46 protein-coding genes and 2 riboswitches (1 of these 48 cut by a window edge) are annotated in these 57,671 nt (G+C 38.3%); of the genes, 18 read left to right on the top strand and 28 right to left on the bottom strand.

Annotated features, from left to right (window positions below):
- Window positions 1-1,297: the 3' portion of an ABC transporter substrate-binding protein gene (locus tag QE450_RS07490; protein ID WP_307298182.1), read on the top strand. It extends 482 nt beyond the left edge of the window; only the last 1,297 of its 1,779 coding nucleotides appear in the window; its start codon lies beyond the left edge, outside the window; it ends in the stop codon at window positions 1,295-1,297.
- 76 nt (window positions 1,298-1,373) lie between these two features.
- Here QE450_RS07490 and QE450_RS07485 read toward each other — a convergent pair whose 3' ends face one another.
- From QE450_RS07485 to QE450_RS07470, 4 genes are all read right to left on the bottom strand, one after another.
- On the bottom strand, window positions 1,374-1,991 hold the full coding sequence (locus QE450_RS07485) for a flavin reductase family protein (protein WP_273616065.1): 618 nt from the start codon (window positions 1,989-1,991) through the stop codon (window positions 1,374-1,376).
- A gap of 150 nt (window positions 1,992-2,141) precedes the next feature.
- Window positions 2,142-3,593, bottom strand: a complete 1,452-nt coding sequence (locus QE450_RS07480) for a DHA2 family efflux MFS transporter permease subunit (protein WP_273616294.1) — start codon at window positions 3,591-3,593, stop codon at window positions 2,142-2,144.
- 47 nt (window positions 3,594-3,640) lie between these two features.
- Window positions 3,641-4,228, bottom strand: coding sequence for a TetR/AcrR family transcriptional regulator (locus tag QE450_RS07475; RefSeq protein ID WP_273616064.1), 588 nt, complete (start codon window positions 4,226-4,228; stop codon window positions 3,641-3,643).
- 120 nt (window positions 4,229-4,348) lie between these two features.
- Window positions 4,349-4,849 (bottom strand): mismatch-specific DNA-glycosylase, encoded by a 501-nt coding sequence (locus QE450_RS07470; RefSeq protein ID WP_301263458.1) that lies wholly within the window; start codon window positions 4,847-4,849, stop codon window positions 4,349-4,351.
- Between the two features lie 186 nt (window positions 4,850-5,035).
- Between QE450_RS07470 and QE450_RS07465 the strand changes: the two genes are divergently transcribed.
- Complete coding sequence (locus QE450_RS07465) at window positions 5,036-5,497, top strand: hypothetical protein (protein WP_273616062.1); 462 nt, start codon at window positions 5,036-5,038, stop codon at window positions 5,495-5,497.
- A 132-nt stretch (window positions 5,498-5,629) separates the two neighbouring features.
- Window positions 5,630-6,055 (top strand): DUF4190 domain-containing protein, encoded by a 426-nt coding sequence (locus QE450_RS07460; protein ID WP_307298174.1) that lies wholly within the window; start codon window positions 5,630-5,632, stop codon window positions 6,053-6,055.
- 106 nt (window positions 6,056-6,161) lie between these two features.
- Here the strand turns inward: QE450_RS07460 and QE450_RS07455 are convergent, their stop codons facing one another.
- Both QE450_RS07455 and QE450_RS07450 read right to left on the bottom strand, forming a co-directional pair.
- Window positions 6,162-7,028 (bottom strand): VOC family protein, encoded by an 867-nt coding sequence (locus tag QE450_RS07455; protein WP_273616060.1) that lies wholly within the window; start codon window positions 7,026-7,028, stop codon window positions 6,162-6,164.
- Between the two features lie 225 nt (window positions 7,029-7,253).
- Window positions 7,254-8,171, bottom strand: a complete 918-nt coding sequence (locus QE450_RS07450; protein WP_307298171.1) for a cellulose binding domain-containing protein — start codon at window positions 8,169-8,171, stop codon at window positions 7,254-7,256.
- Between the two features lie 386 nt (window positions 8,172-8,557).
- On the opposite strand from QE450_RS07450, the gene QE450_RS07445 reads away from it, so the two are divergent.
- Both QE450_RS07445 and mprF read left to right on the top strand, forming a co-directional pair.
- Window positions 8,558-10,204: a multicopper oxidase family protein gene (locus QE450_RS07445; protein WP_307298169.1), complete on the top strand. Its 1,647-nt coding sequence runs from the start codon at window positions 8,558-8,560 to the stop codon at window positions 10,202-10,204.
- A 362-nt stretch (window positions 10,205-10,566) separates the two neighbouring features.
- Window positions 10,567-13,212 (top strand): bifunctional lysylphosphatidylglycerol flippase/synthetase MprF, encoded by a 2,646-nt coding sequence (mprF, locus tag QE450_RS07440; protein WP_307298167.1) that lies wholly within the window; start codon window positions 10,567-10,569, stop codon window positions 13,210-13,212.
- An 83-nt stretch (window positions 13,213-13,295) separates the two neighbouring features.
- Here the strand turns inward: mprF and QE450_RS07435 are convergent, their stop codons facing one another.
- A complete protein-coding gene (locus QE450_RS07435) occupies window positions 13,296-13,847 on the bottom strand; it encodes a hypothetical protein (protein WP_301263453.1) in 552 nt (183 codons plus the stop codon).
- 255 nt (window positions 13,848-14,102) lie between these two features.
- Window positions 14,103-14,681: a hypothetical protein gene (locus tag QE450_RS07430; protein ID WP_307298165.1), complete on the bottom strand. Its 579-nt coding sequence runs from the start codon at window positions 14,679-14,681 to the stop codon at window positions 14,103-14,105.
- A 376-nt stretch (window positions 14,682-15,057) separates the two neighbouring features.
- Between QE450_RS07430 and QE450_RS07425 the strand changes: the two genes are divergently transcribed.
- Window positions 15,058-15,402: a DUF3243 domain-containing protein gene (locus QE450_RS07425; RefSeq protein WP_204824274.1), complete on the top strand. Its 345-nt coding sequence runs from the start codon at window positions 15,058-15,060 to the stop codon at window positions 15,400-15,402.
- A 147-nt stretch (window positions 15,403-15,549) separates the two neighbouring features.
- Here QE450_RS07425 and QE450_RS07420 read toward each other — a convergent pair whose 3' ends face one another.
- From QE450_RS07420 to QE450_RS07395, 6 genes are all read right to left on the bottom strand, one after another.
- Window positions 15,550-16,158, bottom strand: a complete 609-nt coding sequence (locus QE450_RS07420) for an undecaprenyl-diphosphatase (RefSeq protein WP_307298163.1) — start codon at window positions 16,156-16,158, stop codon at window positions 15,550-15,552.
- 145 nt (window positions 16,159-16,303) lie between these two features.
- Entirely contained in the window at window positions 16,304-17,629 is a 1,326-nt protein-coding gene (locus tag QE450_RS07415; RefSeq protein ID WP_307298161.1) for an amidohydrolase, read from the bottom strand.
- A 218-nt stretch (window positions 17,630-17,847) separates the two neighbouring features.
- A complete protein-coding gene (locus QE450_RS07410) occupies window positions 17,848-18,486 on the bottom strand; it encodes a DUF1906 domain-containing protein (RefSeq protein ID WP_273616052.1) in 639 nt (212 codons plus the stop codon).
- Window positions 18,487-18,699: 213 nt separating this feature from the next.
- On the bottom strand, window positions 18,700-19,908 hold the full coding sequence (locus QE450_RS07405) for a threonine synthase (protein ID WP_307302619.1): 1,209 nt from the start codon (window positions 19,906-19,908) through the stop codon (window positions 18,700-18,702).
- Between the two features lie 159 nt (window positions 19,909-20,067).
- A complete protein-coding gene (locus tag QE450_RS07400; protein ID WP_307298158.1) occupies window positions 20,068-21,408 on the bottom strand; it encodes a response regulator transcription factor in 1,341 nt (446 codons plus the stop codon).
- Window positions 21,409-21,622: 214 nt separating this feature from the next.
- The gene (locus QE450_RS07395; protein ID WP_273616050.1) at window positions 21,623-22,678 is read right to left on the bottom strand and encodes an NAD(P)/FAD-dependent oxidoreductase; all 1,056 of its coding nucleotides are present in this window, start codon (window positions 22,676-22,678) and stop codon (window positions 21,623-21,625) included.
- Window positions 22,679-22,983: 305 nt separating this feature from the next.
- On the opposite strand from QE450_RS07395, the gene QE450_RS07390 reads away from it, so the two are divergent.
- The 3 genes from QE450_RS07390 (at window position 22,984) to QE450_RS07380 (ending at window position 27,785) form a co-directional block, all read left to right on the top strand.
- Window positions 22,984-24,333 (top strand): MFS transporter, encoded by a 1,350-nt coding sequence (locus QE450_RS07390; RefSeq protein ID WP_307298156.1) that lies wholly within the window; start codon window positions 22,984-22,986, stop codon window positions 24,331-24,333.
- A 154-nt stretch (window positions 24,334-24,487) separates the two neighbouring features.
- Window positions 24,488-25,936, top strand: coding sequence for a cardiolipin synthase (gene cls, locus QE450_RS07385; RefSeq protein WP_273616048.1), 1,449 nt, complete (start codon window positions 24,488-24,490; stop codon window positions 25,934-25,936).
- Window positions 25,937-26,390: 454 nt separating this feature from the next.
- A complete protein-coding gene (locus QE450_RS07380; RefSeq protein ID WP_307298154.1) occupies window positions 26,391-27,785 on the top strand; it encodes a hypothetical protein in 1,395 nt (464 codons plus the stop codon).
- 525 nt (window positions 27,786-28,310) lie between these two features.
- On the opposite strand, the gene QE450_RS07375 is transcribed toward QE450_RS07380, so the two are convergent.
- Window positions 28,311-29,285 (bottom strand): D-2-hydroxyacid dehydrogenase family protein, encoded by a 975-nt coding sequence (locus QE450_RS07375; protein ID WP_307298152.1) that lies wholly within the window; start codon window positions 29,283-29,285, stop codon window positions 28,311-28,313.
- A 629-nt stretch (window positions 29,286-29,914) separates the two neighbouring features.
- Here QE450_RS07375 and thrS point away from each other — a divergent pair.
- Window positions 29,915-31,831, top strand: a complete 1,917-nt coding sequence (gene thrS, locus QE450_RS07370) for a threonine--tRNA ligase (RefSeq protein WP_307298150.1) — start codon at window positions 29,915-29,917, stop codon at window positions 31,829-31,831.
- A gap of 214 nt (window positions 31,832-32,045) precedes the next feature.
- On the opposite strand, the gene QE450_RS07365 is transcribed toward thrS, so the two are convergent.
- Entirely contained in the window at window positions 32,046-36,665 is a 4,620-nt protein-coding gene (locus tag QE450_RS07365) for a cadherin-like beta sandwich domain-containing protein (RefSeq protein ID WP_307298148.1), read from the bottom strand.
- 252 nt (window positions 36,666-36,917) lie between these two features.
- Here QE450_RS07365 and QE450_RS07360 point away from each other — a divergent pair, with 252 nt between their 5' ends.
- The 7 genes from QE450_RS07360 to QE450_RS07330 all read left to right on the top strand — a co-directional run bounded on the left by QE450_RS07360 (window position 36,918) and on the right by QE450_RS07330 (window position 42,310).
- Window positions 36,918-37,403 carry a GNAT family N-acetyltransferase gene (locus QE450_RS07360; protein WP_307298146.1) on the top strand — a complete coding sequence of 162 codons (486 nt, stop codon included), beginning with the start codon at window positions 36,918-36,920 and terminating at the stop codon, window positions 37,401-37,403.
- 23 nt (window positions 37,404-37,426) lie between these two features.
- Complete coding sequence (locus QE450_RS07355; protein WP_307298144.1) at window positions 37,427-37,945, top strand: phage tail protein; 519 nt, start codon at window positions 37,427-37,429, stop codon at window positions 37,943-37,945.
- A gap of 25 nt (window positions 37,946-37,970) precedes the next feature.
- Complete coding sequence (locus QE450_RS07350; protein WP_307298142.1) at window positions 37,971-38,489, top strand: phage tail protein; 519 nt, start codon at window positions 37,971-37,973, stop codon at window positions 38,487-38,489.
- 71 nt (window positions 38,490-38,560) lie between these two features.
- Entirely contained in the window at window positions 38,561-39,109 is a 549-nt protein-coding gene (locus QE450_RS07345; RefSeq protein WP_307298140.1) for a phage tail protein, read from the top strand.
- A gap of 31 nt (window positions 39,110-39,140) precedes the next feature.
- On the top strand, window positions 39,141-39,464 hold the full coding sequence (locus tag QE450_RS07340) for a DUF3219 family protein (RefSeq protein ID WP_273616039.1): 324 nt from the start codon (window positions 39,141-39,143) through the stop codon (window positions 39,462-39,464).
- A gap of 595 nt (window positions 39,465-40,059) precedes the next feature.
- Window positions 40,060-41,136, top strand: a complete 1,077-nt coding sequence (locus QE450_RS07335; protein ID WP_307298137.1) for a family 10 glycosylhydrolase — start codon at window positions 40,060-40,062, stop codon at window positions 41,134-41,136.
- Window positions 41,137-41,395: 259 nt separating this feature from the next.
- The gene (locus tag QE450_RS07330; protein ID WP_307298135.1) at window positions 41,396-42,310 is read left to right on the top strand and encodes a DUF4097 family beta strand repeat-containing protein; all 915 of its coding nucleotides are present in this window, start codon (window positions 41,396-41,398) and stop codon (window positions 42,308-42,310) included.
- A 65-nt stretch (window positions 42,311-42,375) separates the two neighbouring features.
- On the opposite strand, the gene QE450_RS07325 is transcribed toward QE450_RS07330, so the two are convergent.
- The 8 genes from QE450_RS07325 to QE450_RS07295 form a co-directional block, all read right to left on the bottom strand.
- Window positions 42,376-44,718, bottom strand: coding sequence for a histidine kinase (locus QE450_RS07325; RefSeq protein ID WP_307298134.1), 2,343 nt, complete (start codon window positions 44,716-44,718; stop codon window positions 42,376-42,378).
- The gene (gene kdpC / locus QE450_RS07320) at window positions 44,715-45,290 is read right to left on the bottom strand and encodes a potassium-transporting ATPase subunit KdpC (protein ID WP_307298133.1); all 576 of its coding nucleotides are present in this window, start codon (window positions 45,288-45,290) and stop codon (window positions 44,715-44,717) included. The genes QE450_RS07325 and kdpC overlap by 4 nt, the downstream gene beginning before the upstream one ends.
- A gap of 80 nt (window positions 45,291-45,370) precedes the next feature.
- Window positions 45,371-47,398, bottom strand: a complete 2,028-nt coding sequence (gene kdpB / locus QE450_RS07315) for a potassium-transporting ATPase subunit KdpB (RefSeq protein ID WP_273616034.1) — start codon at window positions 47,396-47,398, stop codon at window positions 45,371-45,373.
- Window positions 47,399-47,525: 127 nt separating this feature from the next.
- A complete protein-coding gene (kdpA, locus tag QE450_RS07310) occupies window positions 47,526-49,196 on the bottom strand; it encodes a potassium-transporting ATPase subunit KdpA (RefSeq protein WP_273616033.1) in 1,671 nt (556 codons plus the stop codon).
- A gap of 19 nt (window positions 49,197-49,215) precedes the next feature.
- Window positions 49,216-49,296 (bottom strand): K(+)-transporting ATPase subunit F, encoded by an 81-nt coding sequence (gene kdpF / locus QE450_RS23560; RefSeq protein ID WP_083243537.1) that lies wholly within the window; start codon window positions 49,294-49,296, stop codon window positions 49,216-49,218.
- Window positions 49,297-49,544: 248 nt separating this feature from the next.
- Window positions 49,545-49,726, bottom strand: a riboswitch (cyclic di-AMP (ydaO/yuaA leader).
- Between the two features lie 62 nt (window positions 49,727-49,788).
- A riboswitch (cyclic di-AMP (ydaO/yuaA leader) is annotated at window positions 49,789-49,993 on the bottom strand.
- A gap of 303 nt (window positions 49,994-50,296) precedes the next feature.
- Window positions 50,297-51,658, bottom strand: coding sequence for a carboxypeptidase regulatory-like domain-containing protein (locus QE450_RS07305; protein ID WP_307298132.1), 1,362 nt, complete (start codon window positions 51,656-51,658; stop codon window positions 50,297-50,299).
- A gap of 181 nt (window positions 51,659-51,839) precedes the next feature.
- A complete protein-coding gene (locus QE450_RS07300; RefSeq protein WP_307298130.1) occupies window positions 51,840-53,390 on the bottom strand; it encodes an SMI1/KNR4 family protein in 1,551 nt (516 codons plus the stop codon).
- Between the two features lie 208 nt (window positions 53,391-53,598).
- Complete coding sequence (locus tag QE450_RS07295) at window positions 53,599-53,802, bottom strand: DUF4177 domain-containing protein (RefSeq protein WP_273616030.1); 204 nt, start codon at window positions 53,800-53,802, stop codon at window positions 53,599-53,601.
- Window positions 53,803-54,034: 232 nt separating this feature from the next.
- Here QE450_RS07295 and QE450_RS07290 point away from each other — a divergent pair, with 232 nt between their 5' ends.
- Window positions 54,035-54,631, top strand: a complete 597-nt coding sequence (locus QE450_RS07290; RefSeq protein WP_273616029.1) for a histidine phosphatase family protein — start codon at window positions 54,035-54,037, stop codon at window positions 54,629-54,631.
- 180 nt (window positions 54,632-54,811) lie between these two features.
- Here QE450_RS07290 and QE450_RS07285 read toward each other — a convergent pair whose 3' ends face one another.
- From QE450_RS07285 to QE450_RS07270, 4 genes are all read right to left on the bottom strand, one after another.
- Complete coding sequence (locus tag QE450_RS07285) at window positions 54,812-55,723, bottom strand: YwqG family protein (protein ID WP_307298127.1); 912 nt, start codon at window positions 55,721-55,723, stop codon at window positions 54,812-54,814.
- 38 nt (window positions 55,724-55,761) lie between these two features.
- Window positions 55,762-56,019, bottom strand: a complete 258-nt coding sequence (locus QE450_RS07280) for a hypothetical protein (protein WP_307298126.1) — start codon at window positions 56,017-56,019, stop codon at window positions 55,762-55,764.
- A gap of 71 nt (window positions 56,020-56,090) precedes the next feature.
- Window positions 56,091-56,354, bottom strand: a complete 264-nt coding sequence (locus QE450_RS07275; protein WP_307298124.1) for a hypothetical protein — start codon at window positions 56,352-56,354, stop codon at window positions 56,091-56,093.
- Window positions 56,355-56,446: 92 nt separating this feature from the next.
- Window positions 56,447-57,307, bottom strand: coding sequence for a helix-turn-helix transcriptional regulator (locus QE450_RS07270; protein ID WP_273616025.1), 861 nt, complete (start codon window positions 57,305-57,307; stop codon window positions 56,447-56,449).
- Window positions 57,308-57,671 lie beyond the last annotated feature (364 nt).

Raw genomic sequence — 57,671 nt, 5'->3', positions numbered from 1 at the left:
AATGTGTAACTTATTAATAGCATATCAAGAAGAATCGCAGACGTTCGTACCTCAATTGGCTCATTATTGGGAAAGCGACGATACCGATCAATGTTGGACATTTTATTTACGTAAAGGTGTTCGATTTCATCATGGTCGAACTTTAACGGCGCAGGATGTGAAATATACATGGGAGCGTCTACGCGATCTCGATTCACCGGCTTTTTGGCAATTTACACATGTTGAATCTGTAGTCATTCATAACGATTATACGATCAGCTTTGTTCTACAACGATCTGATCCCTTTTTCTTGAACTATATTAGTTCATTGTGTATGTCGATTCTTCCGCATGATCATGATATGGCTGATAAAGGTCGACAATTGGTTGGAACAGGAGCTTTTCGCTTAACGACTGCTAGTGAAGATCATATTATATTAGATGCTTTTGATGGTTATTTTGAAGGAAGATCGTTGTTGGATCGGGTTGATATTTATTTTGTGACAGCTGATTATCAAGCAGACCGACGTTATCAGCTATTTCGTCAGAATAAAGCTACCGATTATACCGATCCAGCTCAAGTGAATTACAAAGTGATTGGATGTAACTTTATTATGTTCAATTTTTGCAAAGAAGGGATTCAGCACGATTTCACTTTTAGGCAAGTGATTCATATGTTGTTGGATCGTCCGCTATTGACAGAGCAATGTTCTGATTATTGGCTCAAGCCTGCTTACAGCTTATTTCCGTGGAAAAGTAAACAAACACATGCTCCTACATATTCATTAGAGCAAGCACGTGAATATCTGCAACAAACAGACTATCAAGGGCAACCTTTGAACCTGAATTATCTGAATCGAGCAGAAAACCATGCAGTCTGTCTATGGCTACAAGATCGTGCGCGTTCGATAGGTCTGATCATCAATCTATGCCCACGCGATTCATTTGCTTCTCAAGCAGTGATGCAAGAAGCTGATTTATTTATGGGGCAAGAAATGTTAGAAGAAAATATCGTCTGGGGATTGCTTAACTTTTTTAGTAACCGCTCGACTTATGTACGTCAATTATTAAATCCTGCTCAGTTAAAAGAGTTAGATCAATTACTGGTTCCTTTTGTAGCGGCACCGTTGCCTGATTATAGTAAGCATGTTGAAAAGATTGAGCAGTTTTTACACACTTCGTTTTTATTTATACCTGTCTATCATTCCAATCAAAAGTTATTATTTGATCCTTCTTTTCAAGGGTTATATCCTGATGCATTTGGTTGGATCGATCTGTCCAAATTATGGATCAAGCCTACACTATCGCAAAAAGACTGAACCTTATTATCAAGGCTCAGTCTTTTTGGTTTAACTATTCTATTTATATTCTATTCAATAGCACTTTATTATGGATTTAACTCGGGCGTTCTATCGTAAATTGTTGTGCAAGTCCTGCGTAATTATTGCCTGCAAGACGAGCGACAGGTTTCAATACATCTGCCCAGATATAGAAGTGCTCTGCATCAACTACTTTTTCATCAAAATGGTAACAAATAATACGTACAAGCAGTAAATCTTGTACAACTTCACCGCTATCATTACTAATCGGTACATGTTGTTCTAACACACATTCAAAACGAATCAACGCTTCTTCAAGACCAGGAACTTTTATTTTGTCACTAGGAATTGTATGAAGCGTTGTTAATTCAAGTTCGCTTTGATCGCCTGGTAGTGAAGCGGCTGTATGGTTCATCTGCTCGGTTAAGTCTTCATGCACAATATGAACCACTAACTCTTTATTTTCGATGACATTACGTGCAGTATCTTTCATTTCTCCATTTTTGCGTGCAACCGAAATAGAAAGCATCGGTGGATCAGAAGCCACGATATTAAAATAACTAAATGGAGCTAGATTAAGCACCCCTGTATTGGATTGACTGGTAACAAAAGCAATCGGTCTGGGAATTACAGAACCGGTGATTAATTTATAATTATCTATATTAGTAATAGATGTGGGATCGATCGTAATCATAATCATTCTCCTTTTTTTCTTCTATAGAATACGTATCCTTTTATACTTTAAACTAAATTACGATTTTCTTACCAAATCGAATGGAATAAGGATAGCAAAAAGCCAACCTAACTCCTCAAAATAGGAATTAAGTTGGCTTACTCCAATTAATTACATACCGTGTTTAACATTCACACGTTTGATAAACAACGCACATACCAGACCGATCGCTGCAATCACCACAGCAAAGATAAAGGCATGTTGCACCCCTACTGTAAATGCTGCTAATACATTCGACGGATCTTTCGGATTAGCGACACCACTCAAGAAGTTAGCACGACCAGCACTCAGAATACTTACAGCGAGCGCTGTACCGATAGCTCCAGCAACTTGTTGTAGTGTATTCATAATCGCTGTACCATCTGGATAGTATTCACGTGGCAACTGATTCAGACCATTGGTCTGTGCTGGCATCATAATCATTGATATACCCACCATTAATGAAGCGTGTAACCCAATAATCAGACCCACCGGAGTTGTAGAATGAATTCTAGTGAATAAGAATAATACAATCGTAGCGATAGATAAACCAATAATCACTAACCATTTCGGACCGAATTTATCAAATAAACGACCCATGACTGGTGACAAGAAACCATTCAATAGACTACCTGGCAACAATACAAGACCTGCACCCAATGCAGTCAACGCCATACCTTGTTGCAAGTACAATGGCAAGATCAACATAGACGATAAGATCATCATCATACAAATAAATACAAGAATCAGACCGATTGTAAACATCGGGAATTTGAATGCTCGCAAGTTGATCATCGGTTGCTTCATTTTCATCTGGCGGAAGCCAAATAATAATAGAGATACTGCACCCAACAACAAAGTTCCGATTACAACAGGGCTTCCCCAACCACCAGAACCTTCACCTGCACTACTGAATCCGAATACGATACCACCGAATCCAAGTGTAGATAATACAATCGAGAGAATATCGATTTTGGGCTTGGTGATCGTCGATACATTTTCTAAGAACATCACTCCAAAGATCAAAGCGATCACAAGAAACGGCAACGAAATCCAGAAAATCCAGTGCCATGTTAGATTAGCTAAAATCAGACCTGAAATTGCAGGACCAATCGCTGGTGCAAACATAATAACAAGACCGATCAAGCCCATCGCTGCTCCACGCTTCTCAATTGGGAAAATAATAAGAATCGTATTAAATAGCAATGGTAATAACAATCCAGTACCTACAGCTTGCAATACACGAGCAATTAACAAGATTTCAAAGTTAGGCGACAATGCAGCTACAATCGTACCAACAATCGAAAATGTTAAAGAAGTAATAAATAATTGTCTTGTACTGAACCATTGTAGTAATAATCCAGATACAGGAACCAGAATACCTAACACCAATAAATATCCTGTTGTTAACCATTGAATTGTTGCTTCATCTACACTAAGTAATCCCATCAAAGAACTGATCGCTACATTCAATGCAGTTTCACTGAATAAGCCGATAAATCCACTTAATAGCAATGAAATCATAATCGGTAATACTTTGTACTGTCTTCCTTCTGGCTGACCTTTGATAGCATCTGCGTTCATACTTACGTCCACGTTCCCATCCTCCTAAAACTGTCTCTATCTATTGTTTATTTTGTTAATACAGCTGTCTTCATGATAGCCGATAAGTAATCGGCGGCGATCAACATCGGTTGTTTACTTTGATTGGTTAGGGAAATAATCAAAGCACCTTCCATCATTGATATCATGAGCAATGCAGCTTCTTTGGCACGAACTTCTAAAGCACCTTCTTGTTGCAAACGTTCTGCAATCACTTCTTGCCAATCGATAAAAACATCCTGACAAGCGGATCGTAGTTTGTTACTTATACATGACGTTTCTACTGCTGCCCAGAAACTAAAAGGCAGAAAGCCAGTAAACCCGGATTTTTCAGTATCATCTGCCATATCGCGAATAAAAGCTTGAATTGCATCGCCTGTTGTTTGATGTTGTTCAAAAACAGATTTGAACTTTTCCAATACATGATGATTGGTTTTCTCAATACATACATAGGCTAATTCTTCTTTGCCATTCGGAAAATAATGATACAAAGAACCTTTAGGCGTATCACTTTCTTTGATAATCTGACTTAATCCTGTAGCATGATACCCTTGTGAAAAGAAAAGTCTCGCAGCTGTCTCTACAATCAGATCGCGTGAGTTAGACTTTTCAGCCATATGTTCACATCCTTCAAATTCATTATAACGATCGGTCTACATAATTAAAACGGTTTTCGGCAATATTGTCAAACTTTTATTTTATTCGTTTATTTGATGACGCTTTCCTTCGATTTTCCCTTATTGTTCTATAGAAAGATGTCGATAAATATCAATAATATCGTCTACAGGCATTCGCACAAGACTGCTAGAAGACGGAGCTACAAATTCTCGTATTCCTTCTATAATGGGCTCTTTTTGAAATCCCCATGATGCTTTAGCTTTTTGACTGTATTGAAGATACACTCCTTTACCGACAAAACAAGCGATTTGGGGTTGATAGGTTTTTAGCTTTTCTCGTAATTGTTGACGACCTGTTGCATATTCTTCAGGCAAAATATCTTCTGCTCCACGGGTAGGACGGGAAACGATATTTGTAAATCCATAACCTATTTCTAATAAATCATGATCTTCGTCCGGTCTATACAATCGATCCGTAAGACCAGATTCGTAAAGAATTTTCCAAAACCGGTTACGTGGATTGGCATAATGGTGCCCTACTTCTCCTGAACGTAGACTTGGATTAAAGCCGATAAATAAGATCGATAAGCCTTTTTTCAAATGATCTTGAACTTCTGACATATATAGTCCTCATTTCCTATAACATTTTTTCCTTTTTTTCGACAAAATATATACAAAATATGAGTCTATTGACCGATATATATTTTAACAGCTTCATAATTACTCATTTATCACCTTAAAAGTTGACCTGACCCTTACAATTCAAACGGTTTTCTAAAAATATATAAAAGCAAAGGAATGATTAGCATGATTAAATTAAACGAACAAGAAATTTATGCTGTCCTTCATAAACAATTAAGCAAAAATTTCCCTATACAAACATTTGACCTTCGTTACCATATTGAAGCAGACCAACGCTTAATTGATGAAAAAGGATCCGTTCACCTGACCAACAAACATTACTGGGTTAAAGTAATGGAGTGCACATACCCTACGCACTCTCGTCCTATTCTAATGAGCGAAATTATTTACTTTTTGAGACAAGAATATATGGACAGTACCATTCGTGTATATTTGCAACAAGATTCTCTTGGTATTGTCACTGCTTCAGCAGAGATTTCTTTTCAAGATGCAGTTACATTAGAGCCTGAACAATTGAAAAGCTTGATCGATATCGCTTTGATTAGCAAAGACAAAACATGGTTTGACGAATTGACAGCAATGTACTTGAACTTAACGCGTCCATTGCCAAGTCACACTTCGATCTAACAATCAAATAAGTAGTCTACCCCACAGGAGCCTTTTCCCGCCAGAAAAGACTCCTGTTTTTTATATCCAGATTAAATGGTATGATAAGAATTAAAAACGGGTAAATGATACATATCTAAAGGAGGTACATTTATGGACCCAAATCAGCCTTACCATCCGCCCGGCAATCAGAATCCTCCCCCATTTGCTCCTTACCCACCACAATATCCGATGACTAATAACGGAAAAGCAATTGCAGCACTTGTTTTAGGTATTTCTTCTTTAGCTGCTTTGTTGATGTTACCTGGTATCGGAATTGTTATTGGTATATTAGGAATTATTTTCGGGATTCTTGCACTTAAAGAATTAAAAACACGTAGACAAGCAGGTCAAGGAATGGCAATAGCCGGATTAATCTGCGGTGCTTTAGGCACACTCATTCATTTGATTATGATCGCTTTTATCGTATTTGCTTTTATTGCGGCATTTGCGTATGGAACAACTGAAGGATCGTATAGTGAAGATTCATATTATGAAGATGGTGTGGAAACAGATATCAACACCGATTCTTTTTACTAATATGTAACATGAAGCCAAAAGCATGAAAAAACCGGTGCAGATACGCATCGGTTTTTTTGTTGATCTATTCGTTCTTTTGATCGTAGCGTTACATATAAGACAATATTTAAGAAGCATCACTATAAAATCGGACTTGAATATTTGAAGGATCTGTCAACCATAATTGCCCTTCTGTTTCTTCTACAGGGATACCGGCTGCTCTAGCACGATCTGCAACTTCTTGAATAGAAGCCTGATCTGGCATTTTCAATGTGTAATAACTGATACCGGCGGCATTTGACGGAGCGATAGGAGCGCCAACACCTGCCCATACATTGAGTCCTAAATGATGATGATAACCACCCGCAGAGATAAACAACACACTGCGATCGTCAGTAAGCATAATTTCAAATCCTAATATATCCACATAAAATTGACGAGCCGCTGCTAAAGTAGGCACATGGAAATGAACATGTCCGATTATTGTACCTGCGGGTAACCCTGTCCATTCTTTGCCTTCAGCCAGTGCTAATAACCCATCTACATCAACAGGATCGGTTCCCATAATATATTGCCCGCGTTCGTCTTTTTGCCATGTTGAACGAGGACGATCTGCATAGATTTCAATACCGTTATTATCAGGATCATTCAAATACAATGCTTCACTAACAAGATGATCACCTTGCCCGATTTGTTGGTTACGCATCGCTAAATTACGAAGCACCAATCCTAAGCTAGTCCGATCAGGTACAAGAATAGCAAAATGATATAAGCCAGCCGCAGATTGGCGTGGTAAAATCTGAGCATTTTCGATTTCTTCTAATTGAAGTAAAACAGTATGTCCATCCGCAGTTAAGTCTGCTGTAGTATCGTCTTGACGTAATATTTTAAGTCCAATAACCTCGGTGTAATAAGTTAATGAACGTTCTAATTGGCTAATACGAAGTTTGACCAGCCCGATTTGAAGTGCTGGATTAATGATAGGAGTATTCATAGGAAAGTCCCTTTCTTTTCATTAGTTATTTTATATAAGTATATTACCATTTAGAAAGTAACTATGCAAGTATAAGTTAATATAAACAGCGTATATGTAAGTGTTAATTGTAGATCGTTAATTGGGAGTGATAATAAAAAAAGTGATCTTCGAAAAGATCACTTTGGGTCGTACTTATATCCTTACATACTGATTATTTATTAACTGCACATTATTGTCTAACGATTAGTTATTCAAATCAGGTTCTGTTCCCCATACAAGATCACCTTGATAGTAAACAGCTACTTTATTCCACTCTGTTAATTCAGAAGTATCTTTGTAGGAATAATCATTTGCTTGAGAAGATCCGCTTTGATTTTTCTGGATTGTAAATGTCATTGGACCTGTTTCTCCACCTGCTCTAATGATTCCTGCTTCTGCATTAAATAGCAATTCGATATAGCTATCTGCTTGTGCATATGTTTTTTCCAGGCTAACAAAGTTAGGCTCGATATTTCGAGAACCGAAGCTTACGTTACTCGCAGAGAAATTTTTGGCAGTCAAATCTTTACCACCATTGAAATAGTAACGTACACGAATATCACTCAAGTTCACAGGTGTACCGCTAGTGTTCATAATATTAAATGTAGGTTGGATGCTGTTGCTACCTGCTGCTGTACCTGATTTGTATTGCAATACGATCGAATCTTTTACATTGCCAGACATTGGTGTAGCTATAACAGGCATCGACAATTGACTCATTTGTCCATCACCGTACACTGCATTAACAACGTAACCATAGATTTGACCATTTGTTACAGAAGTATCTGTATAGACTGCATCGGTTACACCTGTTGTCAAAACAGTCGTTTCGTTGGCTTTAAAACTGTCATACGTATTGTTTACTACATTATAACGTCTTACGTTGTAACTTTTAGCATTATCAACAGGAGCCCAAGTTAAAACGACTTGTTCAGAACCTGCACGAGCATTCACTTGAGAAGGTGCGGCTGGAGCAGAAGGAGTATCCCAGTTAATATCGTTTTTCACTACATTGCTTTCGATTGCAGCATTAACGCTAGGCGCCACAAGAAAACTTCCCGCCGTTGTTCCCAGAATAGTAGCAGCAAGTATAAGTGAAGCTTTTTTAGATTTGTTTCCCATGAATCGTATACCTCCGTATTGTTGTTTTTAGATATAATTGCTTAGTAAATTGTTTTGCGTCTCATCATGCTGTTAAGTATTCGGCTCTATTCTTCTATGTTGATATTGTAATGATTTTCTGTGCTCCTTTCTTCTTTATCATTCTGTACATTGTTAGAATATAGCGGTTACACAACCTCTAACAACAGAGCCTCGTGAATGATTATTAAACAGTAAGTATTGCGTTTAAACACATGATTCAACAAAAAGTAACATTTTTGTCATTGTACATAATTAGCGTTATCATTTCAATCGTCAAGAAAATGACAATTCCTATTGAGACTAGAGAAGTTAAAAAAAGGCATAATAGAGTAGAACAATCTTACATCGGTAGAGGAGAATATACAGTGAAATCGTTATTAACATCTCTATTTATACTCAATATACGCACTTCTATTAGCTTCACTTCCTTGCTGATTGGCTTAGCGATAATAACCGGCTGTAGCGCATCACCATCAACAACAACTTCCCCTTCATCAGATTCACCAAGTACATCTGTACATACCGAACATTCTATGTCGATGGATCATATAGGCACAACAGCTACTGCGCCAGAAGGTAGTGTCACGAAGCGCCCTGCTCAGATAACAACGCCACCGCAGACGATCACAAGCAAAATGATCAATTTAACTGCCCAAACGTCTTATTTAGAAATTGAAAAAGGTAAATATTTGCCTGTATGGACATTCAATCATTCTGTACCCGGCCCACAGATCGAAGTGACGGAAGGCGATATAGTGACGATCCGTTTAAAAAATAAACTTAATGTACCTCTTTCGCTACATGTTCATGGTGTCGTCTTACCAAATGATATGGACGGCGTGCCCGGAATGACTCAAGATGCAATTCAACCGGGAGAAAGCTTCACTTATACGTTCAAAGCGAATCATGCAGGTACGTACTGGTATCATTCTCATCAAGATAGCTTAAATCAGATTGGTAAAGGGTTATACGGCTCTTTTATTGTGAAGAAAAAGCAGGATTCTGTCTCTGCTGATCATACACTGGTACTGGACGAATGGTCAGATCCCAATACAACTGCTCCTGAAAGTGAAAGTAATACACTAGCTATCAATAGTAATCTAGGTGCTTACAATATCTATACAGTTAATGGACGAAGCAGAAAATCTATTGAACCGATTGTAGTTCATCAAGGGGATCATGTACGTTTGCGATTGATTCATGCAGGTAATATGACTCAGACATTATATATTCATTCCCCTGCTTATCGTGTCACAGCAACTGATGGACAAGATATCAATCAACCGCAGGTATTGAAAAATGGATTACTAGTTATCGCTCCTGGCGAACGGTATGATATCGAATTTACAGCAGATCAGGTGGGTCTATCGTGGATAGGTATGGTCGGAGAGTCTACATTTGCACAATCTGTTCGTATTCCTATTCTAATCGAGAAGGATAATAGTCAACCTACTGCAACTGAAATAGAGCAACAGATTACAGCACAGCAAGCACAGATGGCATCTATTCCAGATGGTAACCAAGTGGCGCTTGATCTTACAACCTATGGTCAACCAACCACAAGTGAGTTTACATTATCTTCTGCATTTGATCGTGAATATACGTTAGATTTGGATATGGGTGTAATTGATGGTAAAATGTCATATACGATTAATAAAGAAGCCTATCCTCAAGTTAGCCAGCTCAAAGTCAAAACAGGGGAAGCTGTCAAAATAACGTTGATTAATGAATCTAAAAATGAAGATCACCCTATGCATCTTCATGGTCATTCATTTGAAGTATTATCCAAAAATGGTCAAGCATTAACAGGCTCACCGATCTGGAAAGATACTATCAATGTTCGCCCCGGTGACACTTATGTCATTGCTTTTCACGCAAATAACCCGGGGATGTGGATGGTGCATTGCCATGAACTTCATCACGCATCTATGGGCATGATGACTGATGTCATCTATGAAGATTACAAAGCGCAATATCAACCTGATCCAGAAGCAGGCAATATTTCAGAGTAAGAAGTTTTTGCTATTTTTGATATTCGTTACATTAGTGTAAATAAAACCATAAGATAATTGTTTATTATAGTTATATTCTCCCCTTGTAGTAGATAGTGAGAAAATGTTCATTCCTAAATGAACCCTACACTTCAACTAGAAGGGATTTTTTATTACGCTTCAAATACAATATACAGGCAATGTATAGAATCCTATCAAATTGTGTTTTACACATACCGATGTAGTATGATAGATAAGAATGTTACACCATCCAGATATACATCCATTTACCAAGAATATCATATGTGCAAATTAGGATAAGCTAATATGCTGTACTTACAAATCATAAGTTTAATCTGTCTAAAGGTGGAGTCGACGACACAATGAGAGAATCGCTTCGAAAGCTTAAAATCTTACAATTATTCACAGCTTTATATCGCGCTAAAATTATAAGGATACTGATTCCTGTAGCTATTCTAGCCATTATTTTTGTATATGGAAGACATGAGATTCAGAATATCAATTTAGCTAAAATTATTCATGAGTTACGTATGATGCCTGTTCATATCGTTATTCAACTAATCATTGCTTCTTTTATCGCTGTATCAGCAATGAGTACTTACGATTATTTAATACGAAAGCAGTTCAAGCTTGATGTGAATTGGAAAACAACTTATCGGTATGCTTGGATCGCAAATACATTCAACAATATGATTGGATTTGCTGGTCTTACCGGTGTAGGCTTACGTACATTGCTGTATAAGAAAAGCGGCGTACCTATGAAAACGATGGGTGCTGCGGTACTTTTCTTATCTCCTATTGTATTAGTAGGATTGTCTTTGCTCGGCTGTTTGACATTAATCGGTGTGTTTCCAGTTGAACCTATTTTTCAGGAGCATCCATGGCTTCGATTAGGAGTATGGGGAGTCTCATTATATCTACCGTTCTTTTTATTAATGCAACGTTCTTCATTATTTGCGAAATGGTTCCATAAAGGAGATGGCAAGTTACCCTGGAAAGTCATTGCCGCTTCGATTGGCTCTTCTTTACTTGAATGGGCTTGTGCTGGTACATTGTTCTGGCTATTCGCTTTTTATGATCTGAATCATTTACCGTTTGCTCCGGTATTCGGTGTGTACGTTGTAGCTGCGATTGCAGGGATTATTAGTATGGCTCCTGGTGGTATCGGAGCATTTGATCTGATTGCTTTGCTTGGATTACACACATTAGGTGTTGATCCATCGCGCGCGCTAACGATTTTGTTATTATTCCGTATTTTCTATTTTGTTGTTCCGTGGTTGATCGGTTTGGTATTGGCTGCTTTTGAAATGAGTCCAAGCACTAAGCAAATGCGTGACATGCTATCGAACAGTCTGGATGCTTCGCGTAACACATGGGTTAAATTTTGGGGATGGCCTTCTCAATTTGGCTTATTAAGTGATCTAGGTGCATGGGCACTCGGCAAATTGGTTTTTGCCAGCGGCGTTATTTTGCTGTTATCTGCGGCAACTCCCGGCTTGATCGATCGTTTACGTTTTATGGAACATCTATTGTCTTTACCGATTATGCGCTTCTCTGAACAATTGTCTGTTATTATCGGGATTATGCTAATTATTGTATCGCGAGGTATTTCGCTTCGTATTCGGCGTGCATACTTGCTGACAGGCGCTTTGCTGTTAACAGGGGCTATTTTCACCTTTGCCAAAGGGTTCGATTACGAAGAAGCGATTATTCTGCTGATCGTAGCATTGGTACTATGGGTATCACGTGCTCGCTTTAATCGTGAAAGTACTAGCATTTCTATACGTAGTATCTGGATCTGGGCGTTACTTGCTTTTATTTCAGCATTATCGTATTACTTGATTGGTACACATATTCATCCTGCTATTTTGCGACATTTGCCATTACGTGCACAGCACTGGTTTTTAGACCCGCACGAATATGCAGTTACAGCGGTGATTGGATTTATCGGGGCTTTGATTTTGATAGCTTCTATCTTCACTCTTCGTCCGCATCGTTATACAGGTGTTCGTCCAGATGAAGCACAGATCGAAAAGTTCACAGATTTTATTGGTAAAGAAGACGGTAATCTGCTGACTCACCTTCTGTATCTAGGTGATAAAAACTTTTACTGGGCGCAAAATGATCAAATCTTAATTCCTTATTCTCGTGTACGTGATAAATTAATTGTACTCGGTGATCCAATTGGAAATAAAAATTTGGTCGGGGCGGCTATTCAAGAGTTCCAAAGTTATGCTGACCATTATGCTTTGACTGTAGTCTTTTATCAGGCAGCACCTGAATATCTATCCATCTATCATGAAAATGGTTATAACTTCTTTAAGCTTGGTGAAGAAGCACTTGTACCATTAGATACCTTTACACTAAGTGGTAAAAGTAACCAAAACTTGCGAACAGCTAAAAATAAATCTGATCGAGAAGGACAGACGTTCGAAGTACTGTCTCCGCCTTATCAAGCGGATCTATTAGCAGAGCTACGTCAGATTTCCAATGAGTGGTTAGGCGATCGTAAAGAAAAAGCTTATTCGTTAGGTTGGTTCAATGAAACGTATATCCAGCGTTCTCCACTGGCTCTACTTCGTAATGCAGAAGGTCAGATTTTAGCGTTTGCAACACTGGCTCCGGCTTATGACCAGAATCAAGTGATTTCCATCGATCTCATGCGTCACTTAAATGACACGCCAAATGGTACGATGGATGTATTGTTTGTGCGCTTGATCGAATGGGCAAAAGAACAAGGATATTCTTATTTCAATCTAGGCATGTCTCCACTGTCCAGTGTAGGGGAAAATCAAAATGCACATCGTGAAGAAAAATTAGCACGTCTGGTGTTCCAATATGGAGGGCACTGGTATGGATTTGAAGGATTACGCCGATACAAAGAAAAGTTCTCTCCTGAATGGCAAGCTAGATATCTAGCATATCCCGCAGGGATGGCACTTCCTATTCTTACCCTTGATCTGGTACGTTTGGTCTCACGTCGTCCTGAACAAGCAGAATCAGTATGATACATGTAGAGACACAAAAAGCTCCGAACTCACTTTACAGTGGATTCGGAGCTTTTTTATACAATCTTATAAATAACGATTAATTATTTTACAGCTTCTAATTTGGTGATAGTCATTGATTTGATTTTATCATCACCAGGGATCGCTTTTTCAGTATACTGGAAGCTTACTTTTGATTCTTCTTTCAAGTTTCCTGCTACTGTTTGAGCTGCATCACTTAATTGGAATACCATTGGTTGACCATCTACCATGATTTCAGCAGAATGTTCGTCTGCTAATCCTGTAAATGTACCTGTTGCACTTTTCGTTTCAGCGGCAGAAGAATCTGTTGTCGTGTCAGTAGCTTCGTTGTTATCGTCTGCTTCTACACTTTCTTCTGTTGTTCCCGCTGTATTATCATCTGTAGATTGGTTGTCCTCTACACTTTCAGATGAAGAATCATCTGTCGTTCCTGTAGCAGGTGGTGTCACCTCTGTAGTTGTGTTGGTTTCTGTAGTACCGGTGCTACCATTTTCAGCAGGAGCTGTTGCTGGTTGCTCCTTATTGCCACATGCTGCCAACATTAGAATGCCGACTAACAAGATTAATGCAAATGGAGTCCGTTTCAGTAGTAATTGAATATTTCGTTGCATCATAAATGCACCTCCTCAAGTAATGTAACGCATAACTGTGGCAAAAGTTGCAGACGATCACCTATTCAGCATCCAAGCGTATATAAAGATCATACCAGATTGACACGACTCCGCAAAATTTTTGTCATTTTGCAGAGATAGCTTTTGGATTCTGAACAGCTATTACTTTACCAATCTATACAAAAGGGACTACGATACTGGTCTATTATTGCGCCAGTACAGCAGTCCCTTGAAGTATTTATCTTGATGCACAGTATATTAAGGAATATACTGCTGTACGATTTGACTTACTTGTCCATCTTTTACTGTAATGTGGTATGGGAATACCGTAGGATCAAGTAGATCAGGTTTTTGGAAAATCGCATTTAGCTTTTGAATACTAACAGGCTCATTCCAATTGGTATCAATATCTTTCCATTGACCTGTATGATCATAAATTTGCATCAATACTTTTGGATTAGCTGCTACTGCGTAATTATATGTTTGTGTATCATCATTAGTAATGTAGTAACCATCAGGTGCTCCATCAATGCCACTATTCGGATTTTCTTTATTAAATTCAACATTCGCTGCTTCTCCGAGGTACCAGTTGATAGGATCAACAGTTAGCTCATAGCTGCCATTGTTGGAATTACGGTCAATTTTGTTGATAAACACAGTATAAGTTCCGTCTGCCGGCACATTAGCAGCAGGTGCATACGTATCTGCATACACGCTTTGTGTAACTGTAGCAGCATCGGCTGTGACCGTTCCTGAAGTCTGAGTCAAGCTTCCAGAAGTCAAGAGGATCAATGAAGCAGCCCCTGCACCAAAAATACCCATCATCGTTTTAAACATCGCTTCATCTCTCCTTAAAATGGTCGGTCAGCTCAATAGACCGCCAACAATAATGTGTTGGTAACTGATTAACCTTGTGTAGCCTTTATTACCCGTATTACGTACTTACAGAACCATGTAACTTTTTTCCAATTAGTGATTCTTGTATGATTTTTGTCTTGTTCAGGTTGTGAGTAAGTGGCTTACTTCTATATTCAGTATACTGCAAATATTTTATACAAAAGTTGCAATAAAGTTAAAAGTGAATAACAAAATTAATACCTTGTCCTAATACCTGCTCTAAGCGTTTGGAAGAAGTTTATTGTGAAAAGATTAGAATTGTATGATGCGGTTATATATAACGTAGTACACCACAAACAACGAGGAGGAATTCATAATGTCAGAAGAATCACATATCGTTAAAAAAGACGGAGAAATCGCAACAGGACAGGTGGAAACTACACTAAATCGTTTGAGTGATGATCAAAAAGAAGATATTTTAAGCAATTTTGAATCGTTTAAGTCTTATTTGGGCAAACGTATTCAACTCGGTGAATCTATCGGATTAGGCGAAGAAAAGTTAGCTAAAATTGCACAAAAAGTTGCTGATTATCTAGCTACTCACGAAGAACCACGTAACCGCGAAGAGAAATTGTTATATGAATTGTGGAAAGTCGGCGATGAAGACCAACGTCACAAACTAGCTCACTTGTTAGTGCGTATGGTTCAAGCAGACAAATAAAACAATTTGTCATTTATGCCTCTACCAAGATTATGTTGCTTATAAATAATAATATATATCAAAAAAATCTGCTTCTGAAGCATCAGTGTCTGATCGTAGACACGTTGACTTCAAAGCAGATTTTTTTGTTGCGATGGTTAGGCTATTTTAACGATTACGATAACTTGACTTACTACGCCATACTTTTCTTTCGATTTGTTCATAATGATAAATGCCTAACTCCATCAAGCTTTTAGCGAGTGATATTCGTGTAAATACTCTATGTACTACAACAGCAATCAAAACTCCTAATAAAGCTCCGGCAAGCACATCTGTAGGATAATGGACACCTGTCCAGACTCTAGCAATAGCGATACCTGAAGCAAGAATCAACCATATCCAACCATCGCGACGACGGAATAACCAGATCGTCATAGCAATAACAAATGCACCTAACGCATGATTACTTGGAAAAGAAGCATTGGCTTCATGATGAACTAACTGGAATACTTCATGATCGACAAAGGGTCGATCCCGGTAAAATAATTTACCTAATATCCAGCTTGTTGTAAATCCGATTAGTGCCGACAATAAAGCTTGCGTAATCATACGACGATTAGCGTGTGCGCGAGTAAACCAATAAATCAATGCTCCAATCATAAAAAACACAACAGCATATTTTGATAAAAATAACATCAATGGATTTATAAATGAAAACATGGTTGCTCCATCATTTATCCAGCGAAAAGCCTCATAGTCCACCTGTGAAACATTCAATTGCAGTTCCTCCTTTACATCCTAACCCAATATTTTAAAGCAATCATTTACTTTTATCAACTCAGTGTAAATTTAATGTAAACATAATGTAAAAAGCCACTGTATCTATATGCTAGATGTAGTGGCTTTTGGATATACATTTCTATTAGATACCGTTTACGATTCGTTGGGCTCGTATATTTCCCTGACGTATCACTTCTTGCTCATCTATAGTGATTAATTGGCGTTGTCTCATCAGTATTTGTCCATTTACGATAGTTGTATCTACATCTGCTCCATTTGCGCTATAGGCAAGTAAAGAAACAATATGATGGATAGGCTGTAAATGAGGTTGACGCAAATTAATCAAAATCATATCTGCTTTTTTGCCTACTTCTAATGTACCGGTCTCATGATCAATTGCTAATAATTTGGCACTTTCTATGGTCGCCATTTGCAATGACTGGTACGCAGGCAATACGGTTGGATCGCCATAGTCTAATTTTTGTAACCATGTGGCTGCTTTGATCTCCTGGAACATATCCAGTGTTGTAGCACTTCCTGCTCCATCTGTACCTAATCCTACCGTAATCCCCTGTTTCATCATTTCGGCAACAGGTGCAATACCACAACCCAATTTCAAATTACTCACCGGATTATGAATAACCCCTCCGCGCATTCCTTTTAAATATTGAATATCTTGTTTGGTCAGATGAACACTATGTGCTAACATCACATGCAATTGCTCAAATAATCCTAGCTCATATAAATATTGTGTCGGTGTCTGGTCATAACGTTCACGCATCGTGATTACTTCTTCTTTGGTCTCAGCAAGATGGATATGAATCGGTAACTGATACTGCTTCGCAAGTTCTATCACTTCTAGCAATGAATCCGGTGGACACGTATAGGGTGCATGCGGGCCGAACATAGTGGTGATACGTCCATCTGCTTGTCCATGCCATTCTTCTACCAGTTCTATCGCTTCCCGAATACGTGCGCCTTGATCATCATCATGAAAGACCAATCCGCGTGTTAACGAGGCTCTCATACCGACTTCCTCTACAGCTTGAGCAATCTGATTCATATGCATATACATATCGGCAAAAGTTGTTGTGCCCGAACGAATCATTTCAGCCATCGACAATTTGCTTCCCCAATAGATATCTTCTGAAGTCATTTGCGCTTCAGCAGGGAACATTTTCTTTTCTAACCAATCCATTAATTTAAGATCATCAGAAAATCCTTTTAACAAATTCATCGGTGTATGTTGATGTGCATTGATTAAACCTGGCATCGTCACCATATCAGTACCGTCAATAACCTGTACATCGTCATGATTTATCTGTTCTAGAATGATAGGATCGATCGCTTGCTGATCTTTGTGAATAATATGCTCTATTCGATCGTTATGAATCACAATATCACCGAGAAAAGGGGCTTCTTCTTTATTCATCGTCAAAATCGTAGTATTGCGAATATGGATACGCATTATTTTTTGCCTCCTGTATAGTAAGATCATAAGCTCTGTTCTTACCATACACATTGACGTAACGTTAAGGTCAACAACAAAAAATCTTATCCCAATCTGGATTAGATTAGAATAAGACTTTACTTTTTAATATCGCTGGATCTTTATTGTAAGTTGGAGATTGCTGTTTTACGATCTATAACATATCGTAACGCAAATAGCCGTAAAGCAAACAAAGATTATGATTCCAATCTAAATCCGCCGCCATCTCCTTGAGCTTCATTAAAGTCTACCGAGAAGCCAACTTCTGTTCCACTTCCCACTTGTTTGATATTCCATTGTTCAAAAGTTCTAGAATTGCTCCAACCTGATGATTCTGCTAACCATGTATACGATATCTCGGAAAAGTTTTTAAGTATATATTCACAAGTCAGCCCTGAACCATAGACTCCAATATGATATTCATTGCCTAATTCTTTGAAGGTATCAATAATCTTTTGAAAATAGTGATGAACAAACTCGCTTAGATCTGTTGGTGACGCATCAAAATCGACTGCAAAATAAATCGTAGAACCTTGCGGCTGTCCAATCGTATGTTTGGCATAATTGTAGGCAGATGTAGCATCACTTTCTCCGACTTCTTGTGAGAAATACGATACCGATGTTGGATATCCATTTTCCCAAACAGCTACAATATACAACCCTGCTTGAGTTAGCGCTTGAGCTTCGGTCTTTGTTAGATTTTTGTGGGGATTATTCTGATTGTAATATCTAGCAATAAAATGATATCCGGCTTGCTTTAGCTCTAATGCTTTTTCTTCGCATAACGACTCTGTATCAATACCTTTGTCTGTTGGACGTTCTTCAGCTGGATTCATTGAGATGTATCCCCTTTTTGATCAGATAGTGTACCAAAAACAAAAAGTACTTGTTAATATGGAGATTGTAACATTTTTCCAGTTAGAGTTACACTATTATAAATGAAGGATTTTTTAATCATGACTTCTACCTCAAAATAGTCTATGTAATAAAAAAGCAGTCCTCACCTTATGTGAAAACTGCTACAGTCTTATGACCCTATTCTATATTACTTATATAATCGATTCACCAATTTCTAACAATGGAACTTCGATCTTCACTGTATCTGGATATTTAATACCTGCTCCTGTATTCAACACGACTACTGATTCATCACGACCGATCCAGCCTTGTGAAGCCAATCGTTTAGCCGCGGCAAATGTAGCTGCACCTTCAGGGCACACAAACGCACCTTCATATTCAGCGATATGTTGTTGCTCTTCTAGCAGTTCTTGATCAGAAATAGCAATCGCCATACCGTCTGTCTCATACAATGCACGCAATACTAGAAAATCACCAAGTGCTTTGGGAACATTAATCCCAAAAGCAACAGTCGTTGATTGCTCCCAGAATTCAGAGCGTTCTTTCTTTTCTTCCCATGCTTTGACAATCGGGGCGCATCCTTCGGCTTGCACAGCAACCAATCGAGGTAATTTGCCTGCTAACCAGCCGATTTCTTTCAGTTCTTGTAACGCTTTGTAAATACCGATCAGACCTACACCGCCACCGGTTGGATACAGAATAACATCTGGCATTGCCCAGCCTAGTTGTTCTGCTATTTCTAAGCCCATCGTTTTTTTGCCTTCGATCCGATAAGGTTCTTTGAGTGTAGATGCATCGTAAATCTGATCGTGTTTTACTTTTTCTGCAACCATTTTACCGGCATCACTAATCAATCCATTGACCAAAAATAACTCTGCACCAGACAAAGACACTTCAGTGCGAGTAATAGAAGGAGCATCTTGAGGCATAACAATCGTTGCTTTGATCCCTGCGCGAGCCGCATACAGCGCCCATGCCGCCCCTGCATTACCATTCGTTGGCATCGCAAATTGCTGGACACCTAACTCTTTGGCTTTGGAAATACCTACTGCCGCTCCTCTTGCTTTGAAGCTTCCTGTTGGAATCAAACTTTCATCTTTCATATATAAATGAGTCAGTCCATAACGTTCACCTAACTTGGGCATAGGAAGCAAAGGAGTCATTCCTTCTCCTAACGTGATGACATGATCTTCATGCTGTACAGGTAATAATTCATGATAACGCCATAGATCAGGATTGCGTTCTCGAATAGCAGATCGTTTCACTTCATTACGGACACGTTCTAGATCATACCGTACTAATAGTGGTGAACCACAGGTACAAAGTTGTTGGATTTTATTTGCATCATACGTTGTATCACATACCGGACATTCCAAATGAGAAACATAACTGTACGTCATCATGGATTCCTGCTTCCTGTTATAATTTGCAAATCAATACTACAAATCATAACAGTTCTTCTCCGGCTTTGCCAATTAATCTGACATGTTAACTTGGTTATTACATATGAATAAGAACTGTATATCTTTGTCTCGATTTTAATCTGCACCCTATATCATTTAAGCTTGCAATTGCTTGAATTCACTAGGACTGATGCCGTAATATCGTTTAAATATTTTGCTGAAATGTTCAGGAGATTCATATCCTACACGTTCTGCCACTTCATATCTACGTAGATCTGTTTCTAACAATAAATTGCGACTCTCTTCCATACGTAGCTTGATCACATATTCCCATAGATTAAAGCCTGTATTTTTTTTGAACAAATAGCTTAAATAATTAGGGCTGACATGATTTTTTTTGGCTACATCATGAATAGTTAACCCTTTTTGTCCATAACACTTTTCGATATAAGCTTTGACCTGAGATACGATCAGATTATACGGATTCTTTCCTTTGTTCTCTTCTATTACTGCTGTTGGCTCACTGACTTCATGCTTTTTCCAGTACATATCTCCATAATAAAAGACATGATGATCTGGATATTGAGTATGCCACATTAATGCCCGGTGAGCTTGTATATTTAATTGATTGATAAATTCGTTTCCTTTCAAAATCTGACTGATCCCTATCACATTTGGAATATGCAAATAGTTATTAATATGGTTATGCAATAACTGCCCCAATTGATTCAATTGACGAATCTTATGATGCCATCCTTGAAGATATGATGTCTCATCCCATTGCATAATCATATTAACTTCACATTCATCTGTCTCAAAAGTAACGCTATTCCACTGATTGTGTACCAATTCGACTGCCAGATTCATTACCGCATAATTGAGCAAATAGTGATCGGCTACCGTAAGAGCGACCTGATTTGAAGTAAGCGGTTGATACTGAATTTTGATCATAGCGTAATAAGGACCATGCAATCCTAACGATTGATATACCGATTCTTCTTGAGGTATATAAGCATGTGGAGCAAATAACTGATTTAGCTTGATATGATTTTGAATCGTATGTCGTTGCATCTGAAAATGATTGCCTTGAGCCGAATGAGTATGTTCAATCGCTGGTCTAGCGATATTAACATGTAACAATACTTCTCGCACCGAATCTAGAAACGGCTCAAGCTCAAGCGGTTTGATTAAGTAATTTTTGGCACCCAGACGGATAGCTGCCTGTGCATATTCAAATGTATTATGTGTTGAAACAACTATTATTTCGATAGAAGGTTTGATTAATTTCACCTGTTGCATATCATCTATTCCATTCAAGCCTGCTACTTCAAGATCGGTAATCAGTAGATCAATATCGTATTCACGAATATAATCCAATCCCTGCGAAAATGTAGTTGCCGAAAAAATATGTTGGATATTCAGCCCGGAATGTAATAATAAAGGACTTATTGTTGCGATCATCTCTTGATCATCATCTAGCATCAGAATGTTATACAAGTATGTATCCTCCTCAGATGTAAGATCTATACACATATCCATAATATACCAGAAGTTTAAGCGCTTTAACATACTTAAAAATAAAATAATCAAAATAGGAATCATAATTGCATATAAATCCTAATATCACATCACTTATACCAACAAAAATATCAATAAAAAAAGACTAAAGCTTCTGCCTTAGTCTTTTTGTCTCTCTGCTATATGATGCTACTTATACTGTTACATTCACTGAAGCTTTTGATTCAAGCATTTTATTTTTTTCTTCGAATTTTTTATTGTGTGAAGATACATAAGCTTGACTGTAGGCTTCTGGTTCTAAGTATTTTTTAGCACTATTTACAGCGGCTGCTCCTTCGACGAATGTACCTGCAATTAAGTATAATTTATTTGTATATTCAATTAAGTCTCCAGCAGTAAAAATACCGGGTTGAGTCGTTTGACGCTTCTCATCAATAATCGGACGTCCATTTTCATTAACTTCTATTCCCCAGTGAAGTAGCGGGCTAAGATCACCGATCATTCCATGATTGACGATAACTGCATCTACAGGCAGATGACGTACTTCGCCTGTCTCTACATGGGTGATTGTAATCTCATCAATCTGAGTTCCATTATGACTTTGAACAGCTGTTAAGCCATAAGGTGTCAGTACTTCTTTACAGTTCTGCTTCATCGTTACTACACTTTTCTCGTGTCCGCCAAACTCATGACGACGATGCACTACTGTTAGACTAGCTGCAATTGGTTGTAGCGCATTTGCCCAATCTACCGCAGAATCTCCACCGCCAGAGATAACAACATGCTTGCCTGCAAAAATATTTAATTCTTGGACAGTATAATGAAGATTGGTCACTTCATAACGATCTGCACCTTCAATTTCTAATTTGCGCATCGTTGGAATACCATGTCCCATCGCCAAAATAATCGTTTTACTATAATGCTGTTCCCCTGTTGCCGCTGTAAGCAACCAATTGCCATCTTCTAGCCGCTCCACATCTGCTATTTTCTGATTGAGAACGACGGTTGGCTCAAATGTCATTGCTTGTTGAATCAAGTTTTCGATCAGTTGTGCTCCACTCAAAGGTGGAAGTCCGCCTACATCCCAAATCATTTTCTCAGGATAAATTAAGATTTTCCCACCTAATTGCGGATTGTATTCGATAATCTTGGTTTTCATATCTCTCATTCCACTATAAAAAGCACTATATAATCCTGCGGGTCCACCGCCTATAATCGTCACATCATATAACTCTAATGCAGTTGTCACAACAGTCACTCTCCTATTTGATAAGTTATTCTTTATAGTCTTAATTGATAATGATTATCATTATAGATTAGAAAATGAACGGTTTCAATACTATCTAGAAAATAGATACAATTTCAGCTTTTTATTTTTAATATGATTTTATTTGAAAATAATAAATAATTAGAATTGTGGTAGTTAGCAGAATTGTAAGCGATTAAATGTAACAACAATGGTTATATCCATTTTGCCATATCAATTATATTCAGCTATAGTCTAGTAAGTATGTAAGTATAAAGAAGTAGATTACAGATAGGATGGGTTTGTGAATGAGAGATAAAGTCGTTATCCCGTTGTGGGCAGCTGGTATTTTTCTAGTTGTTATGAACACAACGATGTTCAATGTTTCTTTACCGCGTATTCTTGCTGATTTACATATTAGCTCTTCGCTCGGTTCATGGCTAATTTCAGGATATTCGATCGTGTTTGCTTTATCGGTTGTTATTTTTAGTCGCTTATCTGACTGGTATCCTGTACGTAAATTATTAATGGTAGGCATACTGCTATTAGTTGCTTCATGTGTAATCGGATTTACCGCGAATAATTTCCCAATGGCAATGTTAGCTCGTATTTTGCAAGCTGCTGGTGCAGGGCCGATGCAAGGATTAGGGCTTGTACTTGCTACACGTTATGTGCCTAATGATCGACGAGGCAAATCGATTTCTCTTATTGCAGCAGGTGGTTCACTTGCTTTTGGTATAGGCCCTGTATTAGGTGGATTTCTAACAGATAGTCTGGGATGGAATTCGTTGTTTTTGGTCACAGGATTGATTGTTTTGCTTGTACCTGCTTATTGGAAAATGCTTCCTTCTGAAAAGGAATTCTCTTTCAAAAAAGATCAGAAGTTCGATATTGTTGGAGCAGGATTATTGGTGATTGTTATCCCATCTCTACTATTAAGTATTGGTCGCTTATCATGGGTGAACTTATTGATCGCTATTGTAGCTTTTATCGTATTGGTCTTTCATTTACGCCGATCTTCCAATCCGTTTATTTTGCCTGAACTGTTCCGTAATACCGCTTATCGTAAAATGCTCTTTATGTCATTTTGCTGCTTTGCAATTAATCTAGGTATGGTTTTTCTAATCCCATTAGTGCTTAATCAGGTATTCGGTCAATCAGCTTCATTTAGCGGATTAATGATCTTCCCGGGTGCTATATTATCAGCGATTATGACGCCTATTATCGGTCGCTGGATCGATCAGTATGGTAACTACCGGTTATCTTTTATCGGTTATATCATTATGGTGGTTACATTTGCTGGATTAATCGGATTTCTAACCTTCTCACCTTATGTATTGATGGCTGCTTATATGTTACTAGCTTCTTCGTTCTCAGCGGTAGGCGCTTCTCTACAAAATGAAGTATCTCGTATGCTTCCACGCAAGCAATTATCATCAGGTGTAGGTGTTTTCCAATTGACTCAATTTTTCGGTGGTGCTACAGCAACAGCTGTTTTCGGATTATTAATTGCTCGCAATCCGTTCGAGTCGTCTTCAGGAATTTACCGTATGAATTATGTAGTGTTGTTAACGATGACGGTATTGTCGTTAATCATGTTAATCTGGTATATGCGTAGTAAACCTGCAGAACCTGCCGATCATCATATCAAAATTTAGTTTGGTACCATTTACATTTTATACAATACGTACTGCCAATATAGCTGGATACCCAGCTTTTATTGGCAGTTTTTCTTTTTATAGTGTGTAATATCTTATTTTTTGGTATGCTGAATGTTGAACTCTATTACATAGTTAAGGTGGGAAACGGTGAATGTCTATTTTATCGCATCTTTCCTGGATTTTTATTGCGATTAATATCTTTTTCGCTCTTTTTATTGTGTTTTTGGAAAGACGCAATATTGGAGCTACATGGGCATGGCTAATGATACTGGTCTTTTTACCGGTGGTTGGGTTTATTGTCTATTTATTTTTTGGTCAGAATTTGAGTCGGGTCAAAAAATTTAGATTGCGCAAAGAATTCAGGTCGATTATTGAATCCGTTGTAGAAGATCAGCGTCAAGAATTTCATTCCAGAAGTTTCTCGTTTAATGATCCTTCAATCGGTCGTTATCATGAATTAGTGCATATGAATTTGATTAGTAATTATGCGCTGTATACGCAGGATAATGCTGTTCGTATTTTTGCAGATGGTAATGAAAAGTTTGATGCTTTATTTGAAGATATTGCTAATGCCAAGCAGTATATTCATATCCAGTATTATATTATTCAGCGGGATGAATTGGGTCGCAAATTAATTGATGCCCTTACAGCCAAAGCGCGCGAAGGTGTTACTGTACGATTGATTTATGATGCGTGGGGCAGTTCCAAAGTTAACAAAAAATTTATCCATGAATTACGTGAAGCTGGCGGTCAAGCTGCTGCCTTTTTCCCACCTAGTATTCCCAAAGTTAATTTTAAATTAAATTATCGAAATCATCGCAAATTAGTCATTATTGATGGAGATTGTGGTTATATCGGTGGCTTCAATGTGGGCGATGAATATCTAGGCAAAGTCAAACGATTCGGGTACTGGCGTGATACTCATTTACGTGTAGAAGGCTCGTCTATTTTGCAAATGCAGACTCACTTTTTGCGCGATTGGCATTTGGCACTGAATACTCCAATGTCTGAAGATTATTCACTATTTGCTGTAACCAAGCCATTTACCGGTAAGATCGGAATGCAGATTGTATCCAGCGGCCCGGATAGTAGCTTGGAGACGATTAAGTATTCGTATATCAAAATGATCTATGAAGCCAAAAAAAGTATTATGATTCAGACACCGTATTTTATACCGGATGAAAGTATGATTACTGCGCTCAAAGCGGCAATGCTTTCCGGTGTTCAAGTGCATCTAATGATCCCCAAAAAACCAGATCATCAAATGGTCTACTGGGCTTCTTACTCGTATTTGCGTGAATTGTTAGAACTGAATGTTAGTTGTTATCTGTATGAAAAAGGATTTCTGCATGCCAAAACGATGGTGATCGATGGTACGATTGCTTCGGTCGGTACCGCCAATATGGATATTCGTAGTTATAAGCTGAACTTTGAAGTGAATGCGATTGTCTATGATAGCGAAACAGCCACCAAGCTAGAAGAACTCTTTTTACAAGATATCTTGGATAGCAAAGTTCTTACACTGGCTGATTATGAGAATCGTCCACTTTATCAACGAATGCTTGAATCGTTCGCTCGTCTGCTTTCTCCGATATTATAAACAACTAAAAACTCGCTACTGCCTGAATTCTTGTTGTGAAAGAATGTTCGGGTTAAATAGCGAGTTTTTTTAATTTAATAATTTGATTTAATTCGTAGACTGATAGTTTTTCCAATCTTTAACACGCTTCTGTAAACGATCAAGATTTTCATCAAAATCTGCATAATAATCTACAGCACGATCCCATAGTTTTGTAGCCTTTTCCAATTATAGAAGCACTCCATATGATCTTTGTATTCATTGTGTTCCCCTTTAGAGTAAGTATTTTATTGTACAAATTAACTATTATGTTAGATAAATCTATGATTATTATTCTAATATCAATTATTAATATCTTCTATTCAATAGATCACATTTATTTTGATTGACAGTTCGTACCCTCCATATTATGATTCAGAATAATATTTCTCATAAAACCTATAGGATTTATGTAATTAATTGGAGGGGATTAAGAATGTTACCATTTTCTACAGCATTTTTACAAAAGTCAGTTGTTCGTAAATCAGTTATTGCCTGGACACTTGCTGTCTCTGTTGTCGCTTCACCTGTGTTATACAGCAGTACCAGTTATGCAGCTACTGCGGTTGTCGCACAGCATGAGGTTAGCGCTTCAGAATACTCACAATTTTTACAATCCAAATTCAATATTTCAGTAGCGAACGGGATTAGTCGTGGGCAGTATATCCAAGACCTTGCTACAGTACTTCAATTAATCCCAGAAAAGTCGAATGCTACATTTACCGATGTACCATCTAGCCATAAGCTATATAAAGCAGCCACTGCTTTGTATGAGAATGGTATCCTCTCTAGTACTACTGTTCATCCTAATCAAAAGTTAGACGCACGTACCGCTGTTTATTTCGCTGTCAAAGCAGCTGGTCTCAAGGAACTGGCGTATACATATCCTCCGGCTAAAGTAAAAACAGCACTTGCCAAGCTGGCGATCAAACCAACTTCTCTATCGACCCAAACAGGTCAAGAACTGGCTGTAGCTGTAGACAGTGGTTTATTGCCAAAATCTCTGTATAAAGCTGTAACTGCATCACAATCTACTTCTCCGTCACCTGTATTTGTAGAGACATTGCTTGGACAGGTGTTGCAATTTAAAGGGCAATACAAACACTATCTCGGTTACACCAGTGATGATGATATCTATGCCAAATTGCAAGATGCTTATAACACGTCACGTTTGATTCAAGCACCAGAATTGCAAGAATTAGCGAACAAAGCGTTAGAAGAAAACTTGGTGACTGGTTATAATGTCAAAGATAGCCGTTATGAAGCTAATTTTATAGACGCACTATCTCTAAATTACGGTCATGATGATATCAAACATGCTGTTCAATTAATTGGTTTGTTGCGTAGTGAAGGGATCTCTGCCAAAGTACAATTTGAACCGAAAACATCTGCATTTATTTATTTGAAAGAATGGGGCGAGCCTAAATCGACTGAGGATTATCATGTGTCTCAGATCGCTAATGGCAATTATATCGCTAATGCTAAAGAATATGATTTGGCTTTTGAATTTGCTAATAGTGCTGATAAAAATAAATTCCAAAAAGTCATTCTAGCTTATGCGAAAAAAGATAGTGAAGATCAAAAAGGCCTGATCTATAACTCTTGGTGGCAACCGCTCTACTATTCTCAGACAGCAATCAAAGACTATGACGTGATTAGCAATAACAAAATCACTCAAGGCAATTATTATGTACAATCGTTCTCTTTGAAAGAAAAATCTGCTGATGTGGCTGCTGGCTTCAAAGCGCTTGATCCTTCGCTCAAAGTGGATAGTTATCAATTCTGGGTAGATGGGCCATTCTTCAATTATTTGAATGGAGATTCTAAGTAATTACGTTTTTGCGATTTGTACTATGGTGTAACGATCATCCTGTAGACATTGTGAGATTTAAGGTATTATTTATATCTATACGTTTTTAATAAAAAACTGCCACTTATGCGTGATCAATAATGTGGCAGTTTTTTGTTTGCTTTTATCGTTAAGATCAGTTAGCTTTTGATACGTGCAGGAGCGTAATAGTGAGTTATTTATGCTGTGTATCTCGGGTGATCTTATTTTGGTTTTATTATTGTGAATTTTTCATGTATTGAAATAATTTTTATAGTGTTGTAAATGTATATTTTGTATCAAAATTATGATTTATTCATCGTATCAATTTGTTCATACTAAAAAAGCCTCAAACTATAAATACCACTTTTTCACGAGTAAAGTGATATCTACAATTTCAGACTTTTCATATATAATGTTTCGATATTTACAAGTTTATTTCCAACATAAATTAGCAAAATAGTTATTAAAATAGTACTTTTCTCAACTATTATTTAATATGATATCCATTTCAATATTGAATATCGTTTAGGTTCGCACATAGATTAGTTCTCGCTGTATATCGTTATTAAGATATCCTACAATATTATCTACAGCATCTTTATAAAAGCATTTGTAATTATCATCGGATACATAACCAATATGCGGTGTTGCTAATACATTGGGTAATTTGCGTAATATATGATCTGACGGTAAAGGTTCTGTATCAAATACATCTAATCCAGCTCCTGCAATCGTCCCATCTTGTAATGCTTCGATCATTGCAGTCTGATCAACAATCCCTGCACGTGAAGTATTGATCAAGTATGCAGAAGGCTTCATCAAAGCTAATTCGGATTTTCCTATTATTCGGCGTGTACGATCGCTAAGTACCAGATGGATCGATAAAAAGTCGCTTTCAGCTAATAGTTCTTCTTTAGAAGCTGCCAATTGCACATGAGCCGCCTCTGCTCGTTCAGCTGTTAGATTTTCACTCCATGCCAGAATATTCATTCCCATGGCTTGTCCGATCGTAGCCATTTGTTGCCCGATTTTACCTAATCCCAATAGCCCTAATGTTTTTCCTTGTAATCCGATTCCAATCGTACTTTGCCATGCTCCATTGTTGCGAAACGATTCATTTTCTTGGATTAAATGACGGGACAATCCTAAAATAAGCGCCCATGTTAATTCAGTCGGTGCAGCTCCTTTTCCTCGTGTTCCGCAGACTGTAATTCCTAATTTCCCTGCTGCTTTGAGGTCAATCGAAGCGTTGCGCATGCCTGTAGTAATCAGCAGTTTAAGATTAGGCAATTTACGAAGTACATCTTCTGGAAACTTCGTCCGTTCACGCATAATAACTAGAATTTCATAATCCTGAATCGCTTCAATCAATTCATTTCGATCTTCAAAATATTCGTGATAACTATCAATATTCACTTGCGATTCGATTACTGACCAATCTGCCATCTGCTCGGCAACATGCTGGTAATCATCAAGAATGGCACAGTTCAGCTTCATCATCTAGTACTCCTTTGGTTAATGGGTTATTGTGTAAAATGAACTCGGTGGATAGATAAATTATTTTTACTAATATACCATATTGCTACCTTTGACTGACTTTCTTTTTTTGTATTCATAATTTTTATTTCATTATTATGAATTTTTCATGTATAGAAATTATCATTCTATATTTATACTTTTTTAAGTGCATCCATAATATAGGTTAGATTATTCTTATATAATTATATTTATTATTTTCTGCTTGACCTTTTACGATTACACTCCTATAATCAGGAATCAATAACACATCCCAACTTATATCAGGCTTTGACCAAAGACATGATTCACGTTATGCGCTGCCCAGAGAGAAAAGCGATTGCTGAGAGCTTTTTCAGTCGACAAATGTGCAATTACCCCTTTGTAGCCGTATGATTGAACCGATAATACATTGTGATTATCTTATTAGATCGTACCGCCTAATCCCCGTTAATGGATTCCAATGAGGACTGTTCTCTGCATGATTATAGCGTCTTTAGCTATTTCTACAGAGAGGTCAAATTAGGGTGGAACCACGAGCCAAGCGCACTCGTCCCTTTCTGGGACAGTGTGCTTTTTTGCGCTTACATTCTAATTCGTTGGAGGAATCTATTATGGTTATTCACATTTCTTTACCAGACGGCTCGATCCGTTCTGTCGATTCACCCCTATCTATCGCTGGATTGGCATCTTCCATCAGTACAAGTCTAGGCAAGCAAGCCATCGCAGGTAAGATCAACAACAAGCTGGTTGATCTGAGCGCTGTTATTGACCAAGACAGCACTGCCGAGATTATTACTCTGGATGATCCAGAAGGTTTGGCTATTTATCGTCATAGTACTGCTCACCTAATGGCGCAAGCGATCAAACGTCTATACGGCGATCAACAAGTAAAGCTTGGGATCGGCCCTGTAATTGCAGATGGATTTTATTATGATATTGATATAGCTAATCCATTATCTGTAGAACAATTAAGTGAAATTCAAAAAGAAATGCACAAGATTATCAACGAGAACCTCCCTATTGTCCGTAAAGTCGTTAGTCGTGCAGAAGCGATAGCTATTTTTACAGACATCCATGATCCTTATAAATTAGAACTAATTCACGATCTACCGCTAGATGCAGAAATTTCAATCTATAAGCAAGGCGAATTTTTCGATCTTTGTCGTGGGCCTCATCTTCCTTCTACTGGCAAAATCAAATTTTTCAAATTGTTACATGTTGCCGGCGCATACTGGCGTGGTGATTCCAATCAGAAAATGCTACAGCGTATCTATGGCACAGCTTTTCCGAAAAAAGCTCAATTAGACGAATATCTTCATATGTTAGAAGAAGCCAAAAAACGTGATCACCGCAAATTAGGCAAAGAACTCGATTTGTTTATGTTTTCAGAAGAAGCACCAGGTATGCCGTTTTACTTGCCTAAAGGAATGGCTTTGCGGACAGAACTGGAGAACTTTTCACGTGAGATGCAATTGAAAAATGGATATCAAGAAGTGCGTACACCTCTCATGATGAATCAACGACTTTGGGAACAATCCGGTCACTGGGATCATTACAAAGATAATATGTATTTTGCTCCTGTTGATGCTGAAGCTTTTGCACTCAAACCGATGAACTGTCCCGGACATATGTTGATCTATAAAAACGATCTTCATTCTTATCGTGAACTGCCTATTCGCATGATGGAGTTCGGTCAGGTGCATCGGCACGAGTTCTCCGGTGCGCTTAACGGTATGATGCGTGTACGCACTTTCTGTCAGGATGATGCTCATATCTATGCTATGCCTCATCAGATTGAAGATGAGATCAATCAGGCAATGACACTTCTCGATGATATGTATAAAGTATTTGGATTTGAATACAAAATCGAATTATCGACTCGTCCAGCAGATTATATGGGTGCAGATGAGTTGTGGGATCAGGCGGAACAAGCATTACGTAATGTTCTCGATCATCGTGGAATTGAATATGTATTAAATGAAGGCGATGGTGCTTTCTATGGACCTAAAATTGATTTTCATATCCTAGATGCGCTCAAGCGTAGCTGGCAATGCGGTACAATCCAGCTTGATTTTCAAATGCCTGAAAAATTCGATCTTACTTATATCGGTGAAGACAATCTCAAGCATCGTCCGGTTGTTATTCACCGCGCGATCTACGGTTCGATCGATCGTTTTCTAGGTATTCTAACAGAGCACTATTCCGGTGCTTTCCCTGTCTGGTTAGCTCCTGTACAGATCAAGTTGTTACCTGTATCTGAACATTACATTGATTATGCATTACAGGTGAAGCAACAATTAATGCAAGTCGGGATTCGTGTGCAGATCGATATCCGTAACGAAAAGTTAGGGTACAAAATGCGTGAAGCTCAAATGGAAAAAGTACCTTACATCTTAGTTGTGGGTGAAAATGAGAAAAATGCTCATAGCGCTTCTGTTCGTCAGCATGGTGGTGCAGATCTAGGTGTTCTTTCTATAGAAGAAATTATTTCAAAAGTTGCTGAGCAAAACAGTGCTAAGTCTTCGTAAACTAAGATAGGATACACCTATCATCAAGAGATATCGAAGATTATTATGTGCTTGTAATTAAGTTCTGTTAGTACCAACACCGTACAAGTTTCTATTGACTCTTTTCATTCCTCTTATCTATATATGGTTACAAAAAGAATCCTTTGGCATATCGCCTAAAGGATTCTTTTTGGTATCTATGGTAGTGCATTTACTTCCTGATTACCTATACTATTTAGATCAATTTGGCTAATTTCAGTAGGCGTTGCATCACGGTAGCTGTCTCTGCTCTACTCATTTGACCGGTTGGATTCAGCAATTTACCATTACCTTGAACGACGCCAGATGACAAGACTGCTTGTGTTGCAGTCTGCGCCCAGGTAGCCACTTTACGTTGATCAGAATAACTGCTCAATGTAGTAGTACTGCCTGTCGCTTGTTGCAATTTGACGATCGCTATTGCACGATTCAGAATCACAAACGCTTCCTGACGAGAAATGGTTTGATTAGGACGGAATGTACCATTTTCATATCCATCGATCAAATTGTATTTATTGGCTACCGTTACAGCTCCCATATACCAATCGGATGTCGATACATCTGAGAATTTGGAAGATGTACCTGTGTCGGATAGACCTAGAGCACGTACTAGAATAGCTGCAAATTCTGCTCTGGTCACATTACTATTTGGATTAAAGTGTGTTGAATCGACTCCGTTCACGACCAAACGTGAAGCCATATCGTTTACAGCTGATTTCGACCAGTGATTAGCTACGTCAGGGAATTCTTTCGGATTCCAGATCAGACCGTAATTACTATTGGTCAAGCTGTTTACAACTGCATAATAAGCATTACCTTGTTGAGCGACAGCAGTAGGCACATGGTGTATATTTCCTTGTGCATCTACAACGACTGCGGTTGTAATTCGATTCGGATCATAATCGGCTGGAATTGGTAATTCGCGTTTGACATAAGTGGTAAATTCATTGACAGTTGAAACCTGATTATTGTAAGAAGCTGTGATATTGAAATCTACTGGAGCCATCGCCACTGTGAATCCATCCCGACTTGCACGATTATTCAACGCTGTTAGGATAGCATCGGTACTACGCGTAATTGTGACATTCACTTGCAATTGTGCTGAAGAAGCATTATTGCCTAGCTCTCCTGCTAATTGTTGAATACGTAATTGAGTTGAAGGTAATGTGTAATTACCTAGAACGGTCTCAATTCGTAACGTTGCTTGTGCACCTGCAAGAATCTGTACAGCTTCTCCGGTCAGTACTGTATTCACTTTATCTGCACTTGCTTTGACTGGAATAATAACCTGTGGAGCATTGCCTTCATTTGCTAATAGATTACCTAATTTGTCTGTATCCACTGTTGCTGTAAAAACAGATTGACCATTTTGTTGTTCTAATACACCTGTAGCAATTTGTTCAATTTGTCGTCCATTGACGATAATCTCAAACCCATCTGTTGCGGGTGTACTTGGTGTAGTCGGCTCTGTCGTGCCTGGCGTTGTACCCGGGGTACTAGGATCATCATTATTGCCTGATCCACCGCCACCTGAACCAGAGTCAGATTTTTTATCACGTTTGATTGTAATTGTATACGTTTGTGTAGCACCATTTTGAGCAGTGACGATAATGGTAATGACATTATCTCCTACAGACAAAGCGATTGGATCCGATGTCCCAGCATCTGCAAGTGTTTTACCATTTACAGTTATCGTTGCCTCTGGATCATACACCGATGCTGTCACTGTCACTGTACTCGTGGAGTTATTTACACTCATATTATAATTATTGATCTCTGGGTTAAATGCTGGACTCAATACAAGTCCATTGACAGTGAGCCCTTTGAGGTTACTTCCGCTTGAAGCAGATTTGGCTTTGAGGATCAGATCAAACGTTTTGGTATCTGTAACGATTCCACGTGTCACTTGAGCAGTTAAGCGAACAGTCTGATCGCCTTCACTATATGTGCTACGTGTCACTGTACCTGTAGAACTTACTCGTTGTGGATTGCTTGATTCCCATGTAATCACCGTATTGTTGCTTCCTGCTTGAGCAAGTCCAACATTTTGGGTTACTGAATCTGCATTATCTCCATTGGCATACTGTACTTGTAGTGTTTGTATATCTGCTTCAACTGCTTGTGCATCAGTAATAGGAAGTGCTTTGACGACTACAGTAAACGTTTTAATCGACAAAGCTGTATTTTTCTGAATCACAGCATTTAGAGTAATAGTAGTATCTGGATTAGGATAAGATGGACGTGTTACTGTTCCGTTGTTTTGTATAATACTTGGATTGCTACTATTCCAATTGATGATCGTTCCATTCGTTCCTGTTAAAGCCAGAGTCAGATTTTGAGTCACTGAACTAGCACTATCTCCTGCTGCATAACCAATCACCAAAGCATTGTACGCTTCATCAACAGCATCATCATCACTAATATTGTTACGTGTAATTGTAATTGTATACGTTTGAGTTGATCCATCTCCCATTGTAATAACTATAGGAACCGTATTGCTTCCTACAGCTAATGCAACAGTAGTTGGACTTGCGCTAGTTGCTTCTATACCTGCTACAGTGATTGCTTGAGGTGTAGAGATAGCTGTTGGTGTCACTTGTATCGTCGAAGATGAATAATTGACTGTGGCGGTATATGATTTTGTATTTGTATTAAATACAGGGTTTAATGTTCCTTCACTAATCGTTAAATTGCTCAAGTTAGCATTTTGTGGACGTTGAATATCGATCCTATAAGTTTTGATCGAACCGTCTTGTGCAGTCACTTCAATCGCTACTGTATTCACTCCCACAGCAAGATTTACTGATGATGTATTTCCACTTGAAACATTATTTCCATTGATTTTCACTGTAGCATTGATGTCTTGTGTCGTTGGCGTGATATCTATACTACTTGTTGTTGCAGTAACAGAAGCATTATACGCAGTAATAGTAGTATCAAATGCTGGAGATAGTGTTCCTACACTAATTAAGATATTCGCTAGATTAGCATTATTCGTTGCAGCTTCTCTAGTGACTGTAAGTGTATATGTGCGAGTTGTTGCATCCTGAGCAGTAACTACAGTAGTAATGGTATTAGATCCTACAGCCAGCGCAATCGCTCCTGATGCAGTTCCACTGCTTACTGCAACTCCATTGACTGTCACACTTGCTGTACTATCTGCTACCGTTGGAGTTACGGTAAGACTTGTTGTTGCATTAGAGACACTTGCTGTGTAACTCGTTGTTCCTGAGGCGAATGTTGGAGATAGTGTTCCTGCACTTAATGACAATCCGCTCAAATTTGCATTACTACTTGCTGATCGAGTAACAGTAATTGTGTATGTTTTAGTTGTATTGTTTTGCGCTGTTACAACTGTTGTGATGGTATTAGATCCTACGTTTAGTGGAATCGCTCCCGACGCATTTCCACTGGTTACGGTGACTCCGTTAACTTTCACACTTGCCGTACCATCTGCTACTGTTGGAGTTACGGTAAGACTTGTTGTTGCATTACCCACACTAGCGGTGTAATTGGTTGTTCCTGAAGCAAAAGCAGGAGACAGTGTTCCTGCACTTAATGACAATGCGCTTAGATCTGCATTACTGCTGCCTGCTCGAGTAACAGTAATGGTATACGTTTTAGTCGTTGTCCCATCCTGAGCAGTAACTACAGTAGTGATGGTATTAGATCCTACAGCCAGCGCAATCGCTCCTGATGCAGTTCCACTGGTTACGGTGACTCCGTTAACTTTCACACTTGCTGTACTATCTGCTACTGTTGGAGTTACGGTAAGACTTGTTGTTGCATTAGCCACACTTGCTGTATAACTTGTTGTTCCTGAGGCGAATGTTGGAGACAGTGTTCCCGAGCTTATTGACAATGCGCTTAGATTCGCATTCGTACTTGCAGCTGCAATAGACTGTGTTCTAATAGCTCCCGAATCACCTACTGCTGTAAATTGATTGCTAGTTGATGTAACTCCATACAAAACGGGCGTTGAATTTGGCGTTTCCGTAGTCCATGATGTACCATTACTCGAAGTCAAAATAACTCCGTTGGTAAAATTCCCATCTAGATCTCCAACAATTACGTATTTACCAGTACTATAAGTAATATCATACAAAACAGTTCCAGATGCTCCAGAAATCGTTTGAGGAGCATTCCAACTTGTACCGTTCGTAGAAGTTACTATTTTTCCATCTGATGTTGCGTAAAAAGAACCGTTTAAAAATCTGACAGAATATACAGAGCTACTTCCTGCAATAGGTCCTCTATTTGTCCAAGTGGTACCATCTGGCGAACTATACGCTATTCCATTCGCACCTACGGCTACAAAAATGCTGTTACCATAAGCAACTCCTAAAAAATCATCTGAAGCAGGCTTGGTATTCGTCCATGTGACAGCGTCCGAAGAATAATAAATATTCCCACTATTAGCACCAATAACATATGTTGAATTAGCATATACGACTGCGCTCAAATTATTAGCTGTATTAATACTGTTGTTTGTCCAATTTATCCCGTCATTTGAAGTGAAAACATGACCTTCATTCCCAACAACTACCCATTTTCCTCCTCCGTACGTAACATTTAAGAAAGATTGAGCATATGGGGTTGTAGCAGTATCTACTGTCCGTTCTGTCCAGGTAGATCCGTCAGTAGAAGTTACCACTTTACCACCTTCAGCCGCACCTACCCACATTCCATTTCCATAGGCTACTTTATAAATCGGTTGAGTTGTATTAGATGTTGCTGTTGTCCATGTCGTAGCAGCAGAAGCTACATTATGACCTGACCATCCTGTAGAGGTTAGTACTAAAATGAAGGACAACATTGTACAGAAAAATCTTTTATACCTGTTAAAATAAATAGATTTTATCAAAGTTTTACCCCCTTCTATCTGTAAATTTTAAATACTAATGGTATAAATAGAATAAAATAAATAATATTACATATAACATAGTTTATTTCTGAGAAAAAAAGAATAGCTTTTCATCGAAAACAATAAATATATTTTGTATTTAGTGGAATATTATTGAAATATTGATTAGAATGAGGATATATTTGAGAAAGGAGCGATCAACGTATGCCTTTAAAAGCCGCAACTGAGCAGGATGCGAGCTTTTTGTTTGAATTATTTGAAGCACAGAAAACAGCAGAATTAGGCTTAGAAAATGTAGATTCTCACTTTAAAAACAGTATTATCTCTATGCAATGGAATTCCAAAAATCAAAGTTATCTTCATAGCTTTCCTAACCTGAACACATTTGTTATTTGGTATGAAGAACAAGCTGTAGGTTCTTGTATGATCGATTACACATCTCAAGAAATACACATAATTGATATTTTAATCTCCTCAAACTTCCGCAATCTAGGTATAGGCACACTTCTTTTCAAACAATTACAACTAGAAGCACAACAACAAAAAATTCCTCTTCGTTTACAAGTAGCTATCGGTAATCCTGCACAACGGTTATACGAACGGTTAGAATTCAAAACGTATCAATCCGATCAAGTGTATGTATCTATGGAATGGATGCCGTCCTCTTTTCAATCAACTCTATCTTCCTAATCTAAATGCTAGGAGTGAATACAATGAGTGAAGCTTTTATAGGAGAAATAAGAATGTTTGCTGGCAATTATGCACCTGAAAATTGGGCTTTTTGTGATGGACAATTACTTAGCATCAATGAATATCAAGCTTTATTTACATTATTAGGAAACACTTATGGTGGAGATGGACAGACTAATTTTGCTGTGCCTGATTTACGCGGTCGTCTACCTATTCATATTGGGACAAATTCGGGTATTGCTTATACTTTAGGGCAAAAATCAGGTTCAGAAACAAATACTTTACAAACGAGTGAATTACCCGCACATACTCACCTCGTCAAAGCCACATCCGATACGGCTACAGTCAATACACCTGCTAATAATACATGGGCTTCAACAGCAAGTAATCTCTACTCTAATGTCACGACAACTGATTTAACGTCTATGGATTCAACAGCCATTTCTAGTAACATTGGCGGTCAAGCACATAATAATATGATGCCTTCCCTCACTATTTCATTCATTATCAGTTTAGTTGGAATATATCCACCAAGACCCTAATTCACGATTTGAGGAGGATTATGCTATGGAACCATTTGTAGGTGAACTTCGAATATTTCCTTATGGTTTTATTCCTAAAGGATGGCTAGCTTGTAATGGACAAATATTACCTATCAATCAGAATGCTGCTCTATTTTCATTATTGGGACAAACATATGGCGGAGATGGAAGGACGACATTTGCTGTACCTAATTTACAGGGACAAGTTCCACTTGGAACAGGAGTTGCGGCATCTGGAACAACCTATGCATTAGGTCAAAAAGCTGGAGAAGCCAATCATCCACTTACTGTTACTGAAATGCCTCAACATAATCATAATATAAAAGCATCTTCTGCAACTGCCTCTTCCAAAACACCAACAAGTAATGCTTGGTCAACACCAGCACCAAATACTTACAAGCCTTCTACAGGTGCAACACCCGTAACATTAGCGCCTAATGCTCTTAGTGATGCAGGTACAGGTGCAGGTCATAACAATATGCAACCTTATTTGGCACTGACCATCTGTATTGCCACTACCGGCCTTTATCCACCTCGTCCTTAATAGGGATAGAACGTTTCATATCTATAGGTGTAATACAAGCAATCATTATATTATTAATGGAGGTATCTCTTATGGCTGATCCATTTGTAGGCGAAATTCGAATGTTTGCTGGAAATTTTGCACCCCAAGACTGGCTTTTTTGTCAAGGACAAGAATTGAATGTAATGAATTATAATCTACTTTTTAGTGTTATTGGAACTACTTATGGTGCAGGAACAAGCTCGAATACATTCAAATTACCTAATCTACAAGGTAATGTGCCTATGCACCAAGGTACAGGTACTAATCCAGCCTTAACTCCCCATCCTATTGCAAGCACAGCAGGCACAGAAAAAGTCACATTAACAGCGCCGCAAATACCTGCACATATTCATATCCCACAAGCCAAAGCTATTCCAGGCAATACTAATTCTCCAAGTAATGCTCTTTGGTCGCAATCTCCAAAAGTAGGTCCTTCTCAGACACAAATCAATCTGTACGGTGTACCTAATTCTACAGTTCCTATGGATCCACTTATGGTACAATATACAGGTGGCAATCAACCTCACAATAATATGCAACCTTTTTTAGCACTCAACTTTATTATCTGTTGTAATGGAGAATATCCTATTAAACCTTAATTTTTAAAAATTAGAAAGGAATTGGTACACCATGACTATTCGTTCTACAGAAACGATTCCTGTCTATTTAGACACTTTGCAATTGAACGCTTCGCAGTTTCGATATGAGCAAGTGAGTCATTCTATTCAAGATAAGACCCATCATCTGATCGCTTTTGATTTTGTAATTACAGGTAATCAAGAGTATCATGATGTGACTTCACATTTATACGGACAGACGTTTGATGTTAAAGTGCCTTCTCACGATCTTCATTTCAAAGGAAGTATTCATAACTATTCGACTTCTGTACCTAAGCTTGCAACAGAAGAAGATACGGTTAATGTGCATTTGGAACTGATCGAGATTCAAGAATAAGCGTTGTTCTATTGTCTCACTATCAAAAACCTTTATAAGGATTGAAGTGCTTATAGACTTCGATCAACTTATAAAGGTTTTTTTGCGCGTACTTTATGTTCTCTTTTATATGTACAAACTAACTTATTGTGATCTGATGTAACCATTTTTAAAACTATTTTGAAAATATCATTAAAATGTGAAACTTTTTACCTGTAGGTTACGTATTATATAGTATACCTAATCAAATTGTTTCAATTTTGGCTAAAATTCATTATTCTCATGGAAAACAAAGAATGTTTTTCACCTTTATGTCTGTTTTTCGTCTAAATGCGACAATTGACATAGACTTCTCATGGTGTCGTTCATCGGTTATTCATATTATAATGGTATAGTTACGAAAGATAAGAGCGTATAGGAAAATAATTGAATTGAGAAGCTATTCATTATTTATAACTGACAATAACTTACTTTCAGCAAAAATACACATGTATTTCAGAGAGGATCTAAATTATTATGAAAAAACTTACTTATTCTTTTATCTGCTGCTTTATTAGCTCTTACAATTATCCCTTGGCAAGCATCTACAGCTAGTGCTGAAGAAGCTGTCGCTCCTGTGACTCCTTTTACAACTGAAATTACTGTACAAACTGAAGCTAACTTCACAAATGCAGCAACAGTTGATGCTTTTATCAAACAAGCAGTACGTAACCATGTATCTGTAATCAATATGACTGTCAAACAAGATAGTGATGTTAATGGATCATCTGGTTATGCTTTCTATAACAGCGAATTAGTTAAAGAAGCTACTGGTTTTACTGAATTTGATGCACTGGCTGATGTGATCGAAGAAGCTCACCAATACGGCATCAAAGTCAATGCTGTTGTACCACAGTTCCAGGATAAAGCAGCTATTGATAAAAACTCATCTTGGCAAATGCGTACGATCAATGATAAAGGTAGATTTTCAGCTTACACTGGTAATAACGGAAGTACGTACTATGTAAATCCTTTTGAGCCAGATGTACAAACCTATGAACGTTCGATTATTAAAGAAGTTGTGACTAATTACAATGTAGATGGTGTAGTATTAAGCGGTTTGGATTTTGATACGGATCGTGTTGATATGAATAATTCTACTCGTAATGCTTTCCAATCTGCTAATGGATTTGATCCAGATACGATTGATTTTACGAAAAGCAACAGTAACAAATTAAATACTTGGAATACTTGGAAAGCAGAACAATTAGCAGCTTATGTACAAAATGTTAATGAAGATATTGCAACGATCAAACCTGATCTAGCATTTGGTGTATTCACTGTTTCTCCTACATTAACAGGTACAAGCGAAGATATTTCATTATTCAAAGATAGTGTAGACTTTATTCTTCCTATCGCTGATTTTCAAACTTTAGGTTACTCTGCGGATTGGGTATACAGCAACAACGGTATCCTCAAAGCAACAGAAGCTAAATTAGCAACAACAATACCAAATGCTAAAACAACTACTGAAGAAAAAACAGCGATAACAGTGATTCCTTCATTAAATATTGAATTAAATACAGCTGATGTACAAAATATCTACAATGGTATGCGTACAAACACTCCAACTGTTACTTCTGTCAATTATGCAGTAAAAGGTCAATGGACTGACGCTATGTTCAGTAATGTTGGTGTTCGCAATACGTACTAAGTTACATTTTTAAATACTATAACTACAATCATATACATGAAAATGAACTCCCTTCTACGGATAGGGAGTTTTTTTCTGCTCTTTGTTATATTTATCTTTTACAGGTATAATCTTTGACTGTTCTATAAAGAGTACTGTACTATTTGTATGATCGGATCAATATGGAAAGTAATTGTTTAACTATAAATAATTGTTATTCTTTTCCCTAACAATTATTATACGCATTGGAAAGAATACAAAGAATGTGGAGGAAAAAAATATGAAAACAAGAACCAAAAAACGTGTCGTTATTGGTCTTATCTGTATTATCGCTGGTATTATTGGCTTGAGCGCTAATAATCTAGGTTTAGGTGGTAAACCAGATTCAATCGTACATAAACAGATGTGGGAATTACCTGTAGGTCAATTGAAAACATTACATATTAACTCGGCTTATGATGTTCAGGTGGATTTTGTAGCAAGTACAAATGGTAAAGATACTGTTCAATTTGAAGGTAAGCTGGATCGCCCGATTTTGAAACAACTACAACAGACTACTATTCAGAATGATACGTTACAACTTTCTTTAGAAGAAGCAACTTCTGGATTTAACTTTTTTCACTTTGATATTACACCTGCTATTCAACATATCACTGTGGCTTTAACCGATCCGGCTCAATTACAACAATTTACTATGGACGTATCTTCTGCTCATACAACACTCAAAAATGTAGAAGCTACCAATATACAACTCCAGACCAGTTCAGGTGATGTGAAAGCTTATGATTTAAAAGGAACAACTCAATTAAGTACGTCCTCTGGCGATATTCGCTTAGAACACTGGCAAGGTTCTACTTTGCAACTATCATCAGGTTCTGGTGAAATTTATGCACAGCGCTTAGATGGAGATGTAACGACTACAGCCAGCTCAGGCGATATTGAAATTCAACAATTAGGTGGCGAAGGACATATCAATTCACAATCTGGTGATATATTGATCACTCTGCAAAAAGGAGCACGCAATGTAGAAGCTTCTGCTCAATCGGGTGATATTGAGATTCATACCAATCATCAATTTGAAGGTTCTTATGAAGCACATACCAATTCAGGTGATGTTGAAGTTCCACCGAATAGTACTAACAGCCCCTATACGATCAAAGCAAATACTTCTTCTGGTGATATTGAGATCGAGTAACCAGCAAGTACTATATAATAGATAAATTATTTACAAATTAGTTATGTCTGCCTCGATCGCTACGATTAACTTTCTCGATCGGCTACCACCAGAATATCCATATTGCGTGCATGTCGTAATACTTTTTTTAATAACGAATCTCTGCCCCATCTTTTCCAAGGTGGGGTACTTGTCTGTCCAAGAATCATCTGTGTTGCATGATGAGATTGTGCTTCTTCTACGATAGATTGTGCCAGACGTTGACGTAGCGGTTGATATTGAATCTCAAATTCTCCACCTAGACGTACTGTTAAATGGTGTAATTTATCTGCTTTATCCGCTATTGCACCTGCCAGCGAAAATTCGCTACCGATATGAATATACGACACAATCAATTTGGCTTTGAGCCGATAAGCAATACGGAATCCTCGCCGAATAAGACGCTCTGCTTCATGATCTAATTTGACACCTACAAAAATAATTTCTTCTCTTTGCCACGGTCCACGTAATGAATCTTTGCGTTCCCACGATTCTAATCGTTCATCGACATCATCGGCTACTTCTCGCAATGCCAATTCACGCAATGCAATCAGATTTCCCATTTTAAAAAAGTTACTCAGTGCTTGTTCGACTTTGGATGATGCATAGATTTTGCCTTCTTGTAATCGCTGGCGTAACGTCTGTGGTGTTACATCGATTAACTCTACTTCATCTGCCAAATGCAAAATCGAATCCGGTACTGTCTCCCGTACACGAATCCCAGTGATTTGTTCAACAGCATCGTTCAAACTTTCAAGATGTTGAATATTAACAGTAGAAATGACGGAAATGCCTGCTGCTAGTAACTCTGTAATATCTTCATACCGTTTGCTATTACGACTACCTGGCACATTCGTATGAGCAAGTTCATCCACTAACACCACTTCTGGATTGCGTGCAATGATTTGCTCCACATCTAACTCTTCTAAATGATGATCGCCATATTTGATAATTTGTCTGGAAAGTAAAGGCAAAGATGCGGCTTGGTCTGCGGTCTCTTGCCGTCCATGCGTTTCAAGTAATCCGATCACTACATCGATTCCTTGCCGACGTAATTCATTGCCTTCACGTAACATAGTGTATGTTTTGCCGACTCCTGGTGCAGCGCCTACATAGACTTTGAATGTTCCGCGCCGAATATGATCGATTTGACGGGCGATTTCTTCTGAAGGTAAACGGCGATACGAATCTTCTTTTTTGATAGCAGGTAATTTGGTTGTTTTAGCAGGTAAAATACGTTCGCCTTCTTGCTCGGCACGATCTGCCATCAAAAAAATATCAATATCACGTGTCATTAACAAAACTCCATTAATAACAGAGCGATTGATCCATTCTTGCCATCGATTTTGGCGTGAATGTCCCATCACAATTCGCGTAACCTGATGTTCTTTGGCATAACGAACCACTTGTCTTGGGAGTCTGCGTTTGGAGATCATCGCAACTTCTTCAAATACCCCTCCGACTTGCGTAGATAATTCACGAATCGAACGTTTGAATGTTTCTTCTTCACGATTGAGTTTGCGTGCTTTATTTTGAAAAGAAACCACTAACAAATCTCCACTCAAACGCCGCGCGATCTGTTGTCCACGCCGAATATAAATCGATCCATTCCAGTGATATTGTACAGACACCATAATGCGTTCTGCTGTTCCTGTCGGGCCGGTCAGTCCCTGTTCTGCACGATGCTTTTCCAGTGTTCCACCGACCCCTTCAGCAACAGTACGTAATGCCAGTTCACGAAGTACGGCTAGATTTCCACGTTCAAAAAAAGCACGATCACTGCTGTTATCCAAAAGACCAGCAGAATACCGTTGCAAAATGACTTCTGGGGTAACATCGATTAAGCGAACTTCATCTGCTTGATGTAGTGTATCTGACGGTACAGTACATTCGACTTCACGACCTATATACTGCTGTGCCAATTGAGCAGAACCTTCCAGCTCATACACATTGACGGTAACCATTACACTGATTCCATGTTCTAATAAATAACGAATATCTTCCCAGCGTGTCCGATGCTGTGCTTCAGGTCGATTCATATGAGCAAGATGATCCACTAATACCACTTCTGGATTGCGCTCAATAATTTTTTCCAGATTCAAATCTTTTTGTTCCCATGTCTGTCCTTGCTTATCTTCTTTGATCCAATGGATACTTGGAATGCGTTCTAGATCGCCTAATTGTTGCATCGTTTCCGGACGTTGTAATGTAGATACTGCACATATCACAACATCTATTCCTTCATGGCGAAGCATCTGACCATCACGTAACATATGGTACGTTTTACCGGAGCCACTTACAGCTCCGATATATACCTTCAAACGTCCTTGCTTTAATTTGGTGATCATTTGTAACAATTCTTCAGGCGTTTTGCGGCGAAAAGTACTCATGATTTAGACAACTCTTGTTGAAGAGCCATATTCAATTTTAGTACATTAACAGCAGGTTCGCCGAATATCCCCAACTGTCTAGACATCGTATTTTGTTGAACTAATGTTTGGAGCTGATCTGTGGACACCCCAGTTAGATTACTGATTCTTGGTATCTGAGCAGTCGCTGCTTCAGGGCTGATATCAGGATCAAGTCCTGACCCTGAATTGGTAATCAGATCAACAGGTAATGAAGATACAGGAACATCTGGATTTTGCTTTTGCCATGTGCTGACAGATTCTTGGAGACGTTTCAGTAATTCTGGATTAGACGGTGCAAAGTTGGGCGATCCTGATCCATTTGCATTGTAATCTATACTTGATATCCGTCCTTGAAAATATTGAGGTTCAGTGAATGCTTGTCCGACCAATGCTGAACCAACCACTTGATTGTTACTATTATAAATAAGACTGCCATCCGCTTGCTTGGACATAAATGCTTGCGCAATTCCTGTTACTGCTAATTGATAGACAACACAACAGAGCAGAAATAAAATAACGCTTGTTCGTAAAGTGATCCATACCGTTTTCATACCTGTTCTTTCCCTTCGGTTCTAAGTAGTAGCGTATTGGTATTGATAGAAGCCATCATTTCATCTGTATACAAGTATGCTTATAAAAAAGTCTGCATAATCAAATCAATACATTTAATACCGACAAACGGAACTGCCACACCGCCGAATCCATAGATAAACAAATTACGACGTAACAATTTGGTCGAGCTCATTGGTTTATAAGCGACACCTTTCATCGCTAATGGAATCAGAATCGGAATAATAATTGCATTAAAGATCAGCGCAGATAAAATAGCAGACATAGGTGAATGTAGATTCATAATATTCAATACTTGCATCTGCGGAATAGCTACCATAAACATCGCTGGAATGATTGCAAAATATTTAGCAATATCGTTAGCGATACTGAATGTTGTTAAGCTACCCCGTGTCATCAATAGCTGTTTACCAATCGCGACCACTTCGATAATTTTGGAAGGGTCGGAATCCAGATCGATCATATTGGCTGCTTCTTTGGCAGCTACTGTACCACTATTCATCGCAATCCCTACATCCGCTTGTGCAAGTGCGGGAGCATCATTGGTACCGTCTCCTGTCATCGCAACCAATTTACCTTCTGCTTGTTCGCGGCGAATAACAGCTATTTTGTCTTCTGGTGTACTTTCAGCAATATAATCATCTACTCCAGCTTCTTTGGCGATTGTTGCTGCTGTTAATGGATTATCACCTGTACACATAATCGTTTTGATACCCATACTACGCATTTGTTCGAACCGTTCTTTCATTCCGGCTTTAACCGTATCTTTGAGGTAAATCAATCCATAAATCTCCTGATCTACAGCAACAGCAAGCGGGGTTCCTCCGGCAGAAGCAATAGCATCATTATTCGCTTGCAGGTTACTAGGAATATTTCCACCTTGAGAACTGACCCATTTTTTAATCGCATCAACAGCACCTTTACGCACTTTACGTCCATCTGCCAGATCCAATCCACTCATCCGTGTCTCGGCGCGAAACTCTATAATTTCAGCACCTTCACTTAATGATTGAGAATATTCCCAATTTTGCTTTTTCATCAATTCTAAAACAGAACGTCCTTCAGGTGTCTCGTCAAAAGCAGAACTAACTGCTGCCCATTCGCCGACTTCTTGTGGTGAATGACCTTCTGTAGGTACAAACTCACTAGCCATCCGGTTACCATACGTGATCGTACCTGTTTTATCTAAAATAATCGTATTGATATCACCTGAAGCTTCAACCGCTTTACCAGACATCGCCAACACATTAAAACGTGTTACCCGATCCATCCCGGCGATCCCGATAGCAGACAACAATCCACCGATTGTTGTTGGGATCAAACAGACTAGCAAAGCAATCAATACCGGAACTGAAAGAACAATATTTAAATAGCTTGCCATAAAAGGAAGTGTTACTACAACCATCAAAAAGATAATTGTTAAGCTTATCAATACTGTGTTTAACGCAATTTCATTAGGTGTCTTCTGTCGTTCTGCTCCTTCGACTAGACTAATCATTCGATCCATAAATGATTCACCTGGATCGCTTGTAATACGAACAATGATCTCATCACTAATTACCATCGTTCCACCCGTTACAGAACTAAAGTCTCCACCAGCTTCTTTAATAACTGGAGCAGATTCACCTGTAATCGCAGATTCATCGACGGAAGCAAGACCTTTAATTACTTCACCATCGCCGGGAATCATTTCACCCTGTACGACTTTGACAACATCACCTTTACGAAGTTGTGTAGATGATACAGCTACTACTTGCTCACCTTCGATTCGATTTGCAATAATTTCTTTTTGCGTATTTTTCATCGAGTCTGCTTGTGCTTTGCCTCGACCTTCTGCTAATGCTTCAGCAAAGTTCGCAAAAAGTATCGTGAATAACAAAATAATGGCTACTGCTATATTGAATCCTGTTGAAACCGATTCGCCAAAAGCATTCGGTACAAAAATGAGTAATAAACTGATAATTAAACCGACTTCAACTACAAACATTACTGGATTACGTGCCATCAGTTTAGGATTTAATTTGATCACAGATTGTTGTAACGCTTTGGAGATCAAGTCCCGGCTCATCATTGATGATTTACTTTTCATTACATTGTTCCTCCACTTAGCACTTATCTGTATAAATGCTATATATTCGAATTCTATCTATAACTCATTGTGTAACAATCATTTATTTTTCTCATCTTACATCATGAGATGAGTGTGTCTATTTCTTTTACAACGTTAGCATTTCTGCAATCGGTCCAAGTACAACTGCCGGGAAAAACGTAAGCGCACCGACTAAAATAACAGAAATAATAAACATACCGCCGAACAATGCTTGATCTGTACGCAATGTTCCGCTTGTTTCTGGAACAGGTTTTTTCGCCATTAATGACCCTGCAACAGCTAACAACGTTACCATTGAGAAATAACGACTGATAAACATAACGACACCGGTCATAATATTCCAAAACGGTGTATTATCGCCTAGTCCTTCAAATCCTGATCCGTTATTCGCAGCTGATGAAGTAAATTCATACAACGCTTGTGTTAATCCATGATAACCTGGATTAGAAATCGTATCGGATTGTGTCATCACAGCTATTGCTGTTGGCGCTAATACCAATAAAGGTTGAATCAGCAATGTGACTGCAATCAGCTTCATTTCTTTACCTTCAATTTTGCGACCGAGAAATTCAGGTGTTCGTCCAACCATTAGACCGGATAAGAACACAGCAATAATGGCATACATTAGAATATTTAATAATCCTACACCAGAACCGCCAAATACCGTATTAAGCATCATATTCCCAAGTGAAATCAATCCGCCAATAGGTGTTAACGTGTCATGCATGTTATTGACAGCACCTGTCTCTGAAGCGGTTGTGACGACAGAGTAGAATGAAGATTGTGCTTCACCTAACCGTACTTCTTTACCTTCCATCGATCCAGACTGATGTTGAATACCTAATTGATTAATCAATGGGTTCCCTTGAGATTCACTGACAAGAGATACACTAAGCATGACGACAAACATCATCACCATTGATACAAATAATACTCTACCTTGTTTCGAGTTGCCGACCATTTTACCATACGTAAATGGAAGTGACATCGGCACAAGTAACATCATTAACATCTGTAACATGTTACTGAATCCTCCCGGATTTTCAAAAGGATGAGCAGAGTTGGCTCCAAAATACCCGCCACCATTGTTACCTAATTCTTTGATCGCTAGAAATGATCCTATAGGGCCGGTACCAATCTGTTGCTCTGTTCCTTGTAACGTCTGCGCAGTGATTAAAGTATGCAATGTCTGCGGTACACCTAATCCTACAAATACAATTGCCATTACAAATGCTAATGGTAATAAGATTCGTGTGATTGCTCGTACGAGATCTGTAAAGAAATTGCCGAGCGGCTTACCTGTGATTCCTCTAATAAATGCAATAGCGACTGCAATCCCTGTCGCCGGCGATACAAACATCATAAAGATGATCGCTGTCATCTGTGAGAATAAAGACAATCCGCTTTCTCCGCTATAATGCTGTAAATTGGTATTTGTAATAAAACTAATCGCTGTATTAAATGCCAGATCAGGACTCATATTAGTAATTCCTGCTGGATTCATTGGTAAAATATGTTGGAAACGAAAGATCATGTACGTAATCAGCAAGATCACTGAATTACTGATCAGAACCGCTCCTGCATACTGCTTCCATGTTTGATTTTCATTTTTGATACCGCCGAACCTGTAAATCCATTTCTCTATCGGATAAAACCAACGATCCAAGCGATTGGGTTTATTTTCAAAAGCATAAGCAATATAATGTCCGGTTGGCCGAGCAATAAGTATAGCGATGATAATAGTGACTGCAATTCCGATATATGAAAAGATACTCACGATGTTCTCCCCTGACCCATTAGAATTTTTCTGGATAAATCAATGCATAACATAGATAGATTGTTAATCCACCAATAATAATCCACAGCAGCCAAGTCATCGCTCATTCCTTCTTTCTCCGATAGCTACAGATGCCCATTGCAGCAACCCGCTCAACCCTAAAGTCATGATCACCATTAAACCAATCATCAGTATATCCATCATGTGTGTAAGACTCCCTGCATTCATTTTGTAAGTAATCATTTGCTAAAAAAGGCATAAAAAAAGAAGCCTGGAGAAAAGCAGAACTTTTCCCCAGGCCTCTACAAACACGCACACTTATCGTGTACCTGCCGAGTTGCTGGTTAGGAGTTCTCCCCTATACGCTTACGGAGTTAGCTGTCGGATTCGGGCTGGAAGATCGCCCGTTCCGGTAGATACCGGAATTCACCCCATGTTGTGTAGTAACTGACTCTTCGTATCAGTTATCTTCATCAACGGTTGGTTCCCCCGCTTTTCATATGCATATGAAAATTAAGCGTTGTGACATTGTTAACATATCAAAAAACACAGAGTCGTATTACACTGTGTCAGATCGGCACAAGCTTCACACTTCTCTCCTAATCCACGCTTACGAGGTTAGCTGTCGGATTCGGGCGGTGAGAGTCGCCCTACTGCATTGTCTGACTATACCATGGTTAAGTCAGTATGCAGATTCACCCCAACGATTCACATTCCGGCTCTCACACCGTTTTGTGAAATCGCAATTTGGTTCCCCCGTTTTTCGGTTAATACCGAAAACTCAGCGATCAACAAACATTGGAAACTTCATTTATATCAGTTGCTGAATCGTATTCATCAACTGCCTGCAATGAATAATACGCCTGTCCTTGTCAACTGTAAAGCTGAGAAAAGACGCAAAAAAAGCTGTGAATCATCACAGCTTTCATTTTCAGATAACTATTGAAAAGTTATCTATCTCAGGCTCCTATTTTCTCTCTTTTTCATCGTTTATCTACTTTTTTATTTTAGTTACATGATATTAATCATTGTTTTGCAGTAAATTCTGAAAACGATTATGTCATTTGTTACGCAACATCCTATCATTTTGCCTTGTTATGTCAACCTGTATAAATTTCATAAGCAAAATGGTACAACGTGCTGATGTCTGAATTGAGTTGTTTTCCATTGTTGAAAAATTGGATTCTGACTACATCATAGTAATGTCTGTACCGAGAAGATTGGAATGTATATTGTCCTACACCCGGGTTATTAATATAGACAGGCATTGTAAAATTACCATACCCATCCGTAGTAGCTGTTCCAGAAATCACTTTGCCATTTAAAATAGTCGTGATATTGGTAGTTACTATAGCATTGCCTACAGGAGTACCTGTTGCATCAAATGCACGACCAGTAATCACTATATTGCTTTTCACACGCCACTTTTTACCTTGTCCATAATCAATAAATCCATAGACACCACCATCTGTAGTGATATCACTAACAGTCACTCTTGAGACATCTGCTGTCTGATAATTAACAGATAATTTGTATGGTTTAGTGAGATCGAATGTGGAAGGTGCTAATACTTGAATATAATAAGTGCCCGCAGGTAATGTAACTTGACCATTGGTATTCTGAGCAAGTGTTCCTTGACTCACTAGATTAGCATTAAATAGCTGTAACTGATATGTTCCATACGTCGATGTGTTGTCTAAACGCAAATTCATTTTAGACTGAGCTGTCAAAGTGACTTTTGTCCAATCTTCATCAAAGCTGTTATCAATATTCTGTGTACTGACAAAAGGAGCAGCTCCGCGATCTTTGGCTAACCACGGATTATCATCAGGTTCATTAGCATCATACGTATCCGATGTTACAGCAAATACTGTAAATGGATTAGTTGTATCTGCTCCTTGATAAGAACTCACTCTAATAAAATAATAGCCTGCTTTGGCAATATGACTAAGCTGTTCATATTGAGTTGGCCCTTTGGTAGAAAAAGCTACTTGTTGAATCTGGGATGTATCTTCATTTAAGTAATACAGTGAAAGATCATAATCAATAGCCGCTGAATTGACTACACTTAAAAAAGAGGTTAATTTGGCAGGACTCGTCACTTGTGTATAAAACCAACGACTTTCCCCTTCTGTAGCGATATAACCTTGATACGCTTGTCCTGTCTGAATCAATAATGCTTGATCAGGTGTTGTGTTTGTTCCATACGTATCTGCTGCTATTGTACTCTGCTGAATAGTAGAAGATGGCAAAGTAATAGACTGAGGCAATTCCTTTTTCTTTGTAGCAAAATAATCTTTAGAGTTGGTCAATTCCTTGTTTGGTGCAACAGACTGAACCAAAGGGGTAGGGTTACCCAATTCTTTATGTACTGTTAAAGTCTGCGCCTGAGTATGGATACCACCCCAACTTATGCCTAATGTCACAAGCAACGCCGTAATACCTATTACTTTTGTTTTCAAAATACCACTCCTTTTTCAAATATATGTTATTTATTAGTAAATTATACCTAATTAGAAAATTGATAGTCAACTACATTTTTATCATTTTAGGTAAAAAATAATAAAAAAACAAAAAAAGACTCTGTCGCTTTTGAGCTATACAGAGTCTTTGGGACTGATTAGATATAAGTAAAGTATCGTATTAACGTATATGACTGTGCCAGATTTCTTCTTCTTCATCTGTCATTTCGCCTACAATTTTGTGGAATTTCACATATTGAGCGAACGAGTTTTTGAGTAATTGAAATTGAGCAAATGAACCGCTAAATTGCTCCAAAGATACCGATTTGGAGATCGTTTCAATATTGCTAATTTGACAGCCACTATTCAATTCCAATTGCTTCAGATTAGGTAGATCGGCAATTGCTGAAATATCGGAAATACGAGTATCATGAATCGTTAACATTTCTAACTGTTCACATGCTTGTAGACAACTCATATCGGCAAAATAAGCATCTTCAATATGCAGTTTGCGCAAAGACAAAGACTGACTGATCTGTTGCCAATCTTCTGCTGTCCATGCACCAGGTGAACACACTTTCAATTCCCGTAGTCCTGAAATAGAAGATAAAGCTTCTACAGCTTCTCGGGAAGGTGAAGAAAGAGCCAGAGTCGTTAGCTGTTGCATCTTCGCCAAAGGCGCATAATCTTGAATACGTGTATCGGTACAATCCAGATTACATAGATGCGGTAACGTTGCTAAAGGATCTAAATCTTCAATCAACGTCCCTTCTAAATTAACAATTTGCAAATAAGGCAATCCACGTAATGGCGTAAGATCACGAATCGGATTGCGAACAAGATATAATTTTTTGAGTTCTCGACAATTTGCAAGCGATCGAATATCTTGAATTTCATTTACACTTAAAATTAATTCACGTACCTCATGGCAACGTTCAAGTGGTGTAATATCTGTAAGCTGTTCGCGAATCAAAAAGATTTGATGAGCATGGATAAACTCTTCGACCGTATTTGATTTGTTGATAATACGCTCTTGCCAGTCTTGATCTAATTGTTGGAACCATTCTTGTAACGGAATCTCAGGCTCATCAGAAGGTGTATTGGTTTTGGGTAGATCGGCTAACGCATATGCCTGTGCATCTTTGAGCATACGTGATTGTTCGTTGCGACCATACATCCAATACTTGAATCCATCATCTTCTTCGACAGTGTAATTTCCATGACGCACCGTATCACGCATAAAATGAATAAATTCACCCAGACTACGGGCAATCACATACTTCATTTCTTCATCACGTCCAAAGTTAATCACCTGTCCGACTACTCCATGTTCTGCTGGAGCCAAATCGATCCCTAGATGATTCCCTCCGCCATCATGGCAAAACGGAATCCAGTTGCGGTTGATATACTGCTCTTTGATCCAACCGGATGGAATCGAATAATGATCTCCCATCGTCTGATACTCAGGCTCTAGCTCAGACCATATTTTCCACTCGCTAATCATTTCTTCCAGACTCAAAAATTGCAAACCAAAAAAGAATCCCGGACCACTACGAGACTCCCCATTGTGTATATGATACAGTTCTTTAAGATCATCCGGGAAAGAGACACCTATAGTATGTTCAGCCTGCTCTATTTCTTCATCTCCAGCCGAAGCTTTTAATGATTCTTCAAGACTGTTCAATTCTGGTCGTAATATGGATTTGATTTCTTCTAACCATGTTCCGATCATTGTTGTTTCCTCCTGTTCCATGAGGCTTTCTTTGTGCTCATGATCATCGTTCTATGTTAAAGTATACCGTTCCTTATTCCGTATACCTAATTTCGCAAAGATAATATCACCTAAAATATAACAAGTATGAACCGATATTAAAGGTAAAGATCATCATTTATCAAAAAGGGCTAGACCAGTATGTACTTTAGATATAGCTCTAACAACATTAATCGAGCAAAGCGCTTCGTTTAAAAATTAAAATAATTTCTCGTGAACCGCCCTGTGCAAGACTGGTATCAAATGTCGATACAAGCTCCCATCCATCAAATCCATAGGCGTTTAATTGCTCTTGTAGTTCTACATCATCTACTTTGCCACCTAGAAAGCCTCCAGCGTGTAATTTGACTGTACGATATTCCCATTGACTCATTATATTCTTCCTTTCTTTTACCAAATTCATCTTAGATTATAAGCTTACGACTAAATATACACGATTACGTGTCAGGTTTCAAAACGTTGCCTTACAGTAGTATACTTTTATTTTAAAATAAATAGCGAATAGTGTCCCTTCATTGCACGACTATGTTAAACTTGAATTATCTACTTATTTTTTGTACAGGAACAGCACGACCATACTATTGTGGAGGAATTATACAAGACTCATGACGAAGACAATCGGACTTGTCCGCCATTTTAAAGTAAATAAAGAGTTTCCTCTTCGCCAATTTGTTACAGTGAGTGAACTGATCGCCTGGCTAGAAGAGTATGATATCGCTGATATCCACGATGGTACAACAGATCTACGTGGATTCAATTGGGAGAAATGTTTTGCAAGCGATCTACCGCGTGCGATCAAAACAGCACGTTCAATTTATGATGGCGAGATTACAGTGATGCCCGAGTTACGTGAACTTACACCTCCAAGTTTTAATACGAATATACGTATTCCTTTTATCGGCTGGGGCGTTCTTTTCAAAATGGCTCCATTGCTTAGTCGAAGATATCGCCGCATGATTCGGGAAGTAGAAGCACGCATTAATCGAGCATTAGATGTTATTTTGTCTTCGGAAGAAGAGCATATTCTGGTAGTGAGTCACTGGGCATTAATGTTGTACATGCGTAAGCAATTGGTCAAACGTGGATTCAAAGGCCCACGTATGCGACAGGTAGAAAATGGAAAACTACATGTCTTTCAAGCGATCACTGTACAGTCTCCTTATCCGATCAAAAATAAACAAACGCATAATCAATTAGATTAATAACTGGCACCACACAAATATAGACTATGCTGTTCCTGTAAGATGATAAGGAACCGCATAGTCTATTTGAGTCAGGTTTTGAGTTAGGTCTATTGGACATGTAATACATTTTCTATTATTCATTTATCGTTCAGCAATCTATATCTATGCTCAATTAGACTGTATAGCGAATGTTTTATTTTAACTTGAATAGAGGGAACAATACGTTCGGTCAAAGTTTAACTGCATCAGATCTTCTTTGCGGATAAAAAAATGAATAACTCCTGCATCCCACCACATATACCCGATATCATCATCACTCTCTATTTCCAACAGCATCAGCATCTCTTCAATCTCCTGATCTGCTTGTTGCTCATTGCCTGCACACTGCTCGATTAACCAGTTACGCCGTTTATCTGTATCATATGTATGCTTACCGGTAAGAATCGCTGTAGCGGCTTCAATATAATCGTCTCCATGCTGGGATACTGGATAACCGAACATTTTGCCAATCATTTCATCAGGGTCAGCGTTGAATTGTTCTTTCCATTCCAGATATTGCTCATCCGTTATATCATGATTCACTAACTGATCATAGTCTACATAGCTGTAAGGAGGAAATTCAATATTACCTTGAGCATGTACTTCATATGGTACAAATGGCTGTTCAGCATCCTCTTCCAAAATAGTAGTCTCTTCTGGTTCCCGGTAAGCTATAGATGTCATCTCTTGTTCAGGAATATAGAGGATCTGATGCTCAATTTGATAAGCAGGTTCATCTAAACCAACAAAAAAGCAAAGTAATCCCTGACGCGGAAAAAAATCAGGCAATCGATCGGCACCAACTTCGTTTGCTATTTGAGTTAGATTTAATTGAGCTACTGAAGTCATATATTCACCATTTTGCGTAAGCGGCCACTTGATATGTTCAGGTAGATCAGGGTAACCACCTATTCGCGAAACGCCCAATTGCTGACTACCCTGTTGTCCGCGTTCCAAGTGAATGACAGGATGATGATATGCTTGTAAATAAGGCTCTAATGCAGACATCTGCTTATCAGCTAGCAACGATTGAATATAATCACCTTGAAATGCTTTTGGCATAGAACTCATCAGTACTCTTCCTTTCTATATGGCAATCGTATCCATCATTAAGGCAGTAACATAAGTAATGCAAATCCTGTCACTGGTACTACAATACCTACGCCAATGCCCACATAAGGATAAGGCGTTTTCCAAAAAGAACGAAACTCTTCTTTTTTTGACTTTTCCTGATTCCAAAAAGTAATCTGACGATCAAAACTATGCATCAATTGTAACGCATCTTGTTCACTACATTCAGACAGTCTTTTTTGTAAAGAAGCATATGCCACATCACGTTCATGTTCTGGCGATTGCGATGAATTCATAGTACTGACCCTCCCCATCCTATATTTAGAATGCATCCCAAATTATATAATCATGTTATGCAAAATTTCTTTTATTTACTCCATTTGCGTTGTACCACCCAATAATTCAAAAAGCGTACAAACAAGCATGCACTGATAATAATTAAAATATAAGCCGTATCTTTTTCCCACGGTGCAAGTCTATCGATAGTCAGAAAAGGGATCAGTACAATAATACTCATTAGCGATAAGCCTGTATTTTCACGATTATACTTCTGAAAACGATGATACAATGAACGAAAAATCAACAATATAACGATTAAGGAAGAGCAAATTAACGGTAAATATTCTAGCAATATAGCACCTCTTTCATCTCTTGCGATCTAGCCAACCATTTATAGAATATATGGAAATTATAGTATAGCGATCAGAAAATTACAAAAGTTGTTTACGGTTCCGATAAAATTTCTTTACTGCGTTCCATCAATGTTCTTAGCTTCACTTCTGTCGCCGAATCTTCTAACGGAGTATAAATACTACAGCGCAAATCGGTGTTGCCTTGTACTTGCAATGAAGTAAGATCGAATAGCATTTTGCCTGCTTTGGCATGTCTAAATTCAATCACTACTTCCGGTGCAGAACTGACTTTGCTCTGTTCCCACAAATGGTAAAAGTCAGGATATAACTCACTCATCTCCGCGATAAACTGCTCATACCACTCATCATCTACATATTGTCCATAATACGCACGAAAAATCGCCAAAAATCCACCTACAAAATCATCCCAATTGACCGCCAAACGGCGAAACTCTTTCCGCGAAAACAATAAACCAATCATATTGCGCCCGGGTTCTGGAATACTTTCAAAATCAAGAAATACATGCTTAGCCGCATCGTTCCAGCCGACAATATGGCAATGACGATCTGAAATAATAGTAGGACAGTATTGAAGTTGTTGTAGAATTTTGTACAAAGCCGGCGTAATCGCTGGCAGTTCTTCAGATAAAGGTAGTACTGTCGGACTTTTATCCAATGCTAAAGAAAATAAATATTTACGTTCATCGGCTGTTAACAATAAAGCTGACGCTATATTTTCGAGTACAGAAGCCGAGACTTGAATATCTCTACCCTGCTCTAACCATGTGTACCATGTTGTACTTACTCCTGCTAATTGAGCCACTTCTTCTCTTCGCAATCCTGGCGTACGTCGCCGAATCCCTACGATCAATCCTACTTGTTGAGGTAGAATCTTTGCACGTTGTGCTTTGAGAAAAGAAGATAATGCTTGTAAACGATGTTGTTGATTCACTTGATAACCTCCTTAGAGCGAAGCTAATTTTAATACTCGCTTTTTTGTGCATATTGGTATTCTGTTATTTTCTATTTAAATAATTATTTTAAAAAATATGCGATAACCTGTTACTTATTATACTAGGATAAACGGTAACTTGTAATAGGATATTTTGCATGACAGAATAAGGATATACTGAGACAACATTTAGCGCATCAAATACTAATAGATGGATGGTAAGATATTTTGCTTTGCAAAAATCACTTTTGATTGTACTGAGACGCGTTTATAGTGCCAAACGCTTAGATATTTTGCTTCACAAAAATCATTTTTGATTATACTAGGTCGCGTTTATAGTGCCAAACGCTTAGGAGGATAAAAA

The sequence above is a fragment of the Paenibacillus sp. SORGH_AS_0306 genome (assembly GCF_030819345.1).
GTDB lineage: Bacteria > Bacillota > Bacilli > Paenibacillales > Paenibacillaceae > Saccharibacillus > Saccharibacillus kyungheensis.
This window is presented reverse-complemented; position numbering and strand designations above follow the sequence as displayed.

What these genes read in the sequence shown, in the direction of transcription:
- QE450_RS07485 (WP_273616065.1), bottom strand. Translation starts at nt 1,991, where the DNA reads ATGATTACGATCGATCCCACATCTATTACTAATATAGATAATTATAAA.
- QE450_RS07480 (WP_273616294.1), bottom strand. Translation starts at nt 3,593, where the DNA reads ATGAACGCAGATGCTATCAAAGGTCAGCCAGAAGGAAGACAGTACAAA.
- QE450_RS07475 (WP_273616064.1), bottom strand. Translation starts at nt 4,228, where the DNA reads ATGGCTGAAAAGTCTAACTCACGCGATCTGATTGTAGAGACAGCTGCG.
- QE450_RS07470 (WP_301263458.1), bottom strand. Translation starts at nt 4,849, where the DNA reads ATGTCAGAAGTTCAAGATCATTTGAAAAAAGGCTTATCGATCTTATTT.
- QE450_RS07465 (WP_273616062.1), top strand. Translation starts at nt 5,036, where the DNA reads ATGATTAAATTAAACGAACAAGAAATTTATGCTGTCCTTCATAAACAA.
- QE450_RS07460 (WP_307298174.1), top strand. Translation starts at nt 5,630, where the DNA reads ATGGACCCAAATCAGCCTTACCATCCGCCCGGCAATCAGAATCCTCCC.
- QE450_RS07455 (WP_273616060.1), bottom strand. Translation starts at nt 7,028, where the DNA reads ATGAATACTCCTATCATTAATCCAGCACTTCAAATCGGGCTGGTCAAA.
- QE450_RS07450 (WP_307298171.1), bottom strand. Translation starts at nt 8,171, where the DNA reads ATGGGAAACAAATCTAAAAAAGCTTCACTTATACTTGCTGCTACTATT.
- mprF (WP_307298167.1), top strand. Translation starts at nt 10,567, where the DNA reads ATGAGAGAATCGCTTCGAAAGCTTAAAATCTTACAATTATTCACAGCT.
- QE450_RS07435 (WP_301263453.1), bottom strand. Translation starts at nt 13,847, where the DNA reads ATGATGCAACGAAATATTCAATTACTACTGAAACGGACTCCATTTGCA.
- QE450_RS07430 (WP_307298165.1), bottom strand. Translation starts at nt 14,681, where the DNA reads ATGTTTAAAACGATGATGGGTATTTTTGGTGCAGGGGCTGCTTCATTG.
- QE450_RS07425 (WP_204824274.1), top strand. Translation starts at nt 15,058, where the DNA reads ATGTCAGAAGAATCACATATCGTTAAAAAAGACGGAGAAATCGCAACA.
- QE450_RS07415 (WP_307298161.1), bottom strand. Translation starts at nt 17,629, where the DNA reads ATGCGTATCCATATTCGCAATACTACGATTTTGACGATGAATAAAGAA.
- QE450_RS07410 (WP_273616052.1), bottom strand. Translation starts at nt 18,486, where the DNA reads ATGAATCCAGCTGAAGAACGTCCAACAGACAAAGGTATTGATACAGAG.
- QE450_RS07405 (WP_307302619.1), bottom strand. Translation starts at nt 19,908, where the DNA reads ATGACGTACAGTTATGTTTCTCATTTGGAATGTCCGGTATGTGATACA.
- QE450_RS07390 (WP_307298156.1), top strand. Translation starts at nt 22,984, where the DNA reads ATGAGAGATAAAGTCGTTATCCCGTTGTGGGCAGCTGGTATTTTTCTA.
- cls (WP_273616048.1), top strand. Translation starts at nt 24,488, where the DNA reads ATGTCTATTTTATCGCATCTTTCCTGGATTTTTATTGCGATTAATATC.
- QE450_RS07380 (WP_307298154.1), top strand. Translation starts at nt 26,391, where the DNA reads ATGTTACCATTTTCTACAGCATTTTTACAAAAGTCAGTTGTTCGTAAA.
- QE450_RS07375 (WP_307298152.1), bottom strand. Translation starts at nt 29,285, where the DNA reads ATGATGAAGCTGAACTGTGCCATTCTTGATGATTACCAGCATGTTGCC.
- thrS (WP_307298150.1), top strand. Translation starts at nt 29,915, where the DNA reads ATGGTTATTCACATTTCTTTACCAGACGGCTCGATCCGTTCTGTCGAT.
- QE450_RS07365 (WP_307298148.1), bottom strand. Translation starts at nt 36,665, where the DNA reads ATGTTGTCCTTCATTTTAGTACTAACCTCTACAGGATGGTCAGGTCAT.
- QE450_RS07360 (WP_307298146.1), top strand. Translation starts at nt 36,918, where the DNA reads ATGCCTTTAAAAGCCGCAACTGAGCAGGATGCGAGCTTTTTGTTTGAA.
- QE450_RS07355 (WP_307298144.1), top strand. Translation starts at nt 37,427, where the DNA reads ATGAGTGAAGCTTTTATAGGAGAAATAAGAATGTTTGCTGGCAATTAT.
- QE450_RS07350 (WP_307298142.1), top strand. Translation starts at nt 37,971, where the DNA reads ATGGAACCATTTGTAGGTGAACTTCGAATATTTCCTTATGGTTTTATT.
- QE450_RS07345 (WP_307298140.1), top strand. Translation starts at nt 38,561, where the DNA reads ATGGCTGATCCATTTGTAGGCGAAATTCGAATGTTTGCTGGAAATTTT.
- QE450_RS07340 (WP_273616039.1), top strand. Translation starts at nt 39,141, where the DNA reads ATGACTATTCGTTCTACAGAAACGATTCCTGTCTATTTAGACACTTTG.
- QE450_RS07330 (WP_307298135.1), top strand. Translation starts at nt 41,396, where the DNA reads ATGAAAACAAGAACCAAAAAACGTGTCGTTATTGGTCTTATCTGTATT.
- QE450_RS07325 (WP_307298134.1), bottom strand. Translation starts at nt 44,718, where the DNA reads ATGAGTACTTTTCGCCGCAAAACGCCTGAAGAATTGTTACAAATGATC.
- kdpC (WP_307298133.1), bottom strand. Translation starts at nt 45,290, where the DNA reads ATGAAAACGGTATGGATCACTTTACGAACAAGCGTTATTTTATTTCTG.
- kdpB (WP_273616034.1), bottom strand. Translation starts at nt 47,398, where the DNA reads ATGAAAAGTAAATCATCAATGATGAGCCGGGACTTGATCTCCAAAGCG.
- kdpF (WP_083243537.1), bottom strand. Translation starts at nt 49,296, where the DNA reads ATGACTTGGCTGCTGTGGATTATTATTGGTGGATTAACAATCTATCTA.
- QE450_RS07300 (WP_307298130.1), bottom strand. Translation starts at nt 53,390, where the DNA reads ATGATCGGAACATGGTTAGAAGAAATCAAATCCATATTACGACCAGAA.
- QE450_RS07295 (WP_273616030.1), bottom strand. Translation starts at nt 53,802, where the DNA reads ATGAGTCAATGGGAATATCGTACAGTCAAATTACACGCTGGAGGCTTT.
- QE450_RS07290 (WP_273616029.1), top strand. Translation starts at nt 54,035, where the DNA reads ATGACGAAGACAATCGGACTTGTCCGCCATTTTAAAGTAAATAAAGAG.
- QE450_RS07285 (WP_307298127.1), bottom strand. Translation starts at nt 55,723, where the DNA reads ATGAGTTCTATGCCAAAAGCATTTCAAGGTGATTATATTCAATCGTTG.
- QE450_RS07280 (WP_307298126.1), bottom strand. Translation starts at nt 56,019, where the DNA reads ATGAATTCATCGCAATCGCCAGAACATGAACGTGATGTGGCATATGCT.